This is a genomic window from Pseudomonas sp. PA1(2017) (genome assembly GCF_001945375.1).
Taxonomy (GTDB): Bacteria; Pseudomonadota; Gammaproteobacteria; order Pseudomonadales; family Pseudomonadaceae; genus Aquipseudomonas.
In genome coordinates, this window is sequence record NZ_MSXU01000010.1 from 1 (window position 1) to 57,671 (window position 57,671).

Consider the following 57,671-nt stretch of genomic DNA (forward strand, 5'->3'; position numbering starts at 1 on the left):
GATATGTTTGCTCGCACGAACATCATCCATCAAACCGGCGTTCTTGTTTCTGTCTTTCCCAGGATTCCGTGAAGAACCTTTTTTATTGCCTGCCGGACTCTCACCAGGGACTGCGTCCCAGGTTATTCGCTGCGCTCACCCCTGCGGGGCCGCGCTGAAGCGCGTTCAGCTGCGCTGTCGAGTCCAGGTCGCGGAGCCAAATTCAAGAAACCCGGTCTTCAGGCCGGGTTTTTTATTGCCTGCCGGACTCTCACCAGGGACTGCGTCCCAGGTTATTCGCTGCGCTCACCCCTCCGGGGCCGCGCTGAAGCGCGTTCAGCTGCGCTGTCGAGTCCAGGTCGCGGAGCCAAATTCAAGAAACCCGGTCTTCGGGCCGGTTTTTTTATTGCCCGCCGGACGCTCACCAGGGACTGCGTCCCAGGTTATTCGCTGCGCTCACCCCTTCGGGGCCGCGCTGAAGCGATCAGCTGTGGCCGCGACAACGCCGCGATGATCGGCTATCGCTCGGCAGTACTCAGCGCGGCCGGCAGAGTCAGGATGCAAACAGCTTGCTCAGGCAACTGAGTTTCTTCTTGTACGAGTGCCGCGCCTGCAGCGCCTGCTCGAGGGTCACCGCTACGAAACGGGCCTTTTGGTTGGGTTGCATCTGGCCGACCAGATCGAGATCGGCACTGATCACCGTTCCGATCATCGCGTAACCACCACCGGATACTGCGTCACGATGCAACACGATAGGCTCGAGCCCTGCGGGAACCTGAATGGAGCCGATCGGGTAGCAGCTGTCGACGATGTTCGAGGGGTCGGAGCCTGCGCCGAATGGCTGCTCACGCGCCTGGAAACTCAGAGCACTGCCACCTTTGAGACGATAACCGATGCGATCAGCTTCTGAGCCGACCGTCCACGGCTCGGCGAAAAAGCTCTGTGCGGCGGATTCGGTCAAGCGGTGAAAATACAAACCAGGTACGACGCGCAACGTGACCTCACCACCCAAGGACTGTCGCAAAGCCATAGGCAAGCTGGCACCAGCGCGGCTTTGGGCGCTGCAGATAGCAACCGGCAACTCGTCACCCGCTTTCAGAAGACGCCCCTGAAAACCGCCCAAAGCGCCTAGCGCATAGGTCGAGCGACTACCGAGCACGATTGGCACGTCAATGCCGCCCGCCACGGCCAGATAGGCTCGCGCGCCGGCCTTTGGAAAATCAAAGCGCAGCGTTTGCCCTGCCCTCACCCAGAACGAAGTGTCGGCGTGCATCTGCGCGCCATCGACTCGCGGCGTCATGTGCGCGCCGCAGACCGCCACCAGTGCGTCCGCCTGAAACTCCAACTCAGGCCCCAGCAGCGTGCATTCCAGCGCCGCTGAGCCTGCCGGGTTACCGACCAGGTGATTGGCCGCGCTTAGGGCGTATTGATCGAGCGCCCCGGACGGAGGAATGCCCAGGTGGTAATACCCTTCGCGGCCGAGATCCTGTACCGAGGTGGCGAGACCGGGCTTGAGTACCTTGATCATGCCAACACCTCCTGCAACGACTTGGGATAGCCGACAGGGTCGGCCAGAAACGCGTCCAAGGAAAACTCCACCGGCCGAATCCGCAGATCGAAGCGACCGGCCTCCACCTCGGCCAACGCGTGGTCATAGGCCTCACGTTCGATCGGTTTGAACTGCACGATGTCACCAGGACGGAAGAACACCATGTGCTCTTTCAAGTACGCGAGCTTCTGCTGCGGATCGTAGATCGGCGCCGGCGTGACACCGAACATCTGGTAGCCACCGGCGCCGCGCACCGAGTAGATGCAGCCAAAGCAACCGCCATGCCCCAAGGTCAACCTGGGCGTGTCCGTACGGGGTCGCAGATACTTGGGCACCTGCAACTGGCGAGCACGCTCGACCATCTGGAACATGAATGGCAACCCGGCGACGAAACCGACCATCGAGACAAACCAGGGTGCACCGCTGTGGGCGGCGATGAACGCGTCGACGTCCGCCAGGCCGTTGATCCGCGCGGCGTATTGCAGATCCGTGACGCTCGGATCCTGGTGACGATCACGAAAGCGCATCAGGGTCTCGTGAGTCCAGGGGTCGTTGTAAAGCACCGGAATCTCGATAATCCGCGTGTGTAATCTGCGCTCGGCGACCGCCCCGGCCTCTGCGCCTTTGACGGCTTCGAGCAAGGCGTCCGGGGCAATGCGATCAGGGTCGAAACGAATCTGAAACGATGCGTTGGCCAGACATACATCGAGCACGCCCTCCAGCGCCATGCGCTCTACCGCGCGGGTAACCGCCAGCCCCTTGAAGAACGCTTCGAGGGACATGCTGTCACTGACCTCGGCAAACAAATGCTCGTCGGCACCAAAGCTATAGCGGATGGGAGTACTCATGTTTCACCTCCTACACAGCGTTCGGCCTGCCGGGTTTCGAGCCGAATCGACATCGAACGATTGACTGGTTGAGCCTGGCCACCGAGCGGTACGCCGGCTGCCTGTGCGTTACAGCGAGCATCTGCGGCGCGGGTGGTGCGCACGACAGGGCCATCCTGGCTGACGAGCGGTGACTCACGAATGGCTCGAGCCATCTCGCCCATTGTCGAGCGTTGCGACAACCCGACTCGACGCCCGAGAATCGCCATCATCTATCAACGAGGTGCACGAACCTTGATTCCGGCATCATCAAGGGCATTACGCGTAGTTTCGACCAGCGCCAGGGCGCCTGGCGTATCGCTGTGCAAACAGATGGAATCGAATTCAATCGCCAGGTCTTCGCCCTCGACCGTGCGCACCACGCCCTGCAGACAGGCGCGTAGCACTCGCAGGGCAACTTTGGCAGGGTCGTAGGCACCGACGTTGCGGGTGAATACGATGGACCCGCTGAGGTCATACTCGCGATCGGCGTAGAACTCCCGGATCACCGGTTGGCCGAGCGTCTTGGCGACACGCCAGATCGCTGAGTTGGGCATGCAATACAACAGCAATTCAGGTTCGAGCCGCTGGAGATTCTCCACCAGCAAGCGGGCGGCGTCTTCATCTCGGGCCAAGTGCATGTAGAGCGCGCCATGGGGCTTGATGTGTTGCAGCGCCACCCCTTGAGCCCGGGCGAGTTCGCGCAGGGCCCCTAGCTGATACAGCACGTCGTCGACCAATTCCTGAGCCGAGGCGTTGATATGCCTGCGACCGAATCCGACCAGGTCGCGATACCCCGGATGCGCGCCAATGGCCACGCCATGACGTTTGGCCTGTTCGATCGTGCGACGCATGGTGCCAGGGTCACCGGCATGGAAACCGGTCGCGATGTTGGCCGAGCTGATGAAGCCCATCAGCTCATTATCCACGCCGTCACCAATCGTCCATGGGCCAAAGCTTTCGCCCATGTCCGAGTTGAAATCGACTGTCTGCATGACGCTTGCCCTCGACACTTGTGGCTTCATGCAAAGCAACTTAGATTCTCGCTCACCCCTTGGGAAGATCTATTAATAGATAGGGTATCTTCTGAAAAACAGATACTTCGCCGTACGGAATGCCCATGTCACTGACCCTTCGCCAGATCCGCTACTTCGTTGCCACTGCCGAGATAGGGCAAATCTCCCAGGCGGCGATTCATCTGAATATTTCTCAGTCGGCGGTGACCACGGCGATCAAAGAGCTGGAAGGCATGCTCGGCACGCAGCTCTTCCAACGATCGGCTCAAGGCATGAGCCTGACCGATGCCGGGCGACACTTCCTGAATAGGGCCTATGTGATTTTGCGCAGCGTAGACGATGCGCTGAACAGTCCGATGCCGGACATGCGCGCTAATGGGCTACTGCGCCTAGCTGCAAGTTATACGGTGATCGGCTACTTCCTGCCGCACCACCTGCAACGGCTGGAACAGGGATATCCGGACGTGACCATCGACGTCCACGAGCAGGAACGTACTGCCATCGAACAGGGTCTGCTCGATGGTCGATTCGATATGGCGGTGGTGCTGACCGCGAACCTCACTCACCCGGACATCGTTTCGGAAACGCTCCTCAACTCCGAACGCCGGCTATGGATTCCCAGCCACCATCCCCTTTGCGAACGCTCGGCAATCAGCCTGGCCGATGTAGCGAAGGAGCCCTATATTCTGCTGACCGTGGATGAAGCCGAACAAAGCGCCATGCGTTACTGGGACCGCGCACGCCAGCGGCCGAGTGTGAGAGTACGCACCAGCTCGGTGGAAGCGGTGCGTAGCATGGTCGCCAATGGCCGCGGCGTAGCGATCCTCTCGGACCTGGTGCACCGTCCCTGGTCGCTGGAAGGCAAACGCATCGAGACCCTGACCATCACCGACAAAGTACCCCCCATGAGCGTTGGTCTGGCGTGGCATCGTGAGCGTGAATTCAACCCGGCGATGCAGGCTTTTCGAAAGTACTTCCACGATGCATTCCTGGCACCCCAGCAGCATTTCGCGCGGCGCCAAGTCACCTAATCACGCATAGGGTCTGTACGAAAAGTCTCCGAGCGAAGGTCAGGCGAGGCAAAAATCGGTGAGGAACGGACTGAGCTCGCATCCGAGGATACGTGCTGTAAATGAGCATTACTCGCTTCGCTCGCCCTTCGGGTCGCGCTAAAGCGCGCTAGCCGCAAGCGGCTTGCAGACTGGGCTGGCACTCCAGCCGATTTTTAACGAAGCATCACCGAGCGCAGGTATTTTTCGTGCAGAGCCTAGTGCTTACCGGTTGAATCCTCGGGATCTCTAGCCGTTCATTGACCCGCAGCCCTGGCCGAAGCCATCAGCTGGCATAGAGATATGCCTCGACATCCATCCCCGCATCACGCATCTGCGCCAGTTTGTAGCGCAAGGTGCGCGGGCTGATGCCCAGGCGCTCGGCGGCCTCTTTGCGGCGCCCACGCTCGGCACGCAGGATATCGATTATCACCTGATATTCCCGACGTCGCAGATCCTCGCCCAGGGCGCCATCCGCCACGCTTGCGTCCGGCATGACCGGCAGCGGTGCGTTCGGCACCACCGCCAGTTGAGGCGCAGGTGCGGACTGTGCGAACCCGATGGGTGCGTTCAGGCACAGATCCTGAGGCTCGATGACACCATTTTGCTGAAGGATGACCGCGCGCTGAATGGCATTATCCAGCTCACGCACGTTGCCCGGCCAGGCATGCCCCGTCAGGCAGGCGACCGCCTGGGCGGAGAGCCGCAGCGGCGCCAGGTTCATCTTCTTCACGTACTTGGCCAGCAGCCGCTCGGCCAGGGGCAGGATATCCGCCGGGCGCTCACGTAACGGTCGCCAGGCCAGCGGGAACACCGACAGGCGATAGAACAGATCCTCCCGGAAGCGGCCTGCCGCTACTTCTGCAGCCAGGTCACGGTTGCTGGTCGCCAGCACGCGGATATCCAGGCTGATCGGCTTGCGAGCGCCAACCCGTTCGACCTCACGCTCCTGCAGCACACGCAGCAGCTTGGCCTGCAAAGCCAGCGGCATCTCGGAGATTTCATCAAGCAGGATGGTTCCGCCCTCGGCCAGCTCGAACTTGCCCGGCGCGCTGGCAACGGCGCCCGTGAATGCGCCCTTTTCGTGACCGAACAGAGTGGCTTCCAGCATGTTATCCGGAATCGCCGCGCAGTTGATGGCGATGAATGGCCCCTTGGCACGCGGAGACTGCTGATGAAGATAACGTGCCAGAACCTCCTTGCCGGTCCCCGACTCGCCGGTGATCAGCACGGTGGAATCGCTACGAGCGACCCGCGCCGCCAACTCGAGCAGCTGCAAGCTGGCCGGCTCGCAGGCTACCGGCCCGTCCTGCTCCAGCTCGCTGGCCCGCCCGAGCGCATGGCGCGCCACCAGCGACAGCAGGGTCTTGGGCTCGAACGGCTTGACCAGATAATCGGCTGCGCCACGACGTATGGCATCGACGGCACGCTCGACGGCGCCGAAAGCCGTCATCAGCAGCACCGGCAACTGCGGCTGGCGTTCGCGAATGGCGCATAGCAGTTGATGACCATCCATGCCCGGCATGTTCACGTCACTGATCACCAGCCCGAACGGTTCCTGGGCGATGGCGATCAGCGCCGCTTCGGCGCAGTCGACGGCCCGGTAATCATGGCCACCAAGCTCGAGGGTGTCGGCCAGGGCTTCGCGCAATGCGCGATCGTCTTCAACCAGCAGGACTTTGGCAGCCATGGGTCACTCCTGAATCGTGGGGTGCGCTGGGATAATCAGCGGCAGAATCAACAAGGCACAGGTACCGCGACCCGGCCGTGAACGCAGGTGCAACTCGCCCTGGTGGGCGCGAGCGACCGCCTTGACCACGGCCAGCCCGAGGCCAGTGCCGGTGGTCTTGGTGGTGAAGAACGGCTCGCCCAGGCGCGCCAGCGTGAGTGCATCGATACCGGGACCGTCATCACTGATGCACAGACGCAAGGTGGAATCGCGCCTATAGGCATGCACCTTGAGGCGCACACCCTGCCCTGCAGCCTGGATGGAATTCTCGACCAGGTTCAGCAGCGCGCCCACCAGCGTGTCGCGATTGCAGAGCAGTTCGCCGCCCCGTACATCGCATTGCCAGCGAACGTCGACGCCTTGCAACACGGATTCACCGGCCTGCCTGAGCGCCTCGAACAGCTGAGCAGGATCGACTCGGTCCGGCAGTGGCAGCTCGCCGCGGGCGAACACCAACATGTCGCGCACTTGATGCTCGAGCTCGTGCAATCGTTCTTTAAGGCGCCCGGCGAAGCGCTGTTGCTGCTCGGCTGGCAATACCTGTTCAGTCAGGTGACTGGCATACAGCAGCGCCGCCGATAGCGGCGTACGCACCTGGTGAGCCAGTGACGCGACCATGCGCCCCATGGCACTCAGGCGCTCGTGCCGCGACAACTGATCCTGCAAGCGACGGGTTTCCGTCAGATCGGTCAGCAACACAAGTTGGCCCGGCTCGCCCTGCAGCGAGCGGGTGGAAATCGACAGTCGCCGGCCATCGGCCAGAGAAATTTCATGACCGTCGTCGCGCCGGGGTGCGAAGCGCTGCGCGATCACGTCACGCCACAGGCACCCCAGAAGCGCCTCACCGAGCATGTCTCGCGCCACGGGGTTGGCTTCACGCACCACGCCATGGCCGTCGATGACGACCACGCCACCGGGCAGCAGATCCAGCAGGCTTTGCAGGCGATGAGCCAACCGCTCCTTTTCGTTCAGCTCCTGCACGCGTTGTTCGCTGACCTGGGCCAGCTGCCCAGTCAGTTCATTGACGCGATTTTCCAAGAGACTGTAGGAGCTACCCAGCCGGCTCGACATCTGCTCGAACAAGGCCAGCGACTGCTCCAGATCCCCACGCTCCGCCTGTACCGGCGTCGAGGTCTCCAGAGGAGCATGGCGTTGTGGGCTTGGTTTCATTGCACTCTCTCGCTGGGCGAGCCGTCAGAAGGCGGTCATTTGCCAGAGAGCTAGCAATACTCATGCCTGAAAATAAATTGCTTAATTTTCAGTGTGATAGCGATTTATCGGATAGCAACTCGTCAATCAACTGACTGTCCGAGGGGTAAAGCCTGAAGGGAAACAGGTGGGCTGTCGCCCACCTCATGCGGCTCAGGCCAAGCGACTCAGTCGTCGCCAGACTCGTCCTCGCGGCGGCTCATGCCGTACTTGCGCATCTTCTCGACCAAGGTAGTACGGCGAATGCGCAGGCGCTCAGCGGCGCGCGCCACAATGCCGCCGGCATCATCCAGCGCCTGCTGGATAAGGCCCTGCTCCAGATTGCCGAGGTAGTCCTTGAGGTCCAGGCCCTCGGCTGGCAGCATCGCTGGCGACATCACCGATGGCGACGAGGAGGTCAACACCGCCCGCTCGTCCAACTCATCGCGCAGGCTCGCAGCGAGCTGCTCGTCCTCGTCGTCGACATGGCGGAATTTCTTCGGCAGCTCGCCCACACCGATCACGCCATAGGGGTGCATGATCGCCATGCGCTCGACCAGGTTGGCCGGCTCACGAACGTTACCCGCCCAATCATGGCGACAGAGCGACATGATGGCGGCGGAGTTGAAGCGGATCGAACCGCGCTTCTCATGCTCCATGCGCGAGATCAGCTCGTTCATCAGCAATGGAATATCTTCGATGCGCTCACGCAGCGGCGCCATCTCGATGGGGAACACGTTGAGGCGGTAGTACAGATCCTCACGGAAGCTGCCGCCCTCGATCATGCTCTCGAGGTTCTTGTGGGTCGCCGCAATGATGCGCACGTCGGCGTTCTGGGTCTTGTTGCTGCCCACGCGCTCGAAGGTACGCTCCTGCAGTACTCGCAGCAGCTTGACCTGCATCGGCAGCGGCATATCGCCGATCTCGTCGAGAAACAGCGTGCCGCCATTGGCCAGCTCGAAACGCCCCGCACGACTGGTAATGGCCCCCGTGAAGGCGCCCTTCTCATGGCCGAACAGTTCGCTCTCCAGCAGCTCGGCGGGAATAGCACCACAGTTGACCGGCACGAACGGCGCCTCGCGGCGCTTGGAGTGGTAATGCAGATTGCGCGCGACGACTTCCTTGCCGGTGCCCGACTCCCCGAGAATCAGCACGCTGGCCTCGGTATCGGCCACCTGCTGCATCATCTGCCGGACCTGTTGAATGGCGCGACTGGTGCCTACCAGGCTGCGAAACAGATTGGGTTCTCGCTGCCGGCCACGCTCACGGGCTTGGTCATACATCTCGCGATAGACCTGGGCGCGGTGCAGGGAGTCGAGGAGCTTGTTGTAGCTGGGCGGCATTTCCAGGGTGGCCAGCACGCGGCGGCGAAACTCTTCCGGCCAATCCGTGGTGGCATGCTCATGAAGCATCAGAACCGGCAGGTACTCATCCCAGGCGGCGAACTCCTTGAGCAGATCCAGCGCCCCACCCCTGAGTTGCACCTCGCCGAGCAGGACACCGAGGATGCTTCTGCTGGAGTCGATCTGCTCGACCACCTTGTTCCAGTCGCTGCTGCCACACGCAAGATGATCTTCGCCGAGAAAATCCAGAATCACCGACAGGTCACGGCGACTTTCAAGGTTGTCATCGATTAGCAGAAGCTTGGTTTCACGCCACATAATTGTTCGGCCCAGAAAGAGAAAGCCACCAGCCGCCAACGCGCCGGCATATGGCCAGCAGTAAAGTAAATTATTGGCGCTTAGTCAATTTTATGGCGTGATTATTTAGCGGAAGTTGCGATGAGGCCCAAAAGAGCGCTCGGCAATCAGAAGGCGTAGAGAAAAAGGGTGACGCTGCAGACAACAATAGCGCCTATAGGCTGACTCAGCCAAAAAGCTGATAAACCTTCGCACCCTGCTGCGACTGGTTGAACTGGACGAGTTCGTTAGCCAAGCGCTGACGCTCGGCTTGGCACGCAGTTACCAAATCCTTATAGAGATCCAGCAACTCTTCCATTCGCGCCCGCAGCGCACCATCGTCCTCGGCAGCATCGACCATGGCATCTTCCACAGCCTGGCGGCACTGCAGATCCAGCTCACCGATAGCCGCCCAATCCTGGGTGGACAATGCCTGGCGCATTGCCGTACCCGTATTCTGCAGACGCTGAACAGATGTATTCATAGAAAACTCCTTTCCAGCCCGCCAATCACTGGGCGATTGCATCCCAACCGGATTTGACGTTGCGAAGCAAATCGGCGACTTCATCGAGCGGCTCGACGCTGTTCTTCAGGTTAGCCTCCAGCAAGCGGCGGCTCATGTAGTCGTAAAGGTTATCCAGATTCACAGCCAGCTCGCCACCTTCTTCAAGGTTCAGGCCAGCTCGCAGGCCGCCAATGATGCCAATGGCCTTGCCGATCAGCTCGCCCTTCATCGCGAACTGCCCGCGCTCCATGGCGCCACGTGCTTGGGCCAAGCGAGTCAAGCCACCCTCCATCAGCATCTGAATCAGACGATGCGGGCTGGCATCTACAGCCTGAGCCTGAGTGTTGACGTTTTGATACTGACGCATAGCGGCCATGGCGTTCATGCTGATGTACTCCAGTGTAAAGCGGGAATACTCAATGTATCGGCATGGTCTGCGTGAGCTTTAGTCGTGATTAATCCTTTTTAAGGATCATCGCAAGGCTATTGCGGCAGTAGCGGCATGTCACCTGACTGCCTGGCGGATGAGCACATAACCGTGAACCACCGTGCCGATCAGTTGGCCGCGGACTCTACTTCCGGACCAATTGCCTTCCAGGCGTCTCGAATCTGGGTCAGCAGCTCCTGCACTTCCTCCAGACGGCGCGGAGTGTCGTCCAGCGCTACGCCAACCAGACGACGGTTTATATAGTCGTAGAGGTTGTCCAGGTTCTGAGCCAACTCGCCGCCCAGCTCCTTGTCGAGGCTGGACTGCAGGACGGCAATAATGGAAATGGTGGCGCTTACCGCCTCGCCACGCAGCCCCGGGTTTGCCTCCTGCTGCGCGAATTGCGCCAGCGATACTCGCTCGATAGCACCGTCCAGCAGCAGTTGCACAGCCTGATAAGGAGTGACCTGCTGGCTTGTCTTGACGCTCTTGTAAGTGTCGATGGGCGTATTCATTTATTTGCTCTTCTTCACGACGCCAGGAAGGTTGGAAAGCGTATTTTGCAGTTGACTGCTGGTGCCATTGAGCTGACCAACCAACGAGTCCATCGCGTAAAATTGCTTCAGCAAACGCTGCTGCATCTTGTCGACACGCAGTGTGAGGTCTTCGGTCTGCTTCTTGATATCACTGCGCGTAGACTCGAGCGCCTGCATACGTTGAGACAGAATTCCACCAGTCTGGCTGTAGGCTGCAACCTGGCCATCCAAGCGCTTGGCCAAACCAGTATCACCCAGGAAGAAGGCGCCCACGGCATCGAAATCCTGCTTCATGGCTTCGTCTAGCTTGGTGTCATCGATTTTCAGGGTGCCATTCTTCTGGGTAGTGATTCCCAGATCCGCCAACACCTTGAAGTCGCCAGTACCAGTAGGATTGACCAGCTCATTACGAACACCGCTCAGCAGGTTACGAATCGTCGAATCGCCAACGAGCCCCCCAGTCAGGGGCGTTCCGTCTTCACCAACCTTGGTCACTCGGGTCAGATCATTGGTGGTGGTGATGAGCTTGTTGTAAGCGTCCACGAACTTCTTGATGCCCGCTTTGACACCGGCGTTGTCTTCGCCAATTTTGAGCGTCAGCGGTTTTTTATCTTCGGTCGTACCGACCAATTCGAGCGTGACATCAGAAATGGCACCCTTGACCGAGTTGGTAGGGCTGCTCAGCTTCAAGCCGTCGATGGAAAACTCGGCATTGGCTGCCTGCACGATGTAACCGGCACCCTGTGCATTCGTGGCATCGAGCTGGGTGCGGCCATCGACGCTGAGCGCGGCGAGATCGCCGCTGCCCGACACGATGACATCCTTGCCGCTACCGGTTTCATTGCCGCTGAAGACCAACCGGGATTTCCCGGTAGCCGGATCGTTGATGGTACTGACGGTTACGCCTTTTCCCTTCAGGGCGGTGTTGAGCTGATCACGAATACTACTCAGATCCGAGCCGGCAGCGATGCTTACATCTACCTCGGTTCCACCCTCGCCGATCTTCACACTCAGTGTTTGCGCATCGTCGCCGCTCTTGAAGTCAGCAGCCTGAGCCTGAGTGGCGACCTTGCTGGCAGTGGCCAGCTTTGAAACCTCGACTTGGTAAGTGCCTGCGGTGGCAGTTTTACCAGCAGTAGCCGTCAATGCAGCTGTATTCGAAGAAGTAGCGGTTCGTTTCTCGAACAGCGCAGCGCTGTTGAGATCCTTGAGCGCGGTTTGGAAATCGCCCAATGCGCTGTTGAGCTGGCCAAGACCGGACAGCTTGGTGGTGGTCGAGCTCGAGAGGCGGGCGAGCTGAGCTTCCTTGGGTGCTTTTTCGGCATTGACCATGGCGGTCACGAGCTCGCCAATGGGTAGCCCCGAGTTGATACCAGTCGTGATTCCGCTAACAGCCATAATCCCCCCTCGTCACCATATTGGCGCTCGTCCATTCACTCCATCTGGGCATTCAAGAAACGAGCCACAATTAGGCTTCGGCCTTGAACAACAAACTACGAACTTCTTCAAGATTTTCGGCAAGGCGCAGCGCCTCTTCCGAAGGCAGCTGACGAATCACTTCGCCGGACGCGCCATCCGTAACCTTGACTACCACCCTACCACTCGAATCATCGACGCTGAAATTCAGGTCGCGACGGATGTTCTGTACAAAGCTCTGGATGGAAGTGACCGCTTCATCAACCTGTCCGTAGACCTGGGCGGTTTCCTCGCTAGCTACAGCCGTGCGCGATTGCTCGTCGGCCTTATCGACAGATGCCGAAGACGCGGTCGGAGCCGAAGCAGTGGTCGATTTGCCCAAAACTGGCGGCAAACTCCCTATCGATATGTCCATTTTCTTTCACCTCGCAAGGCAAAACGGGGAGAAGCGCTAGGCACTTCCCCCCGGAGTTTAAAGCAGCCTAGCCTATTTGGCTTACTGCAGGAGGCTGAGCACCGCCTGCGGCAGCTGGTTGGCCTGGGACAGGATCGCAGTACCGGCCTGCTGCAGGATCTGATTCTTGGTCAGGTTCGCAGTTTCTGCCGCGAAATCCGTATCCTGAATCCGACCACGTGCAGCCGAAACGTTTTCTGCGATGTTCTGCAGGTTACCAATGGTGTTCTCGAAGCGGTTCTGCACCGCACCGAGTTCGGCACGCTGCGAGTCGATCGCCTGGATTGCCTGGTCGATCACGATGACCGCCTTCTGCGAACCCTGCACATCGGTGATGTCGATGTCGTCAACCAGGTTGCCGGTGGTCACTTCAGCGATGCTGATATCAGTGGTTGCAGCAGTTTTCGCAGCGGTGACGGTTGCACCCGAACCGAAGCTGAACGACTGGATGTTGCCAGCAGCGGAGCCTGAGCCAGCAGCAGATACCAGCTCGATGTTGCCATCATCGTTTACGAAAGCACCTACACCAATGTTTGCATCGTTGATCACGGTAGCCAGGGCTTGTACCTGCTGTGCAGCCGTAGCACCACTAGCGAAGGTAGTGCTGAAGGAACGCTCGGTACCACCGACCATGGTTACCTTGATTGCCATCGCGCCGGAAGCTGCAGCGGTGCCGGTTGCAACAGAACCAGCAGTGATCGAACCGGAGCTGAAAGTACCTTTCAGGGACTCGGTGCTCATCTCGTCGATCTTGACGCTGATGGTTTCGTTCGCAGCACTACCAACCTGGAAGGTAGTAGTTTCGAACGAACCGTCCAGCAATTTCTTGCCACCGAACGTGGTGGTGTTGGAGATACGGTTGAGCTCTTTCTTCAGCTCGTTGACTTCCGAGTTCAGAGCCTTGCGCTCTTCGGTACTGTTCGAGCCGTTAGCCGATTGCAGCGACAGGTCACGCATACGCTGCAGGATGCTGGTGGACTGTTGCAGAGCACCTTCAGCGGTTTGCGCCATGGAGATGCCGTCGTTGGAGTTCTTCACCGCGACGTTCAGGCCGTTGACCTGGCTGCTCAGACGGTTGGAGATCTGCAGGCCGGCAGCATCGTCCTTGGCGCTGTTGATTTTCGAGCCAGTAGACAGGCGCTGCAGAGAAGTATTCAGCGCGTTGGACGAGGTGTTCAGATTGCGCTGGGTGTTGAGGGACGCAATGTTGGTGTTGACTGTCAAAGCCATGATGAATGTCCTCCGTAGGACCTAGCATGTTTGCCTGAGCTTGCGAATCCGGCCCTGCAAGTTCTCAGGCAGCCATTGAGTTCGCGTTCGTAATACTTATCGGCCTGTTCTGCGAAAGCTTTAGGAGGTGAGAGAATTTTTTTCGCCTGGTATTGACAGCCACTCTCTACTTCTTTGCCCGCACCTGTTCTATCGGCGGCTACGAGCAAAACTTGAGTTCCTCAAATTCCTCAGTCAGGCAGCCAGGCACGGCGCCATTGGAGTAACTTGTCGCCTTCAAGCATCCAGTCGCGCATCACCAAAGTACGCAGTTCGTCGCCAGCTCGCGCACAGGCATCCCGATCATTGACATGCATGCGAATCGCATCGACCCAGTCGCGGTAGCGGTTCTTGACCCGGGTGACGGGCAAACCATCCTGATAACAAAGCACGTCGCTGCACACCACGGGGAAACCGCAAGCACCATATTCCAACAAGCGCAGGTTGCTCTTGCACTCATTGAAGAGGTTTTGCTCGACAGGCGCGATCGCAAGATCGAGATTGAGACTGGCCAGTGCTTGCGGGTACATGCTGATCTCCACTCCCCCATGCACTTCCTTTACATAGGGGCGCAGCGCCTCAGGACACATACCGAAGAAAACCCAATCCACTTCGGCAGCGAGCTCCTTGACCACATCGAGGATCATTTCCAGGTCCCCCGTATGGCTGACGCCACCGGCCCAACCGACTCGCGGGCGATTCGATATCTGTCGCTTACTGTGCAGCCCTGACCACCACGGTGCAGGCAAGCGGTTTTCGATAATCCGGATATCAGCATGCAGGCCTGCGAAAGCCTCTGCCAACGGGGCCGTCGAAACGACGAAACGGTCCACCTGATCCAACCCGCGTCGCAGCGACTTCAGGATGTCCTTGGGCATATGTTGGCGATGAGCGTTCTTGAGCGGCAGGTTGGGCAAGTAGTCATCGAGCTCGTAGACCTTGAATGCCCGAGAGAAGGCCTTCATTCGCCGCATGGCCTCCAGGCGAGCCTCGCCTATCTGGCGCTGCAGCAGAATAACGTCAGGCTCGTAGCGCTCCAGATCGGTAACGTGCAGCAGCCCTACAGACAGCGCGCCATCTATGAGGCCCGCCTCCTTCATGGCAGAGAACGGTTGAATCACCCGATAGTGACCACAGCCGTACAAATCAGCGGGATGCGCCAGCACGGTCGGAATCGGGCGCCAGGCTTGCAACGGTCGCCAAGCCAATTGCGGATCGGCCAACTTGAAACCCTGCTCGGCCTGTAGCGAAAGTCCAGGATTGTAGGCCGGGTCACGGGCCAGTGTCGGCAGCCAACGGCTGTACATCGCATCTTCCTGGGCGTTGCTGGCGGGAAGCGAGGCTTGGCCATCCATCATTAATTGCGCACGCGGCGTCCACACATTGAGATAGCCAGCCTGTCGCGCCTTCAGACAAAGGTCGACATCGAACCAGCGCTCCAACAAGGGCTCCGGATCAAACCCGCCAAGCTCGACAAACAACTCTCGACGGATCATCAGACATTCGCCGCTCAGCGCAGAGTAGTTCTGCTCCACCTGCAACCGCTGCATATAACCGGCATCGTCGAGTTCGAGCCCCTCGAAAGCCTTACCCGCCGGGCCGCGCAACCCCAGCAACAGGCCTGCATGATGGATGCGGCCATCTGCGGACAGCAACTTGGCCCCTACCGCCCCCACTTCGGGACGCAGAGCGTGATTCAGCAGTTGTGCCAGCCAGTCGCCCACTACAATGCCGGCACCGACATCCAGCCAAAGCAGCATCTCGCCCTGCACGTAATCCATCGCCGCATTACCGGCCAATGGTCGCGATGTTCCCGCAGCAAAATGCAGCACCCGGATACGCTCCTGGCCGATTTGCTCAATAGCCTGCAACCAGTCGAGCGTCGCCTGCTGCTCGCTTCCCAGATCCAGCAAGAGCAGCTCGTAGTGCGGATACGTGGTGTTCTCCAGCAGGGTTTCCACGCAGCGCTGCAGGCGATCCAGTTGATCGGTGAACGCAATAAGAATGCTCACCAACGGCTGCTGGCCATGGGCGTATTCCAGTTGATAACGTCCCGGCTGCCGTGAGGCGACGTTGGGGTTCTGGTAACCACGAGCACGAAGGTGACGTTCGATCACCTCTCTCTCTTGCGGGTTGTCCTTGAGTGCGAAGGCGTCAGCGCAGAGCAATGGTTCGCTGACATGACCCAAGCCACTCAAGCCACCGTTTTCAATCAGGCGCAGAATGCATTCCAGCTCGAATGCCTGATCGAACTCGACATCGAAACCGCCAAGTTCCAGCAAAGACTCGCGGCGGAACAGCCAATGCCGAGCAGCACTGGCGGGGAAGCTCAGCAGTAGATCGAGGCTGAAGTCGGGACGCAGCGCGACTCCCGTACCGCCCGAATCGTCACGCACCAATTCGTCGCCATACAAAGCGTTGCATTCACCGGCCGCGGTGAGTTCCAACGCGGTCATCAACAGGCCGCTAGGTGTGAACTGGGTGCCGGCTCCAACCAGCATCACCCAGTCCACTGGCAGCTCGGCGACAACACGATTGACCGTTTCCACCCATGCCGCTGAAGTGACAGCCGTGATCTGCTCAGTACGGCCGGGCAACAACGCCGACTCGGACGAAGACAATATCCGCACCTCAACGTTACGGTAGAGGTTGTCGCTCTCAAGGCTGAGCAGACTTTTCTCCACTGCAGACGCATTGGCATCTCGATCAAGCAGCAACACACCGATACGCGGGCCGCCCGCATGCGCCTGCAAACGCTGCTCGATGAGCGTCATTTGCGCAAAGCTGGGCCGGCGAGCCTGCAACCAGGCGTTCAGGCTGGTACCGCCCTGACCGGCCGCTTTGTAGAGGGCGGCGAGTATATCCACAGGCTTGAATACCCGGGCCTTGAAGCGGGTGATAGGCGCAACCTGCACCATACGAGTGTTGCTGCCCCCTCGGTACCAGCCCAGGTCACGGATGCCCTGGCGAAAGCTATGATGCCCCTGATCACCGATACCGGGTTTGTCACGCCCGATCTGGCTGAACTGTTCACGCGACACTCGAAAGTCGGTCAGAGGCTTGGCGAGCATCGCCAGATGTCCGCGCTTGAACAGTTTGACGTACAAGGCCAAATCCGCGACCCAGGTCACGCGCACGCCGTTGAGCACCGACAGCTCATCACCGAATTCGAGCAGGTCACTGCGACGGCAGAGTACGGTGCTGGGCTCTCCGATGAAATTGATGGTGTGATCGGCCAGAAACGAGATCAGATCCTCACCGTCGATCAGCACATCGTCACGAAACGGATACACGGTAGCGAGAACATCAGGTAATGGATTGCCATCCTCGTCGACACGGCGCCGGCGAGAACTAGCAAGCGCAATCCCCGAATCGGCCTCCATTACGGCAACAAGTGAGGTGATGCAGTCGGGATGCAGCACATCGTCGTCGTGCAGGATCTTCACGTATTCACCGGCGGCCAACGCGACGGCACGCGCAGTACTGCGCGTCTCCCACAGCCTGGTGTCGTTGCGACGATACTGGATCGAAAAGTCAGCGAACGGACGAAAGGCATCGACCACGCGCTCCACTTCGTCGTCCCGTGCGTCGTCGCAGATGACTAGTTCCAGGGGGCGATAGGTCTGATTTTGCAGGCTGCGCAGCGCTTCTTCGAGGTAAGTGCCCTTGTACGCAGGCATGACTACGCTGACCAGCGGCTTGCTGTTCATGACATCCGTCGCGACCACTTAGCGCCCCTTTTCCATTAGTGAATGCAGCCGATCGACCACGCGTGCGGCATTACGATCGTCCCGATGATTGAAGAAGAATTTCTTGGCGGTCTCGTACCGCTCACTCTGTGTCTGCTGCGGCGAGGACAACTCGCGATCCACAGCCTGAAGAAGCTGGTCGAAGTCGCTTAACACTGGCCCAGGAAACGCCAACTGCATGTCATAGAGCAGACCATTTTGCTGAGTTCGGTAGTGTTCCAGATCGTAGGCGAAGCTGAATACCGGCTTGTCGATATAAAGCGCATCAATGTAAACCGACGAGTAATCAGTGATCACTACATCGGATTCGCGTAGCACAGGAGCGATTTCGTGAATGACCTGATGACCTAGATCGATCAAGAGACGGCCGTCGATATAACGCTCCATATTGAACAGCTGATCACCCTTGCGGAAGTAATGCATGCGGAAACCAAATACCGCATGGTGCTTGTCCATCAGTTGCCGAAGTTGCTCAATCTGTTGCTCGCTGAACTGATAGCACTGAGAAGCCTGCACCTGCGAGTCCCGAAAAGTGGGCGCGTAGGTGACAAGACGCCGCGAGCCTCTGAGGCGCCGTATCAACTCGACTTCATCACGCAGAAAAGCCGGTAATCGCTCGTGGCTCATGCGCCGAAAATCATTACGCGGCAAGCCGGTGATCCACATGCGCTCATGGGGCAAGGGATGGAAGATTGCCGCCATCGCGTAGCTGTCTACGTCGGATGAACAAACCAGCCCGCTATAGTGGGCTCGCTCCACGAGTCGGTAACGAGATCGGTCTGCACGGGCACGTACCTCCTGGCTGGCCGACAAAGCGAACAGGCGCTTGAGCGGAATACCATGCCAGAGGTTGACCACCACGCGGCGGGTCAGGCTCGCCTTCGGTACAGAGAAGCCACCCTCCGTCCAACGCCAGGATACGTCCATGGCGATGGAGTTGGTCAGCAGATAAGTGCCACAACGCGCCAAGTGCCATAGCCCACTCAGGCTTTGAAGCTCCACCAAACGGGTATTGATGCCTGGCTCAAGGCGTAACCGCGCCGCATTGCTGTCACGGCAGAACAGCACCTTGTGAAGATTCGGATCGTTCTTGACGTGTTCGTAGACCGCTCGCGAATTTTCCACAAACTGATCGGTCTTGAGCGGGTGTACGAAAAACGCCCATCGCTCACGTCGCTTGGATAGCAACCGGTCGAGAACGGCCCAGAGCGGCAAAATCAACCAATCGGCCAAGCTTCTGGAGACAATGGCTCGTTGCCAAAACCTGCTCAACGATCGAGATCCTGCTTGCCGTTCACGCATGGCCCACCGAAGCGATGACTTGGCAGATCGCAAGGACATCTTCTAGTGCCAGGTCCGGGTAGATAGGCAAGCACAAAACGCGTTGAGCCACGTCAGAGGCCACCGGCAAATTGGCGGGCGCCGCCGAGGGCAAGCCGCGATACATCGGAAACTCGCTTATCAGAGGATAAAAATAACGCCGCACCATGATCCCGTGATCGCGCAGGCGCTGGAATAACTCGTTGCGCGACTCAGGAAACGACTCGTCGACCAGGACAGGGAAATAGGCGTGGTTCGCTACGCCCTCTACATAAGGCTCCGGACACCTGACTCCGGCGACGTTGGCGAGCGTTGCACGGTACAGCTCGGCGATGGCGCGGCGACGCTCCAGCGCAGCATCTATGTGTTTGAGCTGTAACAACCCGAATGCAGCATTGATTTCGCTCATCTTGCCGTTGATGCCAGGCGCCACTACCGTCGTTTCGTTGACGAAACCGAAGTTCTTGAGGTTGTTGATACGTTCTCGCGTCTTGGCATCCGGACAAACGATAGCTCCCCCCTCAAAGGTGTTGAATACCTTCGTGGCATGGAAACTCAATACACTGAGATCGCCATGGCGCAGGATGCTGCCGCCCTGGTCACGTACAGCGAAGGCGTGGGCGGCGTCGTAAATAATCCGCAGGTTGTAAATATCGGCGATACGCGCAATCTCCTCGACGTTACAAGGCTTGCCGTAGCAATGCACCGGCATGATCGCTGTAGTCTGAGGGGTTATGGCCGCCTCGATCTTGGCCGGGTCGAGATTCATGGTCACCGGGTCGATATCGACGAAAACCGGCTTGATCCCATTCCATAGCAGCGAATGGGCAGTAGCTACGAACGAATACGGCGTAGTGATGACCTCGCCCGTGATACGCAGCGCTTGCAGAGCAGTGACCAGCCCCAGCGTACCGTTGGCGAATAAAGCAATGTGCTCCACGCCCAGATATCGGCACAACTCACGCTCCAGCGCCTGATGCATGCTGCCACCATTGGTCAGGATGCGGCTTTTCCAAATGTCCTCCAGATAAGGAAGAAATTCTTCCAGTGGAGGAAGCAGCGGACTGGTAACCGGAATATTCTTCATAGGCTGGCCGTACGACCTGAATCGATGGTTGCGAAAACGGATGTCCAGAGAGCGTCAGAAAGACGACGCATGCTCTAGGCTCACGGCAGTTACGGAACTGCCCTGCAAACAACGTACCGACATCTTTCAGTATGTACGCAAGGCAACGCCGCCCGCCTCAGGAGCATAGAGCAACTGGTGCCCACTGTCGGTCGTCAATGGCAGATCAGTTGCGGCCTGCTGACACAAGAGCGGCCCTCCAAGGCGGTACTGGCCGTCGCCAACGGCGCTGCGATAACTCATCACCAAGCCATACAAAGTGCCTGATCTCAGTGGCGCGAGTTGCGCACGATAAACATACCGACCTGCGGTGCCGCGACCTGTAGATACAAGCAGGATCTCGTCTACACCGTCGTCTGCCTGGAGAACGAAATCCACTTGGCAATGGGCCATGATTGCAGCATGCAGCTGTAGCTCAAGCTCAAGGTGGGCGTCATCCAGATACCACCCACCCACCCGAAAGAATCCGATGGTGGGAAAGTCGATCCGCGAAACCTCAGGGCCGAGCATGACCTCAGGGTTGTCGTAAAACGGCTGCTGCCAATAGACATGGCCATCGTGCTCCACGATATTGCCATGAAAAGGCAAGGCCACCAGATGGCACAGCCCGGCAATCTCGCCGCGGCGGATAAGCTCCAGGTAGAGTACGCGGCGCACGCCCAGAGCGCGGTAATCAAGGTCTCCAAACAGCCTCAGCAGACCTTGAATGGCCTCGACATAGACAGCACGAAAACTCGGCGACGGCACTATCGCCTGGACCATCTGCAAAGCGCGCTGCAGATTGCTCACCGCAATGAGCCGACGATAAGCATCAGCAGCGGGTATATCGTCGAAGTCATGCCACTCGATCTCCACGGAGCGAATACGATCCTGGAAATTGGCTATCTGAGAAGTATTTTGGGTAATGGAGGTGGTAGCACCAGCTTTGCGCGTGCGCCACAGGTATACGAGATCGGTGATGATCGCGGTGCAACGGCTTTGGTAGTAAGCCTTATGCACGAACTGACGATCAGCGTATAGCAGGCCTGGAACCATCCCCAGCCGATTAGCACGCAGGAACGACAAGCGAAACACCTTGTTCCAGTAGAAACCGTCGTGCATCAGACCGGCGAATTCGTGTACCGAGCCAAGGCGGCGGCGCTTGCTCCATACCGAAGGCTCATAAAGAAAGCCAACTGCAGACACCTGCCCATCGACCAGTTTCGCAGCACGACCGACAACGATGTCCGCGTCGCTGGCAATGGCTTCGGCCATCAGCAGTCCATAGCCATCCTTGGTGACAAGATCATCAGAGTCGACCAGCGCTACATACTCCCCGCAAGCCAGGTAAATGCCCAGATTGCCTGCAATTGCGCCACCACCATTGGGTTTGTTCACGCAACGAAAGTTGGCGTATTGCTGCTCATAACGGCGACAGATGGCCAGACTGTCGTCGGTACTACTGTCATCTATGGCGATGATTTCGACATTGCGATAGCTCTGGCCAAGCAGGGAATCGAAGCAAGCCGGCAGATACTCAGCAGTGTTGTAGACGAGCACTACGATAGAAAGCAGCGGTTGCATTGCCTATCTCCCAGAGTCAGGCTCGCCAATCCAGCAATTGCTCGACAGCGTCCACATCGAATACTGCAATGCCGACCTTCTGGCTCACGTCCAGACGTTCCCGGTAGGAGTCATCAATGAACAATGCCGCCCTTGCGGTTTCAATCAAACGGCTCTTTGGCGAGCCATCGACGATGTGGATAATCTCGCTGAAGAGTTGCTCGCTGATCCTGTAATACGCCAAGGTGGCACGCGGGCAGCTGGCGTGACGAGTGATCAGGATCACGTCCACACCACGGCCAGCCCATTGATAGAGCAACGCCATCAGTAGCGAATTGACCTGGCCGTCGATTATCAGGGTGTCATCCAGATCCAGGTAGACGGCATCGTATTCCAGGCCCACCTTGAAGCGACTCTGCAGAGCGCGGTCCATCTCGATGGGGTAAACCTGAGGAAGCACTGCAAAGGGTAGCCCTGCATGGGCGTAGAGGCTCAGCAGCGGATAATTGATCCCCAGATTGCGCGAGAGCCCCATGGAGCCAGCAATACGCGGGGCAACTTCGAGCAGCTTGAAACGCCCCTCGGCATCGGCTTTGATCTGAAAGAACCAAGCGCCCTTGAAGCGGAAGATACGGGTAATTTCCTCAGCCATTTGCTGTACTGCAGCCCCCAGCAGCGCCGGACGCGTACGCACGCTGATGCCTGACTTGACGCGTGTGCGCTCGCGAGGCGCCCAGTGCAGCAGGCTCCCCTTTGCGTCGCCGATGCAGTCCACCGTGTACTCTGCCCCAGGCAGGTACTCGGAAAATACGTACTCGGTGCCCGAGTCGAGCAACTGTTGATGGCGCTGGCGATCATCAACCCGCTCCGCGCCCTGAGAACCCTGCCCCACCGCGGGCTTGGCAAATATTGGATAGGCACTTGCCAACCCTTGGATAGAGTTGGGCACGAAATCGCAGCCTGCCCCGCTCAAGCGAGCGTAGGTGAGATTCTTGTTACGACAAATACCGGCGACTTCGGCATTGGGCACCACCGGTGTAGCCGCCAACTGCTCTCTACACTCGGCCAGCTTGAGAATCACGCTGTCGTGAGCCGGCAGGATCATGTCGATGCCCCACTCGCGGCATAGCGCATTGAGCTGCTGAATAAAGTGAGTCGAGCGCACATCGACATTCATCTGTCGGTAGCGGCGATAGACGAACTCCCCATGATCGGCTACCGACGAGGCACCATACAGTTGAACGGCCTTGCTGTATTTCAAGGCGGCATGAATTTCCAGACCGATCTCTGAGCCGCAGGGGAAAACCAAAACCTTCATCGTCACGTTGTTGGTCCTTACTCAGGGTACTCGGAGGCGACATGCAGCACATCGCAGCACGATAGCCCAAGCCTCATCGTGCAAATCTGCGGTGTGATTGCCACAAGCGCTCCAGATACTGCTCTGGAGACATGCACAGAATATCCGTCAACACGGCATCGCTCTCCACGCCCCAGGCGGCCATGCACTTCTGCGCGAAGATGAGGTTGCTGAGCGGATCATGGATAGACAACGCCGGGAATATATTGAAACTCTGGCTGCCATAGCCGCCGGAATACCCGATATCGAGGTAGAAATTCATATTGAAAACCTTAACCCGACTTGGTCCGAACCGCAGGATGTCCATCAGCGTACGCTGAATGGCGCTAGGCGCGCCGAACAGGAACGGGCAGTCGAAACTCCACGCTCGCAAGTGCTCACGCAAAGGAACACGCACTTGGCTCAGCCATGAGAAACGTTGCAGGTCGAGCTCCTCGACAACCAGGTACTGAAGGTGGTTTTCGGATAGCAGATAGGACTGATGCAAGCTCAGGCTGGAGCTACCGTAGTAGCTGATGTCGGTACGGTTCCCGAAGCGCCGAGGATCGAGCTGCAGACCGCTACGATGATTGAAGCGGATTACTAGGTCGAAGCTGTCTATTTCCTGGCCGCTGTCCAGGCCGACATCGGCGGGCCCGACGATAGCCACACTCTTGTCCGCCAGCAGTTCGGAAAAGGCACTGTTCTCGTGAAGCAGAGAGTATCGCCCCTGAACCTGCGCAGGTTGGTAAAGCTCTGACACCGCGAGCGCTTTGCCTAGCACACTGCAAGCCGCGGCATCCAGTTGGCCAATATGGAGCTGGTCGAACACCGCTGCCTGCTCAAGCGCCCTTTCGTTATCACATGAGATACGAAACAGTGACTCGACCAAACCGGTGCTGCCCTCTCCTCCCATGGCAATGCGCGCGGCAAAGGCATTACGGTAGGTCAGGTAAAGATCGGTGTAGCCATGCATAAGCAACAGGCGGGCATAAAAATGCAAATATCCGGTAGGGATGTCCTCATAAATTGCGGGATGCGTACGTAGGAAAACTGCGAGCTCGCCAACGGCGGCTATCACGGGCTCGGTTCGCAGTACTGCAAGTTGCCGATCATGGTTCTTGAAGACGTGGACAAGCTGCCGGTGAAGACATAGATACTCTTTCTTCAGGTCACCGTTCCAACTGGCCAACTCGATAACCCACTCGAAGGCAGCCAATTGACGGGAGAAGACACAGGCGTTCTTGAACAGGCTGGCCTCTGCAAGCAGTGCCTTTCTCTCAAGCGCATCGTCTAGCCCAGCCAGCTGCCCCATCAGCAAGGCCTGCCAGCGATAATAGCTGAGAGCGAATGGCCAGCATGTGGGGTTGCAGTTGCGCAAGTTCTCGAGCTGCTGGAGCGCTTCAGCCCAACTGCACGCGTGCCAGCTGACCAGCGCCTGCCGATAATTGTCCCGAGCCCGCAGACCGGCATCCAGCGGATATCGCTGTAGTGCCTCAATCAGCACGCCTTGGTGCAGTTCCCAGCGGTCGAGCATTTCGCAACACTTGGCATACGCATGGAATTGCTCGGGCGAACCGAGTCGGTCATGTTCGTGGAGGGTCTGCCAGCATGCGAGCGCCTCAGGCCAGCACTGTTCATGCATGAGCCGCTCGGCCTGATCGCCGTCGGGAATCAGGGTCGTCATCCATCCATTCCATTGCGCAGTGACTTGAGCAAATCGAACATTTTTGCCAGATCCTCTTCCTTTTCCAGGACGCGCTTGAGCGAGTGGCGCAGTTCGGTGGATGAAACGCCCTGAGTCCGTTGCAGGTAGAGAACCCGACACTGGCTCTCGAGGGCATCGAAATGCCCCGTCCAATCGCTCCCCATGACAAACAGATCAACGCCGTACTGGCTGATGTCACCGGACTTTTGTGCCCAGTCGTGCTCGGGGATAACCAAATCCACGCACCTCAGCGCGGCCACTATGTCCCGGCGCTCTTCATAAGGAATCAGCGCTTTCTTGCCTTTGAGCGCGTTGAACTCATCAGTTGAAACCCCGACGATGACCCGATCACTGATCTCACGCATGCGCTCAAGTAAGCGCAGGTGACCGATATGGAACATGTCGAAAGTGCCGTAGGTCAGCGCGGTAACGCTCATGACTCGCTCCTGAACGAAGGCCGTGCGAAGCCGCTAAGGCAACTCGCCGCTAAGCACCGATACGCATCTTCTCGACTCATCGTTTCTCCCAAAGGGCTACGGAGCCGGCCGACTGAACAGCCATTCGGCAGTGCGCCCCAGGCCCTGCATGGCCAACGCCTGATAGAACGCATCAAGGCTTGCAGGCGCCAACTCGCGCAAAGTGGCCTCGAACACCTTGCGCCGACCATGAACCTCACGGCCCAAAGCGGCGTCCCGCATGTAGCGCTGCCCCGCCAAGGCAAACAGCTCCATAGGGAAGCTGGTATAGGCCTCCAGCGCAACAAAGCCCTGACGCTGAGCCAGCTCTTTTAGTGACGCATGGGTGAAGTAGTTCAGATGATGAGGAACCGCTACCCACCAAGGTTGCTCGCCGGCTTTGGCCAGCGCCCGCTGCCAGGGATTGAAGTCATTGGGCACACCGACGTAAAGCACACCGCCAGGCTTGAGCAACTGCCAGCAACGCTGCAGAAATTCCTCGGGGGCCGGTACATGCTCGAGTACCTCGTATAAGTGAATGGCGTCGAATTTCTCGTCGACTTCCAGTGCCATGCCCTCAAGCCCACCAACCGATACTTCGGCGCCGCAAGCTGCGGCACGGGCTGCCATCTGCGCATCGGGCTCGCAGCCCAGCGCCTGCCAACCACCGGCAACCGCCCGCTCAAGAAGCAACCCGGCACCACATCCGACGTCCAGCAGGCGGCGGCCTGACACGGCCTGGCCTATACGCTGCAAGCGATCGTCCAACACGGCCTGATGCCAGGTGAGATCTTCGCTCACTTCGTCCAGATAGCGCGGATAATTTCGCCAGTATCCCTCACTGTAGTGCTCTGCAATCTCGCGTGCTGTGGGCAACGGGTCGACATGGGCATACCCACAAGCACGGCAATCGACCACCGCCCACGTATCGGTCTGATGAAGCACCGGTCCCGGATGCGAAGTCACTCCTCCAGACACTTGGCCACCCTTTCGGCAAATGGACGCGGCAGCAGCCGATCTTCACCGTCAGGATGCTGCAAGATGAAGTTGCTGTAACACATCATCAGGTGCCAGAACCCCACTTCGGCCTTGTTGAAGTCGCCTGGGCGCTGGATCAACAACCAGCCGGCGCGGATATCGTCAAAGGCGAAAACGCCACGCCGGAACATCTCGAAATAACGATGACGCCCGCTCAGCCGCATGTCGAAATCCGTACCCGGTGCAGAAAGCTGGCTCACCTGAAAACGGCCCGCCCGATAGTCCACATCAATGCGCAGATCCAGATCCGCCAATCCGGTGTCGGCAAGATGTAGCTCGACCACATAACGAGGCTGCTCAACCTCAGCGAAACGCTCTGCGAACAATGCCGCCCAGTTAGCGGTGGCCCACTGGGCATAATCCTGCAGGCGCCTCACGAAGGCGCGAGAATCGAACACGAATTCAGACTCCCACCGCTCAAGCTTGTCAATCATCGCTTGTACGTGGGGCCGCGCGCGTAGCTCTGCCAACTGCTCGAGCAGTTGCTCGTGGCTGGCATAGGCCGGTTGATAATCCGTGTGCGGATTGGCCACGTCGAAAACATCGCCGGGGCTCATGGTTACAACTTGGCTGAACAGTCCGTGCTCGCGAAAGTAGGCGGCCATGTCAGTGGCATGGGGCCCTAGCATGGAGTCGGTTTCCGGGAACCTTACATAGACCATATCGCTGGCATTCGGAATCACATAGCGGGCATTCAGACGTCGGGCGAAGTCCGCAGTACGGGCCAGCACCTTGATACGACGACGGTCGGTCTCGACAGCCTTGCGCGCCGGATCCATGTCGAAGAAAGTCGGATAGATGCTGGAGTTGACCAAACCCAGCAAGGCAACATCCAGATTATGTCGCTCGCCGATCATGCTGGCGTCTTCCGGATCGAGCATGCAATCGTTCTGATGAAATACCGTTGCGCCGTCGGCCTCGATCACCAGAGAACTGTCGTAGGTGTCCAGGTCGGCATAAAGCGTCACTACCAGCCCAGGCGCCAGCTCGCACGTCTGTAGATGCTCCAGCTCAATCAACTGGGTGAATCCCATTTGCCGGAGAATAGGCCGTAGTGGGTTGTCGTGATCGCCGTATTGCCGAATAACGATGGGGATATCACGACGGAAGTGGCGCAACGTATCAGGGCAAAAATGATCCGAGTGAGAGTGGGAGATATACAACGCGTCCTGATCCGTATACTCGGGCTTGCGAATCCGGCACTCCGGAAACTGCCACAGCGTATTACTCACCGGGTTGTACACCCACGGATCGCTGAGCAGACGAAAACCTGCGTCGGTAATGATCTGGAAGCTGGCGTGCGAGTAGTAGTGCAACTTCATGGTTTCGATCCTTCGCTTGATGAGCCATTGGCATTTAGCGCAAGTCTGATAATCAAAGCGGCGCAGCGCTCGGCACCGCCGCCATCCAATATGTTGAATGCCCGCCCGGCGCGCTGCGCCATGCGCGCGGGACGACGCAACAACCGAGCCAGGCGCCTGCCCGCCACCTGAACCGAACCAAGATCGTTTAGCAGCCCCGCGTCAGCCATACCGCGCACGTATGGGGACATATGTCGCCAGGCTACGGCGGCTACCGGTCGGCCAAGGCACATAGCCTCGTAGCTGGTGATACCACCCAGGGTCACCACTAGATCGTGACGCAGTAAATGGCCAGGTAAATCTGCAGGAGACCTCAGCAAGCGATCGCCATGCCGCAGCTGAGCGTGCCAATGACGTTGGCGCCGAACGGACACTGCTGGGCCGGCCACCAGCGTCAGACGCACATCACGCTGCCATGACGCCAACAGGCTCTCGGTGCAATATCCCGGATCAGCTCCGCCAAGACACACCAGCACCCGACGTATCTTGCGCAGCCGCCAAGCCCTGGATGGTCGTTTTGTCAGCAACGACGTACGCAAAATGTTGTATTCGGCACCACCAGTCCGCTGAGCGATCCCAGGCTTGTCCAAAGCGTCGCCATCTAGAAACACGTCCGCCTGATATCGCAGCCCATCGGCATCGGTAAGGTGCACCAGTGGACCGCAACCGGCTTGATGAAGACGCTGACTATGCTCCTTACGCAGGCCCGGCAGGTCACTGACGAGCACTCCGGGTTCAGCAGCGCAGATCAGCAGAGCTTGGTCGAAATCATCTACCCGCTGAATTGGCTGGTGCTCGCAAGCCAGTAGCCGCGCTAGTCGAGCATCACCCTGAAACAGCAGCCGCGGTGTCACCCCATTGGCCCGCAGAGCCTGCGCCAGCGCCTCGGTGCGCCGCAAATGGCCAATGCCGATACGCGCATCGGCCGCGGTCCACAGGGTAATGTTCATGCGCCGATATCATCCCAACCAAGTACGCTCATCGCGGGTAACCCGCGGGCCAACTGGCGACCCAGCACGCGCTCACGCTCGAAAGGATGAATACCGTAGCCGGGGCGCAACACGGCGAGGTCCGCCAATGTCAGTCGATGCCCCGCGGGCAGGGCATGGCGCAGCACCAATGAACGCGTACTGACCCGACGCTCTTGCACCTCGCTTGGGCGTACTCCTACATAGCTACGCCCCAACATTACCTCAAGACGGCGTGTTTCGCGCACCAACGCAGTCAGCTCGGTTTCTTCTGCACTGAACCAATGATCGGGACCATCGGTATCGCGATCCAGAGTAATGTGCTTCTCGATCAAACGTGCGCCGAGCGCTACGCTGCCCAGCGCTGCGGTATAGCCTAGCGAGTGGTCGGAAAGACCAATACTCGCTTGCGGAAACAGGTGCCTCAAGGTGGTAATCGTACGCAGATTCATTTCATCGTCTGGCGCCGGATAGGCACTCAGACAGTGCAGCAATACGAGGTCACGGCACCCCGCCTGATTCAGGACGGCTACCGCCCGCTCGGCTTCGGCCAGCGTCGACTTACCCAATGACAAGATAACCGGCTTGCCACTGCGTGCCACACGCTCGAGCAGATCCAAGTAGGCCACATCCGAAGCCGCAACCTTGAAGCAGGGCACCTGCAGACAATCCAAAAAGTCTGCACCTTCCGGGCTGAACGGGGTAGAAAACGCCAATACCCCAAGAGATTTAGCCAGGGCGAACAACTCGCCATGGGCGGCACGCGGCAATGCAAGGCGGTCGAACAAACCACCAATGGTTTCCTGCCGCTCTTGACCGGGGCGCCCCCAACTCACGACCCGATCAGCATCAGCCACCAGTTCTGCGGCGGTATAGGTCTGGAACTTGACGGCGTCCACACCGGCACGGGCAGCCATACGTACCAGCTCGGCTGCCTTCACCGGATCGCCATCGTGATTGGCGCCGATTTCTGCCACGATGAATACAGGTTTGTCTTCGCCCAGTTGCCGAGTACCTATTTGCATGACTCAGGCTCGAACCGGCTTGAGGGCGACCACCCACCAGGTGTGATGCTCACTCAGCTCGCGTTTCCACAGGTCAACGCGCTCGCGCTCGACCACTTGCAAACCTGCTTCGGCAGCAATGGCTTCGATGTCCGGCAAGTCGAGGAAGTTGTACAGCAGGCCGTTGTATTCCTTGGCACGCTCGTCCAATTGGAAGACACCTGATTCCACTTCGATACCCTGCCCGTAGAGCCAGTTTTCCTTGCCGCGGAAATTGGCGAAGACCACGCCGTCATCAGCGAGGCTTTGACGGATATGGCGCAGATCGGCGATGACCTCCGCACGGCGCTTGAGGAACAACACGCCCCAGGCAACCACGGCGGCGAAGCTGCCAGCAGGCCACTGAGCGCTGGACAGTTCGGCGACCTTCAGATCCCAGTTGGCAGAGCTAGGCTGCAGGGCCGCGCGAGTGGTCTCGATGGCTTGCGGGGTGTAATCGATGCCGCAAACATCGAAACCGAAATCCTCCAACAAGGCCAGATGACGGCCTCCGCCACAACCGATGTCCAGGCCTTTTCTATTACGATTGGCCTCCAGACTGCCGCAATGCCGAGCAAACAACGCGACGAGGCGATCATCCGGGTAGACGAGGCGATGGGCCTTCAGATGGCTGGCGAAGATGCTCTGAGGGGTTTGCGTAGAATCAGTTGTCATCGATGCAAATTTCCTGGGTAAGTTGATCAAGACCGGCATGCAAAGTGGCAAGAGCCTGTGACGTCGAGTCAGCCGCCACCATCGCCCAACCGCGAGCAAGTGCATCAGCCCCACTACGGAGCGGGCCTAAGTTGGTATACAAGGTAGGTAATCGACACGTCATGGACGGCGACACGCTACTCGGCAGTTGAGCAACCCGCCCTGCACGCAATGGTAGAAAACCGAAGGCAACGGCGCGCTCTCGCGCTGTAGGTAATGCAAAACGGCCGCTAAGGACGAAGTCGATGAGGGCATCGTAGAAGTCCATGCTCAATGCTTCGGGCATGATCAGATCTGCGATCAGCAAGCCCGGAGGGCGCCCTGCGAGTTCGATGATGCTGGCCTTGTCCTCAGCGTCGAGCATCACGTCAGCGTTCAGGGCACAGTGGTTCAACCCCAGCGCACGTGCAGCCGCGTCTACCGCAGCGACGATACGCTCGCGGCACAGTAAAGGGACGGGCGCCGGACTGAGATAGACCATTTCCTGGCGATACGGTGCTGCGGTCATGGTCTTGGCTCGCAGCAACAGGGGATGAAACTGGCCATCGACGATGACACCATCAACGCCAAATTCGCGCCCCTGCAGAACCCCTTCGACGACCGCCGGCTCCTCTTCGCCCACCCAGGCGCCGTACTCGGCCAAGGCGGCGCAAACCTCCTCATCGGTACGCAGCATCAACACGCCGCGACTGCCAGAGCCGAACCTTGGCTTGAATACGCAAGGCAGCCCCACCTCGCCAATAGCCCTCTGCAACGCCTCGGTGCCTTTGACTGAACGCTGTACTGGCCGAGTCTGCCCAGCGTCGAGGAGGGTCTGGTGAAACAAGACTTTGTCGGTGCAACGCTCGGCAGCTTGCTCACTGATACCGCGTAGCCCGAAATGGTCATTCACGGCGCCGACGGTGCGCAAATGACGACCAATGGGCGCTGGCAAAACACCAGCCAGTGCTCTGCCCTCAAGGGCAGTCAGCACCGCAGCAATATCGGCGATGTCCACCACTAGGCCTTCATCCGCCTGGGCCAACCCTGGTGCAGCCGGATTGCCATCCAGCGCAAGTACCGGCAGCCCTCGTGCCTTGGCGCGCTCGATGGCGCCACTCTGCTCCGCGCCCGCGCCAATCGCTACCAGCCATGACTTACCGGGCATAGACAAACTCCTTGTGCTGAATCTGGGCGTTGAGGGCCACCCAGTCTGGATGCTGCTCCAGCAACCGCACAATATCGTCTAGCCCGAAAGCCTGCGCCCCCAGCGCATCGAGTACATGCCGAATCAGCTGTAGGTCCTCGGGCGTGTCCACTGTCAGCCGATAGTCATCGTACGGACGCTGCGCCTCCAGCCGACCGATACGAAATCGCTCTGGGCGACGATAGATGAATGGCGTGACGTGCTCACGGTCGTCCGCCTCCCGGCCTTCGTGCCAGGCACGCTGCAATGCCTCGAAAGTGAACAGCTCGCAATCCATGCCACGCGGGAAGCAATGAGGGGTGGCCGTGGACACGTAGTCATAGCCAGTTGGCGAGCGACGCCAGTAGTCCAGCAGTTGCTCCACCAGCGAGGGGTCAAGCAGTGGGCAGTCGGATGTGGTGCGCAGAACCAGATCTGCACGCGCCTCCCGAGCCGCGTGATAATAGCGATCCAGCACATCGCTCTCGCTGCCGCGAAATACATCGGCACCGAGCTGGGCGGCACTGTCAGCAACCACGTCATCGGCCGGCAGTACGGTCGTGGCAACAACCAGACGATCAATACCGGCTACTCGAGTTAGGCGTTGTACATGCCAGGCCAGTAAAGACTGGCCTGCCGCATCCTGCATGATCTTGCCTGGAAGACGCGTAGAGCCCATGCGCGCCTGGACGATGGCTACCGTTTTCATGCCAGCGCTTCTTTCAAGACATGAACCACACGCTCTTGGGCGTCATCATCAAGATCGGCGTACATGGGCAAGCTGATCAGCCCAGCGTAAAAAGCCTCTGCCTGTGGACAATGGCCGGGGCGGAAACCCAGACGACGATAGTAGGGATGCAAATAGATCGGCAGGTAATGTACGTTGACGTTGATACCAGCTGAGCGAAGCGTATCGAACACCGCTTTGCGTCGACAGGGCTCCACGCGTATTGGGTACAGATGCCAGGCCGCATCAGGCACCAACGGCAAGCGTCGCACGGGCAGCGATTGCAGCAACTGCTCGTACCGTTCGGCAAGCCGGCGACGCTGGGCGATGAAACCCTCAAGACGTGCCAGTTGGCTGCGCCCCAGCGCCGCCTGCAAATCGGTAATTCTATAGTTCAGGCCGAGTGCGGTCTGCTGGTAGTACCAACCACCTTCGCTCTCCCCCTCCATCAGCGCCTCGTCACGGGTAATCCCATGACTGCGCAGTAATGCCACCTGCCTCGCGAGAGCGCTGTCACGCATGCATACCGCCCCCCCTTCCCCTGTGGTGATGTGCTTTACCGGATGGAAACTGAAGATGGTCATGTCACTGTAACGGCAATCACCTACGCGGACGCCCGGCGAGCCTGCGCCGAGCGCATGCGCTGCGTCCTCGATGATACGAAAACCATACAAGTCGGCGAGACGCGAGATAGCCGACATGTCAGCGACAAGACCAGCGTAATGAACCACTATCAGGGCCTTCGGCAAGCGACCCTCGATAGCTGCCACTTTTAAAGCATGAGAAAGGGCGTCAAGGCAGATAAGTCCGGTACGGGGATCGATGTCGATGAAGTCAACCTTCGCGCCACAATAAAGCGCGCAATTGGCTGATGCAGCGAAACTCAGCGGGGATGTCCAGACATGATCGTTTACCCCGATGCCCAATGCCATGCATGCCAGGTGCAGCCCAGCAGTGCCGCTACTGACTGCAACCACATGGGGAGCCCCAACGGCCGCGCCCAGCGCCGCCTCGAATGCTGGAATGCATGGTCCCTGTGTCAACCAATCTGAGCGCAATACCTCGACCACGGCCTCGACATCCGAGGCGTCGATGCTCTGACGAGCGTAAGGAATCAAACCTGATCTCCATCGAGAGCCTGAATTTCTTCGATGCTGAGAAAATGCGGATTGGTTTCCGAGCTGTACTCGAAATCTTCAGCCACGCGTAAACCCTTCTCGCCCAACGCGTTGATCGAAAAATCACATACGGCAGAGAATCGAATGGACGGTTCGATGACGAAGTGATCGTGAAACTCAAGTGTCTGAGGAGCAGCGTCTCGGGGAACCATCAATTCATGCAGCTTTTCGCCAGGTCGGATACCGACTACCTGATGTTCACAACCAGGCCCCATGGCGTTGGCAAGGTCGACGACGCGAATCGACGGAATCTTGGGAATGAAGATCTCTCCGCCCTGCATGCGAGCAAAACTCTTCATGACCATCTCGACGCCTTCCTCGAGCGTGATCCAGAAACGCGTCATACGAGAGTCGGTGATCGGTAATTGACGCGCCCCATCCGCTATCAACTTGCGGAAAAAAGGTACGACCGACCCCCTCGACCCCACTACATTGCCATAGCGCACTACGGCGAAGCGGCTATCGGTACCCCCAGAGAAATTGTTGGCTGCCACAAACAACTTGTCCGAAAGCAATTTGGTTGCGCCATACAGATTGATAGGACTTGCAGCCTTGTCGGTAGACAACGCAACGACTCTGGAAACGCCATTATCAATCGCGGCGGAAATGATGTGTTCGGCGCCGTTGACATTGGTGCGAATACATTCGGTGGGGTTGTATTCAGCCGCCGGTACCTGTTTTAAAGCGGCGGCGTGAACGACGAAATCGATACCCCGCATTGCCTGCCGCAGCCGATCAGGATCGCGTACGTCACCCAGGAAATAACGCATGCAGGGTGCGTTGAACTCCTGACTCATTTCAAATTGCTTTAATTCATCACGGGAAAAAACCACTACACGCTTTGGTTGATAGCGCTTGAGCAAGGTACGAATGAACGAGCGCCCGAAAGATCCGGTTCCGCCAGAAATGAAAATGGACTTGTTGTCGAACATGTAGCGATCTCCGGCGGCATTCAGCCCAAATGCGAAGCGATCACGCCCTGCGCTGCACGCAAACAGGGAATGCCCTGCAGCACAGGATAGGCCAGACCCGACTGGGGCGAATAAAGGGTATTTTCTATGGGGCGCAGGACGCCTCGAGAAACGGGGCATCCCCAACGCGGAGGATTATCAGCGTAATCAGCGCTTTTTTCGATGATGGTCAGCGCCGTCGGATTAAGGGGATTAGCGCTGTGATCGAACAACCGGTGCTCCAGCACCTTGTAACCCAGCGCCTTGGCGGTCTGCGGCAAGGCCCGGCAATAACGGTGGTGATCCATGCGCTGGCGGGCTTCGGCGCTGGCCAGCTCATAGCCCGGTTCCAGCAATATCAGATAACGCCCTGTTACGCGGTACAACTCACGCAACAGCACATCCTCTCGACCTCTGTTCGGCTCAAGGGTGTGGGAGGTTAGAACCACATCGAATGCATGGTCGTCAGCAGGCACCTGAGAGAGGCTGGCGCAGCAGAGGTCGGCGCCTTGGCCGAGACTCGACAACCAGCGGCGGGCTACATTCAGACGGGACCATGACAGATCAAACCCGAAAACCGGCAGCCCTTGAGGTAGCTCGCTTTGAATACAGGATAGCGTGGTAGCCTCGCCGACACCGGCTTCAAGCAGACTTCGCACGGAACCCAGTTGACGAATTTCAGACGCAATGGCTGCACCGTAGGCATGCTTGCGCGCTGCGAACTCCGGGTCGTCCATCGCAGCAACGTAAGTACCCGCTTGCAGATCGTAGGCCAGTTCGATGATGCGTTCATCACTGTCGGCTTGCCCCCAGTACTCGCGTAACCACTGACTCAAATTGATGCCATTGGCGTACAACTCACGCAAGTGCGAAAGCGACAGCTCGCCTGATCTGCTCATCTATATCCTCAACCGCACCCTGATCGTTAATACCGGCTTCCAGCCGCGGCAACAGTCAAAAAATCGCCGATAGCGTAGCAGAACGAGCAATTGCAATAATCTGGCCAATGGGAAGACTGCAAGCGCTCAACTTAAGTCGCAAGGTTAAAGTTTATTGAACAGACTCAACCCAGCTATCTTGACGTAGCTTTGCTGAGAGGCCTCCAGAACAATCGACTGGAATGACAGTCTCGATAAAGCCTCAGGATAATCCAGCTCACGCAAATCCGCCTGTACCGACTTGTTGACCAGGGCAACATCTTCGTTGTCCGTCAGCGTACTTTCGACGATATTCAGGCGCGCACCGATTTCACCGCGGGTACTGTCAATGGTGATGCTGGCGTGCGAAAGATTGGTGATCGCCTGAGCCACGGCGTCACGTACTACACGGCCGCCCTCCGTGGTGGCGGGCGCCTCCTCGAGAGATCTGCGCAGATTGGCGATGGTATCGAGCACACCCTGCTTCTGACGATTGGGATCGGTTGTCACGGTGACCGTATCGCCCGCAGCCGGAGCCCCATCGAAATTGATCACCACGCCGCGAAAGACCAGCTTGTCGGTAGAGTCGGGATTCTCATCCATGGATCCGGTAGCGAGCGCGGGCGTGGTGGTTCCGGCGGCAAAAATCTCATAGCTGTTGGCATCCGGGTTACCGAACACGATGTCGACGCCATCTTCCGGAAAGGCGGGCGAACCCGTGAAGGCGACCTCGTCCTGAACCAGCGGAGTCGAGGCACGCAACGTCGACCCGGGCTGTGCAGCGATGGACGCGTCCAGACGCCCAGCGTTGGTGACACTCTGGAAAACCTTCTTGCCGTTATCACTGATCGCCACGTTGAGCGAGCTGGCGATTTCGAGTTTGCGCTGCCCCTCATCCCCTTGATAGGAGTAAGTGCCGTCAGCATTGCGTACGAAGGGTTCAGCCTTGCCCTGAAAACCCGAGAACAGATATTCGCCGCGAGCGTTCTTGGTATTCATCAAGCCAAGCAGTTCGTCCTCGCGCTCGCGCAGTTCGGCTGCAATGGACTTTCGATCATCCACGCTCAGCGAGCCATTACCGGCACGCACGGCCAGCTCCTGAACGCGCTGCAGAACGGTATTTACCGAGTTGAGCGTGACCTCCTCCTGATTCAGGCTGTTCTTTGCAGCGGTAAGGTTGTCGTTGTACTGCGTCAACACATTCTGCTGCTGCTCGAGCTGCAACAAACGCACCGACGCCACCGGATCATCGGCAGGCGTGAGAATACGATTGCCGGTGCTGATCTGTTCCTGGGTGCGAATGGCATTGGCATAGTTGCGCTGCAGGCCTTGAACGCCGTTGTTGAACGCCTGGAGAGTGGAAATACGCATAACTGCCTCGTCTTCTCTAGCGGTAACTGGCGCTTACCAGAGCCGCACCCGTCTTGGGATTTGCTCCCTGCCTGGCCTTAGCCAGGCAGGGAGCCGGAAATCGTTTATTTGCAACCGGTAGCGGCAGCCATAATGAGCCAAGTCAAAGGCTACTACCTGAACGCTCCGATCAGGGTATCGAACAAAGAGCGCGCAACTTGAATCACTTGGGCCGACGCGTTGTAGTACTGCTCGAACTTGATCAGGTTGGCAGCCTCTTCATCGAGGTTGACCGCTGAAAGCGAATCACGGTTGTCCTGCGCCTGTTTGAGAATAGCACCGGTCGCCTCGTTATCCTGACGGGCCTGGGCGGTCAGGGTGCCAACCCGCTCGATCAGGTCGCCGTAGCTGTCGGTAAAACTCGAGCCCGTGCTGATACCGGTGACGCTGGGATCGACGCCAACCACCTGCTTGCTCTGCAGCCCTACCAGAGCGAGAGCATTACGGTTGTCGGACACCCCGTTGAGGTTGAAGGCGATATCGAAGCGATCGCCATTTTCCGGGCGGCCGCTGACGCTCATGTTGACGCTGGTGCCATCCGCCAGGGTCAGTTGATAGTTATTCTGCTGGCCGGGCTGGAACAGCGGGGTCGGCGCCGGCGTGATCGGCTGTCCCTTATTGTCTACGCGCGTCAGCGTAGCGCCAGCGGGCAGACCGGTGAAGTTGCCGCCTGCCGAATCGTAGGTCAGGGTGATCGGCGGAAAAGCTGCTTGCAGCGCTGCCGGGTCGATATTGCTTCCCGTAGATTGCAGGGTCGGCTGGCTGATCACCCCATTGCCACGGTTCTGCAGGTTGGCCTCGGCGCGAATCGGCGCAGCGAAGGCCAATTGATCAGCCTGATCCAGCACGGTGGTCATCGTCGAGGCGCCGATACGGGTTGGCTGCAGCACGAACGAGTCGCCGGCAGCAGGCGTTGGCGTGCCGATCACCACCTGAAAACCCTGATTGCGGCCAGCGCTATCCTGAAAGCTCAGGGTGCCAGCCGGGTTCTGGGTCACGGTCATCGGCTGGTTGTCGCTCAGGCGACGTGCCGAGTAGTTGGTGCCGTCGAACTCCAGTCGGTAATCGCTGGTGGTCAGTACGGAGCTGTTGGTGATGTTCAGTACTGGCGATGCGTTACTGCTGTTGGTCGACGACGGCAGCACCCGTAAGCGCGCCACCGCGGCCTCGTTGTAGTCCCCGAAAAGCGCAGCGCCTACCTGCCCCTTCAGGTCCAGACCCTGCCCCAGCTGACTGTTGACCTGGTCATTGATCGATAGCGCCAGGCGCCCCAGCGAGTTGAAGGTCTTGTCCAGCACCTCTTCGCGGTAACGCAGGATGCCGCCCAACTCGCCGCCCGTCACCTGGGTGGTGACGGTTTGCCGGGAGGCGCCGACGATGAACTGGATCTCGGAGCGATTAGGGTCATTGACGCCGGGCACTACCTCCAGGCGAGCGGCACTGCTGCCAACCACCAGCGGCTGACCGGAACCGATGAAGACGTTCTGCGTGCCGTCGTTCTGCGCCACGACGTTGACGCCCACGAACGTCGACAGCTGACGCAGAGCTTCCTCACGCGCATCCAGCAGGTCGTTGGGCTGGCTGCCATTGGCCTGGGCAATCGCGATGGACTCGTTGAGGCTGGCGATGGAACTGGAAAGCCGGTTGATCTGCTCGGTAACAGCGCCCATCTGCTTATTGGCGAAGCTGTTCTGCTCGTTCAGCCGGTCGTAGACCGTATTGAAGCGGCGGCTCAGGCCTTCGGCCTCGGAAAGCACCAACTGCCGGGCAGGCAGGTTGGACGGATCCTCGGCGGCCGTCTGCAGCGCGGAGAAGAATTTCTGCAGCGACGGGGTAACGCCCGTGGTCGTGCCGGCCAGCAACGAATCCAGCTGGTCGATCTGGCTCTTGTAGGCCTTCACGTCGCTACTCAGTGCAGTGCTGCTACGCAGTTGGGTGGTGAGAAACTCACTGTAGCTGCGGCGAATGTCCACCAGCGAGGTGCCGCTGCCGATATAGCCGGCACCGCTGAACTGCGGCGTCTGCGTGGCCTGGATGGTGTCCTGGCGCGAGTACCCCGGTGTGTTGATATTGGTGATGTTATGGCCGGTAACCGACAGCGAAGTCTTGTTCGCCGACAGGCCCGACAGGCCAATGCTCAGTAAGTCAGCCATGCTTCATCATCCCTTGTTCGAGGGCGCGCCGTTGGCGGCGATCATCTGGTAGGTCGACAGCTTGCGGGCGATCTGCGAGACCTTGCGGGCATACTGCGGATCGGTGGCATAGCCGGCCTTCTGCAGCTCACGGGCGAACTGCTCGGGGTTGGCGGTGGAGCTCAACGCCTTTTCGTAGCGCCCGTTGCTTTGCAGGAAGCTCACGTAATCCTCGAAGCTGTGGGCGAAGGATTCATACGAGCGAAACGAGGCGGCTTCTTTCACCGGCTTGCCGTTCTGGTATTCGGTTGTCATCACCCGGGCAGAATCACCGCCCCAGGTGTTGTGGGTCTTGATGCCGAACAGGTTGTAGCTGCTGCTGCCATCACCCTGCTTGATGATCGACTTGCCCCAGCCGGTTTCCAGCGCTGCCTGAGCGACCAGGTAGGTCGGATCGACGCCCAACTTGGCCGCGGCCTTTTCGGCCATCGGCAGCATGGTTTCCATGAATTCCTTGGCCGATTTGAACGTCGTGCGGCCAGCGATTTCTTCGCTACCGTTGATGTTCAGGCGGCGTTCGGCCGGCGCGGCGTAGGCCTTGGCGGGCAACCAGTCGCCCTTTGCCAGGGGTTTGCCGACGGCATCGCCGGCTGGCGTATTGGCTACGGTAGTCGCCGTGGCCGACTCGGCGCCGGGCACGATGCCGGCCTCGATGCGCTGGGCCAGCTTGCCCGGCAACGACAGGCGACGCTGGTTGATCAGCGTCATGTCGTTGCGCTCGGGATCGACCGCGGCGGTGATCTTCTCGACACGCGCAGGCGCCCCATCGGCAGCCGCTTCGCTACGCGCCAGCGGCTTGCTCGGTGCAGCCGGCACGGGGGCGTCGACCTGGGCGAACGGATTGGGGCGTTCGCTGACGTTCTTCATCTTCGACATTTGCCGAGCCATCACGTCGGCCAGGCCGATACCGTTCTTGTTGCCGGCCATGGTCACCGACAGTTGCTGGTCGTACATGTCCTGGTAGGTTTTGGCCTCGTTGCTGTTCATGAAGTTGCCTTCACCGAACACTTCGTTGGCCGAACGCATGGTCTTGAGCATTTCATTGAGAAACAGCGACTCGAACTCCTTCGCGACCTTGCGAATGTTCTCTTCGTTGTCGCCGCCGACCTTGAACTGGTTGAGGCGATTGAGATCGGTGTAGGCGCCGCTGTCGACGGTGCTGGTGCCGGCGGCCGAGAGTCGAGTATCCATGTCGCGTGTCCTTTAAATCACGATCAGGTCAGCCTGCAGAGCGCCGGCTTGCTTGAGCGCCTCCAGGATGGCCATCAGGTCGGAAGGCGCAGCGCCCACCTGGTTCACCGCCCGCACGATCTCGTCGAGAGTGGTGCCCGGGCCGAACTTGAACATCGGTTTCTTTTCTTCGTCGGCGCCGACGCGCGAACGCGGCACCACGGCGGTTTCGCCACCGGACAGCGCACCCGGCTGGCTGACGATCGGGTCTTCGGTGATGGTCACCGTCAGGCTGCCGTGGGTCACCGCAGCAGGCTGCACGCGCACGTTCTGGCCGATGACGATGGTGCCGGTACGCGAGTTGATGATGACCTTGGCCACCGCCTGGCCGACATCCACTTCCAGGTTTTCCAGGATCGACAGGTAGTCGACGCGCTGGCTCGGGTCGAGCGGCGCGCTGACGCGAATCGAGCCACCATCCAGCGCCTGGGCGACGCCTGGGCCGAGCAGTTCGTTGATGTGATCGACGATGTTCTTGGCGGTGGTGAAATCCGGGCGATTGAGGTTCAGCGTCAGCGTGTTGCCCTGGTCGAAGCCGCTCGGCACCGGGCGCTCGACGGTGGCGCCGCCGGGAATACGACCGGCCGACGGAACGTTGACGGTGATGCGCGACCCATCGGCACCGCTGGCGTCGAAGCCGCCAACCACCAGGTTGCCCTGGGCGATGGCGTAGGTGTTGCCGTCGATCCCCTTTAGCGGGGTCATCAGCAGGCTGCCGCCGCGCAGGCTCTTGGCGTTACCGATCGAGGAAATGGTGATGTCGATGGTCTGGCCCGGCTTGGCGAACGGCGGCAGGTCGGCATGGATGGACACCGCCGCGACGTTCTTGAGCTGTACGTTGCCGCCTTCCGGCACCTTGATGCCGAACTGCGCCATCATGTTGTTGAAGGTCTGCACGGTGAACGGCGTCTGGGTAGTCTGGTCGCCGCTGCCATTGAGCCCCACGACTAGGCCGTAGCCGATCAACTGGTTGCTGCGCACGCCCTGAATGCTGGCCAGGTCCTTGAGCCGATCGGCCTGAGCGGTCGAGGCCAGCAGCAGCGCAGCAACGGTGATGAGCCATTTACGCATGATCATTGACCTCAGAACGGAAACAGCGGGCTGGCGAAAAACCGGTCCAGCCAGCCAGGCTGGCTGGCATCGGCAAAGGCACCGGTGCCGGAGTAGGTAATGCGCGCGTCGGCGATACGGGTCGAAGCCACGGAGTTGTCACGGGCCACGTCGTCGGAACGAACCAGGCCGGCGATACGCACCAGCTCGTCGCCGGTGTTGAGAGTCATCCACTTCTCGCCGCGCACCACCAGCAGGCCGTTGGGCAGCACTTCGGCGACGGTCACGGTGATCGAGCCGGTCAGGCTATTGCTCTGCCCAGCCTGGCCGGAACCATCGGTACTGCGCTGCGCGCCGTACTGAGCGCTGAGGCCGAGATCATCGGCCTGCAGCGGGTTCAGGCTGGAGTTGGGATTGTTGATCGACACCCCGCCGCCGAACAGCGAGGTCAGGCCGATATTGGCGTTGCTGTTCTTGGCGATCTTCGACGTGGCATTCTTGCTCGCCTGGGTGCGCTCGTTGAGGGTGATGGTGATCACATCGCCCACGCGAAAGGCCTTGCGATCACCATACAGATTGCTTTCGAACCCGGATTGAAAGATCGAGCCGTTGTTCTGCGCGGCCGGCAGTGGCGTGCGTGGCAGCACGGGTGCGTAGTAGGGATCGTTCGGCCGGGCGGCAGGCGCCACGCAGCCACTCAGCACTACGCTGCCGAGAATCGAGAACACACACACCAAGCGGTTCATAACCACTACCTCACAGCGTTCGGGCGTATCAGGGGGTGAGCGAATGCCTACCCCGGGGTCTTAAAGGTTCTGGGTGACGAAGGACAGCATCTGGTCAGCGGTGGAGATGACCTTGGAGTTCATCTCGTAGGCGCGCTGGGTGGTGATCATGTTGACCATCTCCTCGACCACGCTGACGTTGGAGTTTTCCAGCGTATTCTGCAGGGTCGTGCCCAGGCCGTTGAGGCCAGGCGTACCGACCTGCGGCGCACCGCTGGAAGCGGTTTCCAGAAACAGGTTGTTGCCGATCGCTTCCAGGCCCGCCGGGTTGATGAAGTCGGCGATCTGCAGGTTACCGACGATCTGCGGCTGCGGGTTACCGGTGGTGGTGACCGACGCGGTGCCGTCTTCGCCGACGGTGAAGGTGCGCACTTCCGGCGGCAGCACGATGGCCGGCTCCAGGGCGAAACCCTGGGAGGTGACCACCTGGCCGTTGGCGTTCAGGTGGAAGCTGCCATCACGGGTATAGGACACCGTGCCATCGGGCATCAGCACCTGGAAGAAGCCGCGGCCGTTGACGGCCATGTCCATCGGCTGCTCGGTGGTCTGCAGGCTGCCGGCGGTGAAGATTTTCTGGGTGCCATTGATGCGCACACCGGTACCGAGCTGCAGGCCGGAGGGCAACTGGCTGTCCTGGCTGGACTGACCGCCGGGCTGGCGACGGATCTGGTACAGCAGGTCCTCGAACTCGGCGCGGTCACGCTTGAAGCCGGTGGTGGACACGTTGGCCAGGTTGTTGGAAATGGTCGTCAGGTTCATGTCCTGAGCGGACAAGCCGGTCTTGGCGACCCACAGTGACGGAAGCATAGCGTTCTCCTCGGGCGCCGGATTCGTGGCGCCGCGTGTTGGTTATCAGCTCATCTGCAAGACGCGCGCCATGGCAGTGTCATTATCTTCTGCAGTGCGCATCATCTTGACGGACAGCTCGAACTGCCGGGACAACGCCAGGATCGAGGTCATCTCCTCGACTGCATTGACGTTGCTGGATTCGAGAAAGCCCGAGGTGATCTGCACCGTGGCGTCGGCCTCCGGCGGCTGAGGGCCGTTGAAGCGGATCATGCCGTCCGTGCCCTTCTGCATCTGTTTTTGATCAGGGTTGACCAAGCGCAGCCGGTCGACTTCAGCGAGCACCCGGGGCGCCTCGCCGAGCGCGCGAATGCTGATGGTGCCGTCCTGGCCAATCTCGATTTTCTGCTCCGGCGGCACGGCAATGGGACCGGCATTGCCCATCACCGGCATACCGTTGCCGGTACGCAACATGCCTTGGGCATCCACGTTGAGGCTTGCGGTGCGAACGTAAGCCTCGGTGCCGTCGGGGGCCTGCACGGCCAGCCAGCCCTTACCGCCGATGGCGACGTCCAGATCGCGCCCGGTTTCCTGCAGCGTGCCGGGGGTGAAGTCGGTACCCGGCCGTTCGCTCATGGCGAATACACGAGAAGGCTGGCTCTCGCCGAAAATCGGCATCGAACGCGCCTGCTCGAAATCACGACGAAAACCGGTGGTGGAGATGTTCGCCAGATTGTTGGCGTGGGCACGCTGGGCCAACGTGTTGTTGTGGGCACCAGTCATGGAGACGTACAGCATTTTGTCCATGTTTTCCTCCGAGGTGGGCAACGCGCCCGCGACTCTGACAAAACCTCAATAGCAATACACGTGCCACATTTCAAAAACAATATTAAGCCTATGAATATAAAGGAATTTAATAAAACAAAAAGGCTCCCGAGGGAGCCTGTAATTTGTCGCTCGGCGAGCCGTTGCCGGTTTCGGCAACGGCTCCCTGACGCTTAACGCAGGTTGATGATGGTCTGCGTGATCGCACTCTCGGTTTCGATGGTCTTGGCGTTGGCCTGGTAGTTACGCTGCGCCACGATCAGGTTGACCAGTTGATCGGACAGTTCGACGTTGGAGTCTTCCAAAGCACCGGCCTGAAGCGTGCCCAGCGTGCCGCTTTTCGGCGTGCCGATCACCGGCTCCCCCGATTCGGAAGACTGCACCCATGCGGTTTTGCCAACCGGCGTCAGCCCCTGCATATTGGCGAAGTTAGCCAGAACCAGCTGACCTTGAACCTTGGTTTGACCGTTTGTATAGCGCGCAAACAACACACCAGTCTCGTCAATTTCCAGCCCGGCCAGCTCGCCCGTGCTGTAACCGTCCTGCACGACCTTGGCGACCGAGAAAGTGCTGTTGAACTGCGTAGAGCCGCGAAAATCGAACTTGATCGCAGCACTGGCCGCAGACCCATTGGGCGCCCAGGTCGTACCTTCGGCATTGGTCGGCGCAGCAGGCACCCAGCCATTCATGTTGATGGAACCATCGGGTGCGACCGTCAGCCCGGCGCTCAAATTAGCCGGATCAATGGCCTGCATTTTACCGGACGCATCGAACGTCACGCCGGCCGACAGCGCCTGAGTGCTGGTCGGATCAAGCGGATTACGGCCGTCGACCAGAATCTTCACATCCCAGCTGTTCGCACCCGTCTTCACGAAATACTGGGTGAAGGAGTGCGCGTTACCCTGGGCGTCGAAGATATTGACCGACGTGGAGCGGTTGTAACTGGTCGGGTCTGCCGGATTGAACGAGGCATTGGCCGCAGTCGTACCTGCCGTCGCACCCGCCGCATTCGCCGCCGCGAGCTCCGCCGGAGTGGCCGCCGCAGTAGCGGCCGCGATTTCAGCAGGAGTCGGATTGGGATTACCCGGCAAAAGCACGCCATTGAAGGCTGTCTGATAGGCCGTGTCGTAAGCACTCTGACGCAAAACGGGTACGGACTCAGTGGAGTTCAGGTTGAACGGCTGGGTGATGGTACTCGTCGAGCGCGGCGCCTGGCTGGCCGTTTCCACTCTCAGATTGCCGATGATGCCATTCTGCAGGTTGCCATTGGCGTCCACACCATAGCCCTGCAGGTTATGCCCGAAGTTGTTTACGATGAAACCTTCACGGTCGGTGCCGAAGTAGCCGGCACGGGTATAGCTGATATCGCCATTGTTGCTGGTACGGAAAAAACCGCTGCCATTGATGGCCAGATCCAGCGAGTTCTTCGTGTAGTTGATGTTGCCCTGGCTGAACAACTGAGACACGTCACTGAGCAGCACGCCGCTGCCGATCGGATTGGAGCCGCTGCTGAGCATGGACGAGGCATACAGGTCGGCAAACTCGGCGCGTGACTGCTTGAAGCCAGCGGTGCCGGCGTTGGCGATGTTGTTACCCGTTACGTTGAGGTCACTGGTCGCAGCACGCAGGCCACTAAGACCGATATTGAACGACATGAAAATTCTCCTTGCCGAAAACCCGGCATTTACAGCCTGTTAATTACTGACCAATGACCTGCACCTGGGACAACGGCACGTTGCCGATTCCTGCCAGGTTAAGCATCAATTCGTTGCCACCCAGGGTTACGCTGTCGACGTTGGCCGGCAACAGCGTGTAAAGCCCTTTGGTTTCGTTGCCGTACGTGGCCTGCGCCTCGAACCTGTAGGTACCTGGCTTCATGACGTTGCCGCTCGAGTCCTTGCCGTCCCAGATGAAGCTGACGTTGCCGGCCTGCTGCTCACCCAGGTTGATACGACTGACCACCGCGCCGGCGCTGTCGTAGACGTTGACGTACACGTTACTGCTGCTGGTCGGCAGCACGGCGCTGGCCTTGAAGCTCTCGCTGGTATCGACGACCGCCTTGTCGACCGGCACGATCACCTTGCGCCCGACCAACGAGGAAGCCTGGAGCGCCTGCGAAGACTGATAGCCGGACAGGATGGTCTCCATGCTCGAATTGAGCTTCTCGACCCCCTCAACGGTACTGAACTGCGCCAGCTGCGCGATGAACTCGCCATTGCCCTGGGGCTCCAGCGGGTTCTGGTTGTTCAGCTGGGCCACTAGCAGGTTGAGAAACTGATCCTTGCCCAGTTCCTTGTTCTGCGTGCTGTCCTGCTTGACCTGATACTTGTCCAGTACCGAACTGGAGCTGACGCCATCAACAGTGCTCATCTCTCACTCCCCGCTCACTGACCCAGAGTCAGCACGCGCTGCATCATCTGCTTGGCGGTGTTCATCATTTCCACGTTGGTCTGGAAGGCGCGGCTGGCAGAAATCATGTCCGCCATCTCCTCGACCACGTTGACGTTTGGGTAATACACGTAACCCGCCTCATCCGCCGCCGGATGATTGGGCTCGTAGCGCGGCATCAGGCTGCTCTGGTCCTCCACGATACCGAGCACCTGAACGCCGGCACCGGGTTGATCCTGATCGGCGAACAGCGAGCCGTGGGTGCCGCCCTGGGCATTCTGGAAAACGGTGGCGAACACCGGATGGCGTGCGCGATAGGTCTGGTCGATGCTCGACGAAACCGTTTCGGCGTTGGCAATGTTGCTGGAGATGGTATTGAGCCGAGTGCTCTGGGCGCTCATACCGGTTCCGGCGATATTGAAAACACTGGTGAGGGACATATCAGGCTCCTTTATTCACCACGCAGGGCGCTGACGAGCCCTTTGAATTTACTGTTGAGCAGCGTGAAGCTGGTCTGGAAAGCGACCGCGTTATCGGCGTAATTGGCCTGTTCCACCTGGGCATCGACGGTGTTCTGGTCGATGGAGGGCGCAGTAGGGGTGCGGTAAGCCAGCGCCGCATCACCCATTGGCACGCCTTCTGCTGCTATATGGCGGCTATTGGTGGTTTTAAGCCCCGAGTTGCCGCTACCGCCGCTCTTGGCGGCCTGCTGCGCCAGCACGGAGGCGAAATCCAGATCACGTGCCTTGTAGCCTGGGGTGTCGGCGTTGGCCATGTTGTTGGCCAACACCTCGGCACGCTGGGCACGAAAGCCCAGGGCCTTTTCATGAATGCCAAGTGCGCTGTCGAAACTGATGCTCATTTCAGGAACCTTTGCCGTAGCGGCTCGCCTGTTTACGTGCAGAGACCATAGCAAGGCATGTGCCAACTAAATTTTTTACTTATAAATCAGCAGGATCACCGAAAAGCAGCGGGCTTTCGCAGCAATAGCGGCAAAGCTTTTCCGCCGTTTGGCAAGGCAGGGGCGGCAATATCAACGGCGACTTGCCGCTTTTCTGACGCGACGGCGACAAAGCACCGTCGGATGAGCTGGAGCTGAAAAGAAAGCGGGATGCCCAGGCCTCCCGCTTTTCTCGATGGCGCAAGAATCACTTGGCCTTGTAGATGATGCCTGGGCTGCATTGCACCATCTGATACTTCTCGGGCAAGCCGTTGAGTGCTTCGGAGGCGCCGAGAAACAGATAGCCACCCGGCTTGAGCATGGCGTGAATGCGCGTGAGGATGTCCTTCTTCACTTCAGCCGAAAAATAGATCAGCACGTTGCGGCAAAACACGATATCGAACTTGCCGAGGCTGGCGTAGCTGTCGAGCAGATTGAGCGGGCGGAACTCCACGCGGCTCTTGATGGCCGGCTTCACCACCCAGCGCCCCGGCCCCTTGGGGTCGAAATAGCGCTGCAGACGCTCCTGGGCTAGGCCGCGGCCCATGGCCAGGCTGTCGTACTCGCCGGACTTGCAGTTGTTCAGCATGGTGGGCGACAGGTCGGTAGCCACGATCTGGATCCCGGCCTTGAGCTGACCGATGTTGCTACGCTCGAACTCATCGATGCTCATCGACAGCGAGTAAGGTTCCTGGCCCGAGGAGCAGGCGGCCGACCAGATACGCAGGCGCTGCCCTGGGTAGGCCTTGATCAGCTCGGGCAAGACGCGATTCTTGAGCACTTCGAACGGATAGGTGTCGCGAAACCAGAGGGTTTCGTTGGTGGTCATCGCATCGACCACCTGCTCGCGCAAACCACTGCGCGGCTGGTTCTGCATGCGCTGCACCAGCTCACCCAGGGTCTTGATGCCGTTGATTTCCATCAGCTTGTTCAACCGGCTGGAAACCAGGTATTGCTTGTTGCTGCCCAGCACGATGCCACAGGCTTTTTCCAGAAAGATCCGGAATTGCTCGAAATCCAAATTACCTGAAGACACTCGTGAGGCCTCGTCCATCTATTGAATCGGAAGCGGCGAACGCGGGTGAAGCGTTCGCCGGTTTGGCTGCCATTACCGAGCAACCCTGGTAACGCTGACGATCAGCCGGCCTTGATGCGATCCACCACCCGGGAAGCCAGATCATCCGGGCGGAACTTCGCCAGGAAGTCGTTGGCGCCCACCTTCTTCACCATGGCCTGGTTGAACACGCCGGACAGCGAAGTATGCAGCAGAATGTGCAGCTTCTGCATGCGCGGATCGGAACGGATCGCGGCGGTCAGGGTATAGCCGTCCATCTCCGGCATCTCGATGTCGGAGATGATCATCAACAACTCCTGCTCCGGCGACTTGCCCTCGGCAACCATGGCCTGCAGGTAATCAAGGGCCTGACGGCCATCGTTCAATGCCGTGACTTCCACGCCGACAGTCTGCAGGCAACGCATCACCTGCTTACGAGCCACAGAAGAATCGTCGACGATCAGCACATGCTGGCTGACGGCCTTGGTCTGCACCTCGACATCGATCACCCCAGCCGAGATCACCTCGGAAGTAGGCGCCACTTCGGCGAGAATCTTCTCTACATCGATGATCTCGACCAGTTTGTCATCCAGCCGCGTGACGGCCGTCAGGTAGTGATCGCGCCCGGTGCCCTTGGGTGGTGGGTGGATTTCTTCCCAGTTCATGTTGACGATGCGCTCGACCGAGCGCACCAGAAAACCCTGAACCTTGGTGTTGTACTCGGTGATGATGACGAAGCTGCCGTTGATGTCACCCAGCGGGCGCTTGCCGGTGGCAATCGACAGATCCAGAATCGGAATAGTGCCGCCACGGATGTTGGCCACGCCGCGAACCACCGGGCTCGACTTGGGCATGATGGTGAGTTTCGGGCACTGCAACACCTCCTTCACCTTGAAGACGTTGATCCCGTACAGCTGAGAGCCGTCGAGACGAAACAGCAGCAGTTCCAGGCGATTTTGCCCAACCAGCTGAGTTCGCTGGTTGACCGAATCCATCACACCGGCCATGTACGGGCTCCCAAGATTCCAGTAACACATCAGATTTGGTTAGCGTAGCAGGCGGCACGCGCCTTGCTTCGAACCAGACATGAATGCACGAATGACAATTATCCGACGCGCGATGGCCAAGAGCCTTCGTTGCCTGGCAGTTTTACCTGCTTTGATGGCGCTCGGCTATAGCACGCTGACAACTGCCTCCGTCACCCTGCCCGATCAGCTTATCGGCGAGACCCAGCTCTTTCTTGAGCAGGCAGTTGCAGACTATTTGCAGCGCAGCAATATTCAGGGGCGCCACGAGGTGCAGATCAACCGGCTCGACCCGCGCCTGCGCCTGCCCTTGTGCGACCAGCCGTTGACGGTCACCCTGGAAACGCCAGCCGAACCGGTCGGCCGGGTGACCATGCGAGTACGCTGTGACGGCACATCACCCTGGACGGTATTCGTCCCTGGGCAGGTTCGCCTCTACCGCGAAGTGGTGACCGTGGTACGCCCGATCAAACGTGAAGGCGTGCTCGGTGAAGGTGACCTGATGCTTGCCGAGCGCGACGTCGGCTTACTCAACCAGGGCTACATGATCGACCTGGAACAGGCGATCGGTCGCAAGAGCACCCGCCCGCTGCTACCCGATCAGGTGCTGTCGCCTACTTTCATCCGCCAGGCGGAAGTCATCCGCCGCGGCGATCAGGTGGTGATCAGCGCCCGCAGCGGCGGCATCAATGTGCGCATGCCCGGTGAAGCGCTTTCCGATGGCGCCGTGGGCAAGCAAATCAGCGTACGTAATCAGAGTTCGCAACGCGTGGTGCGCGCGCGAGTGACCGGCCCTGGGCAGGTTGAAGTATCGATGTGAGAATGCGTCCGGCCAACGGACTGGCTGACGGGCGAACGAGGCTGTTTTAGACTGTGCGAGCGACGCGACTTTTTTTGCCTAAAGTTTTTCCGGGCACAGCCGACACACTAGGCAAGCGTCCACACACCGTTAGAGGTTTTGCATCATGGTCATCGACTTCAACCGACTCAACAGCTCCACGCCAGCCAGCACCAATCGTGCGGGCAGCACCCAGGGCGGCAAGAACGAAGCCATCGACAACAAGGCTGCCGGCAGCACCGCTACGGCCCAGCCAGCGGCAACAGATAGCAAGAGCGGCGAGTCCGTTCAGCTGAGCAGCGAAGCGCAACAGCTGCAAAAAACCGTCGACAAGCTGCGCGATCAGCCTGCCGTCGATAGCGATCGAGTGGCCAAGCTGAAACAGGCTGTTGCCGACGGCAGTTACCAGGTCGACAGCCAGCGCGTTGCCAGCAAGCTGCTCAATTTCGAATCCCAGCGCTAGTCTTCCGGCTCGCACTGGGGTGTTGGACGCCCGGAAACCGACTTGATGCCAGTCCGCTGCTACAGCAGACGTGCGCCTAGCGGTTCCACTCCAGAGAGCCTGAACCATGAACATCACGCCCCTGCTCGACCTGTTCAACGAGGATATCGGCCACGCAGCGCAACTGCTTGAGCTGATCGAAGCCGAATATGAAGCCCTCGGCGAACATGACCTCAGCAAACTGCAGGAAATCCTGGCGAGCAAACAGCCGCTTCTGGCCACGCTCGACCAACACGGCAAGAGTCGCACGCAAGCGTTGGTAAACCTGCAGCTGAGTCCTGACCGCTCGGGCTTGAAAGCGCTTGCCGAACGCTCGGACAAGGGCGACGAACTCATTCAGGCCAGCGAACGGCTGAGCGAATTGCTCGAACGCTGCCAGGAAGCCAACCTGCGCAATGGCCGAATCATCCGCACGAGCCAGCAATCCACCGCCAGCATGCTCGGCATCCTGCGCGGCAGCGAAACACCTTCGCTCTATGACAGCAGCGGCGGTACCGCTAAAATCGGCAACAAGCGCCCGCTCAGCCAGGCCTGACATAACGACAAGATGCGCGGTGAAGCCTCTTCGCCTCACCCGACGCAGCAGTACCTTGCCCCGGAGATCACTGGACCGTGTCCAACCCCTTCGCTCAGGACTGTGGCCCGCAACCTCCCAAGGTGCTCAAGGCGCCCGTGGAGATCATTGCCAACCTACGTCTGCTGCAACAACACCATGATCCGCTGACCCTGACTTTTCTGGAGCGCAACCAGCGCTTCCAGAGCTATGTGATCGAGATCGACCGAGAGCGCAACCTGCTGATTCTCGACGAAATGATCCCTAGCGACGGCGAACGGTACCTGCAAAATGGTGAAGCCTTCAGTGTCGAGTCGTTGCATGACGGCGTACGCATCGCCTGGGAGTGCCCAACGGGCATGCGCACTGGTGAATACCAGGGCGAACGCTGCTATGTCGGCGTCATCCCCGCCGAGGTGCTCTACCACCAGCGGCGCAATGCCTTTCGCGCTGCACTGAAGCAGTCGGAACAGGTCAAGGTACAGCTAGGCGGAACGCGACTGCGCAATCCTCTCGACGGCTTGATGCTGGACATCTCGGCATCAGGCTGCAAGATCCGCCTCGCCGGCGACGTCGGCAAGCAGCTGCAACCCGGGCAAGTCTATGAAGGATTCTGCGCCCAACTGCCGGTCGGCAAGCTGGAAGCGGCCGTCGAACTGCGGCATACCCGCTACGACGACAAGCTGGACGTTACTTTCGCTGGCCTGCATTTCGACAACCTCAGCGGCCTCCAGCAGCGCCTGATTGAGCGCTTCGTCTACCAGTTGCAGCGCGAGGCGCGCCGCTTCGATAGCGACACTTTTCTATAGCATTAGCGCGTCACGCCGGTGGCGTGGAGGCCGACGGTTGCGAGCTCTCAGTCTGGCTTTCAGTGTTGTCCGACTCGCTCACTACAGGCTCCTGCATCTGTTCCTGCACCACCTGCTCATCGACACGCGGGTCAAGCGCCGCCACCAGTGGTGAAGCGGTCATGTTCACCGGCATGGCCACGTGATGCAGCGGTGCGTCGTCGACCTGGTGCAGGTGGGTGACGATGTTCGAACGAACGCGCCAGACCAGGAACAGCCCGCACAGGCAGAAGAACGCGTACAGCATGTTGGCCCCGAAGAAACGCATCAGTACGCCGACCAGCAGTGGACCGATACAGGCACCCACCCCGAACGTGACCAACAGCATGGCGGTAAGCGACACCCGCCGATCAGTCTCCACGTGGTCGTTGGCGAATGCCACGGCCAGTGGATACAGGCTGAATTGCAACATGCTGACGATGAAGCCGACCGAGATCAGCAGCAACAGGGGCGCTTCGGAGAGCACGGCCAGGGGTGAAGCCACCAGCAGCAGTGCAGCCGACATGCCGCGGATCAACTTGACCCGGTCGAAGCGGTCCGAGAGCCAGCCCAGCGGCGCTTGCACGACCAGGCCAGCGAGAATGCAACAGCCCATGAAGATACCGATCTGTTCGGTGGCCAGCCCCATTTCTGCCGCATACAGCGGCGCCAGACCGTAAAAGGAACCGATCATCAGGCCTGCGACGCCGATGGTGGTCAGTGACAACGGCACGCGGCGAAAGAAGAAGCGCATTTCCAATGGTGCAGGTCGCAGGGGCGCCGGGTGCAGACGACGGGTCAGCGCCACTGGCACAAGGCACAAGGCGAATGACAGGGCCACCAGCATCAACAGCTCCAGCCCCAGTGTCGGATGCACCACCAGCACCAGTTGGCCGAGTACCAGGCCTAGATAGGAAGCCGCCATATAGCCGGCGAACACCAGGCCACGCTGCTTGGTCTCCGCCTGCTCGTTGAGCCAGCTCTCGATCACCATGTACTGACACATCATCCCCAGGCCGACCAACACGCGCAGCACCAGCCACGCCGGCAACCAGTCGAGCAGGCCGTGGCCCAACACCGCCGCGGTCACGACACCGGCACAGGCCACGTAAGCTCGAATGTGCCCCACGCGGGCGATCAGCCGATGGCCGATCTTGCCGCCCAGCACTAGGCCGAAATAATTGGCCGCCATCAACGCACCGGCCCATACGCCCTCACCGGACTCAGCCAGGCGCAACGCCAAGTAGGTGCTCAGCAAGCCGGAACCCAGCAGCATCAGGACGGTGGCGATATAAAGGGAACTGAAGGACTTCCAGATCAAGCGCATTGGGCTGCAACGACTCCTTGTACCGGCTCCGAGAGCAGGCCTATGTTCGACGGGCGACCAGGCAAGTCACCTTTCATCCAAGGCTACTGGGCTGCCGCTGTGCCATATGGATGGTGCGCGTCGGGCACAGTTCACTGATTCCAGCGACCCTGCAAACAAATGCAAAAATGCTCATTCGCCAGCGTTGCTTTCCAGCATCGCCAGCCGCGCTTCCAACGCACTTATACGGGCTTCGAGGGCTTCCAGGCGCTGCGTGGAATCACCCGTCGACGGTTCAGTGCGCTGCGCCCGCTCTTGGAGCTGGGCCTGAGTTTGCTCGGGGTCACCGAGTAGCTGCGCGTAACGATCCTCGCGCTGCCCCGCCTGGCGGCCGACCTGAGCCACGAGCTGCCGGCCGATCATTCGCTCGAGATGGTGCTGCACCTGTTGAGCGTCGTCGAACTCGTACTGGCGACCGCTTCGCGCCAGCAGTTCGCCGGTCGTCTGCGGCCCACGCAGCAACAGCAGGCCAAGCAAAGTCACCTGCGGGGCCACCAACTCGAGCGCCTTGTCGATTCGATGCTCCCAGCGATCGGCTCGGCTGCCCATTACCAGCTTCACGAAGCCCCGCTCTTCCAGGCTTCGCAGCCCCTGCCCTACTGCACCCTGGGTCAGGTTCATCAATGGGTCACGGCTGGTTTTCTGGTTGCAGGCGAGCACCAGCGCATTGAGCGTCAGCGGATAGGCCTCGGGCGTCGTGGCCTGCTTTTCGATCAGGCAACCCAGAATGCGCGTTTCAGCAGCGCTCAGCGGAGAAGTGTCGGGGGAATCTTCGGTCATGTCGCTCACCAAGCCTGGAGGTTGCCCCTAGCGTAGCCCGAGTGCAGTGAAGATGACATGCGTGAAAGAGATTTTGTCACCATGCAAGTCGCTGATTTTCAAGACACAAGAAATCAATACCAGCAGGAGGCGAGAAATGAGAACTATTTTTATTGACTAATAATCGAGAATGACTATTATCTACATCACCAGCCGCGAGGCTGGTTGGATAACCTGAAAGCTTCCTGGTCGGATGCTTCCAGTTTATCTCCTCATCAGGCTAATCACGGTTATTGACCCGGCTTTTTGCCGGGTCTTTTTTTGCCTGCCATTCCTGACGACACTCCCTTACGGGTGGTCGCAAGCGACGTCGGAATTGGCTCTCGGCGTTTTCTCTTTTTCAGGCTAACGCAAACCGTTGACACGACCGATGCCAGGATCGAGGCGTGCGGATCATGGCGTCCCCTGCTGGAATCGAACCAGCATCTAGCCCTTAGGAGGGGCTTATTCTATCCGTTGAACTAAGGAGACCCAATTGATCCGGCGCCCTTGGCAGGCTATTGAAAAACTAGCTGCGTTGCCATCGCGGCGTTAAAAACAGGCTCAAAATGCTCATGTACTACTTGTACACTCCGCTTTTTCGCATGTTTTTGCCTTGCGCTGTCTGCCTCGCCTACGTTTTTCAACGGCCTGTTTGGGCGCCGGGCGGCATGTTAACCAGCGCAAACGGATTTGTCATGTCGCCACGCTCGATCAGGCAGCCGGCTCGAATAGTTTCACGACCACTGCCTGGCCGGCCTTGAGCCTTTCCTGCAGTTGTCGCTCATGCATGCGAGCACGCTCTACCGCTTTTTCCTTGACATGCCCGTAGCCACGAATCTGCTCGGGAAGCTCGGCAATGGCCAGTGCTGTCTCGTAGTGACCCGTAACGAGCGACTCCAGCAACTGACCAACGCTGCGCTCGTAGTCTTCGATCAAGGCCTGTTCCAGTTTGCGCTCCTCACTGCGCGCGAACGGGTCCAGCCAGGTACCACGCAGTACGCGCAGTTTGGCCAGCAACTTGAAGGCATTGAGCATCCACGGACCGAAGCTGCGCTTGCGGGGCTCTCCGGTTACCGGATCGGTACGGCTGAGCCAGGACGGCGCCAAGTGGAACTGCAGACGGAAATCGCCCTGGAACTGAGCGTGCAGCGCTTCGCCGAACGCCGCGTCGCTGTATAGCCGTGCCACCTCGTACTCGTCCTTGTAGGCCAGCAGCTTGAAGTAATAGCGCGCCACGGCTTCGGTCAGGCGCTGTCCCGGCTCACTGTCGCGTGCGCGAACGCGGCCGACCAATTGGCGGTAGCGGTCGGCATAGCGGGCATTCTGATAGGCAGTCAGCCGTGCGACGCGGTCTTCGATGACTTCATCGAGCGTGCTGCAGCGCTTGCTGTCATCTCCCTGCGGGCGAACCAGACGCTCGATGGCGGCAGCATCGTAGGCGGCACGCCGCCCCCACAGGAAGGCCTGCTGGTTGAACTCGACCGCCACGTTATTCAACTCGATGGCCTTGTCGATGGCCTGTGCGCTGATCGGCACCAGCCCCTTTTGATAGGCATAACCGAGCATGAACAGGTTGGTGGCGATGCTGTCGCCGAGCAGGCGGGTCGCCAGATGCGTTGCATCGACGAACCAGGTTTTCTCGGCCCCTACCGCGTCGACCAGCGCCTGGCGCATCGCAGGCCCCGGCACCTGGGCGTCGGGATTACGGGTGAATTCCGCCGTAGCGGCTTCGTGGTCGTTGATGACCGCGTGAGAGACCTTCTCATTGAGCTTGGCCAGCGCGTCGTCGCCGGCCGCCACCACCAGGTCGCAACCGATCAGCAGGTCGGCTTCCCCCGCGGCGATCCGCACGGCGTAGATGTCGTCCTGCCGGGCGGCGATGCGCACATGGGTGTTCACCGGCCCGAACTTCTGCGCCAGGCCGGCCTGATCGAGCACCGTGCAGCCCTTGCTCTCCAGATGCGCCGCCATACCCAATAGAGCGCCCACGGTGGTCACCCCACTGCCGCCGACGCCGGGCAGAAGGATGTTCCAGGGCCTGTCAAGGGCGGGCTGGCGCGGCTCCGGCAAGGCCACGAACAGCGCCCCGGCACCGAGCGCCTGGGGCTGACGCAGCTGACCGCCGTGCACGGTGACGAAACTGGGGCAGAAGCCATCGAGGCAGCTGAAATCCTTGTTGCAGGCGTTCTGGTCGATTTCCCGCTTGCGCCCCAGTTCGGTTTCCAGCGGCAGCACCGACAGGCAGTTGGATTTCACGCTGCAGTCGCCACAGCCTTCGCACACCGCGGAGTTGATGAACGCCCGCCGCGCCGGATCGACCAGCTTGCCGCGCTTGCGGCGCCGACGTTTTTCGGTCGCACAGGTCTGATCGTAGATGATCACCGACACGCCCTTGAAGTCGCGTAACTCGCGCTGCACTGCGTCGAGTTCGCGGCGATGATGGAAACTGGTGATCGGCGCGAAGCTGGAGCGACTCGGGTACTTGTCCGGCTCGTCACTGACTACCGCGATGCGCTTGACCCCTTCGGCGAAGACCTGCTGGCTCAACTGGTCGACCCGCAACTCGCCATCCACGGGCTGGCCGCCGGTCATGGCCACCGCATCGTTGTAGAGAATCTTGTAGGTGATGTTCACGCCAGCGGCTACGGCAGCCCGCAGTGCCAGGTGCCCGGAATGGAAATAGGTCCCGTCGCCCAGATTCTGGAACACATGGGGCGTATCGGTGAACGGCGCCTGACCGATCCAGGTCACCCCTTCGCCGCCCATCTGGGTAAAGGTATCGGTGCTGCGGTTCATCCACTGAGTCATGTAGTGACAACCGATGCCGCCCATTGCGCGGCTACCCTCGGGCACCTTGGTCGAACTGTTATGCGGGCAGCCCGAGCAGAAATGCGGCGTGCGCACGGTGTTGTAACTGCGCGCCGCCAGGGCTTTTTCCTTGGCATCGAGAAAGCCGAGTCGCGCTTCGATGACTGCACTGTTGTAGATCGGCGCCAGACGCCGGGCAATCACGCGGGCGATCATCGCCGGGGTCAGCTCGCCCAGGTTGGGCAACAGCGACTGGCCATGCTCGTCGAACTCACCGACCACCCTGGGCCGTTTACCGACCGGCCAGTTGTAGAGCTGCCCGGTCAGTTGATCCTCGATGATGCTGCGTTTTTCCTCGACGACCAGAATCTCGTCCAGGCCTTCGGCAAAGCCATGCACGGAAACCGGCTCCAGCGGCCAGCTCATGCCGATTTTCAATACCCGCAGCCCGATCTGTGCGCATAGCGCTTCGTCCAGGCCCAGGTCATCCAGTGCCTGGCGTACGTCGAGATAGGATTTTCCGGTCGTAATGATCCCCAAGCGCGGATTGGGCGAATCGAGCATCACCTTGTTCAAGCCGTTGGCATGGGCGAACGCACGGGCCGCGTAAATCTTGTAGACGTTGAGGCGCTTCTCCTGGGCCAGGGGTGGATCGGGCCAGCGAATGTGCACGCCGTCCTCGGGCAAGGCGAAATCATCGGGGATCACGACCTTGATGCGCTGCGGATCGACATCCACCACCGCGGAAGAATCGACATTCTCGGCGATGGTCTTCAGCGCCACCCAGCAGCCGCTGTAACGCGACAGCTCCCAGCCGATGATGCCGTAGTCGAGGATTTCCTGAACGTTGGCCGGGTTGAGCACCGGCATGGAAGCGGCGATGAAGGCGTGCTCGCTCTGATGGGCGATGGTCGAGGACTTGCAGCCGTGGTCATCACCTGCCAGCACCAGCACACCGCCGTGTGGCGATACGCCGGCCGAGTTGCCGTGCTTGAACACGTCGCCGCTGCGATCAACACCGGGGCCCTTGCCGTACCACATGGCGAACACGCCATCGTAGCGCGCGCCTGGAAACAGGTTGGTCTGCTGGCTGCCCCACACCGCCGTAGCGCCGAGTTCCTCATTGACGCCGGGCTGGAAATGAATGGCGTTCTGCTGCAGAAATTCGCGAGCCTCCCAAAGGCTTTTGTCGAGGCCGCCCAGAGGCGATCCGCGGTAGCCTGAAATGAAGCATGCGGTGTTCAACCCGGCAGCGGCGTCGCGCTGCTTTTGCAGCATGGGCAGGCGGGTCAGCGCCTGGGTGCCGGTGAGGTACAAATGGCCCGTCGCGAG

50 protein-coding genes and 1 tRNA gene (1 of these 51 running past the window's edge) are annotated in these 57,671 nt (G+C 59.5%); 5 read left to right on the top strand and 46 right to left on the bottom strand.

Going from position 1 to position 57,671, the window contains the following annotated elements; genetic code table 11:
* Window positions 1-532 precede the first annotated feature (532 nt).
* From BVH01_RS14560 to BVH01_RS14570, 3 genes are all read right to left on the bottom strand, one after another.
* Window positions 533-1,507, bottom strand: coding sequence for a biotin-dependent carboxyltransferase family protein (locus BVH01_RS14560; protein ID WP_075931045.1), 975 nt, complete (start codon window positions 1,505-1,507; stop codon window positions 533-535).
* Window positions 1,504-2,376 (bottom strand): allophanate hydrolase subunit 1, encoded by an 873-nt coding sequence (locus BVH01_RS14565; RefSeq protein ID WP_075931046.1) that lies wholly within the window; start codon window positions 2,374-2,376, stop codon window positions 1,504-1,506. Before BVH01_RS14565 ends, BVH01_RS14560 begins: the two co-directional genes overlap by 4 nt.
* 254 nt (window positions 2,377-2,630) lie before the next feature.
* A complete protein-coding gene (locus BVH01_RS14570) occupies window positions 2,631-3,389 on the bottom strand; it encodes a 5-oxoprolinase subunit PxpA (protein ID WP_075931047.1) in 759 nt (252 codons plus the stop codon).
* Window positions 3,390-3,514: 125 nt separating this feature from the next.
* On the opposite strand from BVH01_RS14570, the gene BVH01_RS14575 reads away from it, so the two are divergent.
* On the top strand, window positions 3,515-4,441 hold the full coding sequence (locus tag BVH01_RS14575; protein WP_075931048.1) for a LysR family transcriptional regulator: 927 nt from the start codon (window positions 3,515-3,517) through the stop codon (window positions 4,439-4,441).
* Between the two features lie 304 nt (window positions 4,442-4,745).
* Here the strand turns inward: BVH01_RS14575 and BVH01_RS14580 are convergent, their stop codons facing one another.
* From BVH01_RS14580 to BVH01_RS14765, 39 genes are all read right to left on the bottom strand, one after another.
* The gene (locus tag BVH01_RS14580) at window positions 4,746-6,149 is read right to left on the bottom strand and encodes a sigma-54 dependent transcriptional regulator (protein ID WP_075931049.1); all 1,404 of its coding nucleotides are present in this window, start codon (window positions 6,147-6,149) and stop codon (window positions 4,746-4,748) included.
* 3 nt (window positions 6,150-6,152) lie between these two features.
* Window positions 6,153-7,358, bottom strand: coding sequence for a PAS domain-containing sensor histidine kinase (locus BVH01_RS14585; RefSeq protein WP_075931051.1), 1,206 nt, complete (start codon window positions 7,356-7,358; stop codon window positions 6,153-6,155).
* Between the two features lie 206 nt (window positions 7,359-7,564).
* On the bottom strand, window positions 7,565-9,037 hold the full coding sequence (locus tag BVH01_RS14590) for a sigma-54 dependent transcriptional regulator (protein ID WP_075931052.1): 1,473 nt from the start codon (window positions 9,035-9,037) through the stop codon (window positions 7,565-7,567).
* Between the two features lie 205 nt (window positions 9,038-9,242).
* The gene (locus BVH01_RS14595) at window positions 9,243-9,539 is read right to left on the bottom strand and encodes a flagellar protein FliT (RefSeq protein ID WP_075931053.1); all 297 of its coding nucleotides are present in this window, start codon (window positions 9,537-9,539) and stop codon (window positions 9,243-9,245) included.
* Window positions 9,540-9,564: 25 nt separating this feature from the next.
* A complete protein-coding gene (gene fliS, locus BVH01_RS14600; protein ID WP_027906174.1) occupies window positions 9,565-9,945 on the bottom strand; it encodes a flagellar export chaperone FliS in 381 nt (126 codons plus the stop codon).
* Between the two features lie 170 nt (window positions 9,946-10,115).
* Window positions 10,116-10,502 (bottom strand): flagellar export chaperone FliS, encoded by a 387-nt coding sequence (gene fliS / locus BVH01_RS14605; protein ID WP_075931054.1) that lies wholly within the window; start codon window positions 10,500-10,502, stop codon window positions 10,116-10,118.
* Window positions 10,503-11,921, bottom strand: coding sequence for a flagellar filament capping protein FliD (gene fliD, locus BVH01_RS14610; RefSeq protein ID WP_075931055.1), 1,419 nt, complete (start codon window positions 11,919-11,921; stop codon window positions 10,503-10,505).
* 70 nt (window positions 11,922-11,991) lie between these two features.
* Complete coding sequence (locus tag BVH01_RS14615) at window positions 11,992-12,354, bottom strand: flagellar protein FlaG (RefSeq protein WP_083651992.1); 363 nt, start codon at window positions 12,352-12,354, stop codon at window positions 11,992-11,994.
* Between the two features lie 81 nt (window positions 12,355-12,435).
* Window positions 12,436-13,623 carry a flagellin gene (locus tag BVH01_RS14620; RefSeq protein ID WP_075931056.1) on the bottom strand — a complete coding sequence of 396 codons (1,188 nt, stop codon included), beginning with the start codon at window positions 13,621-13,623 and terminating at the stop codon, window positions 12,436-12,438.
* A gap of 230 nt (window positions 13,624-13,853) precedes the next feature.
* Complete coding sequence (locus BVH01_RS14625) at window positions 13,854-17,372, bottom strand: glycosyltransferase (RefSeq protein WP_075931057.1); 3,519 nt, start codon at window positions 17,370-17,372, stop codon at window positions 13,854-13,856.
* Window positions 17,373-17,390: 18 nt separating this feature from the next.
* Window positions 17,391-18,683: a CDP-glycerol glycerophosphotransferase family protein gene (locus tag BVH01_RS14630; protein ID WP_256562778.1), complete on the bottom strand. Its 1,293-nt coding sequence runs from the start codon at window positions 18,681-18,683 to the stop codon at window positions 17,391-17,393.
* 22 nt (window positions 18,684-18,705) lie between these two features.
* Complete coding sequence (locus BVH01_RS14635; RefSeq protein WP_075931058.1) at window positions 18,706-19,818, bottom strand: DegT/DnrJ/EryC1/StrS aminotransferase family protein; 1,113 nt, start codon at window positions 19,816-19,818, stop codon at window positions 18,706-18,708.
* A gap of 126 nt (window positions 19,819-19,944) precedes the next feature.
* Window positions 19,945-21,420 carry a glycosyltransferase gene (locus tag BVH01_RS14640; protein ID WP_075931059.1) on the bottom strand — a complete coding sequence of 492 codons (1,476 nt, stop codon included), beginning with the start codon at window positions 21,418-21,420 and terminating at the stop codon, window positions 19,945-19,947.
* A 16-nt stretch (window positions 21,421-21,436) separates the two neighbouring features.
* Window positions 21,437-22,717 carry an ATP-grasp domain-containing protein gene (locus BVH01_RS14645; RefSeq protein WP_075931373.1) on the bottom strand — a complete coding sequence of 427 codons (1,281 nt, stop codon included), beginning with the start codon at window positions 22,715-22,717 and terminating at the stop codon, window positions 21,437-21,439.
* Window positions 22,718-22,790: 73 nt separating this feature from the next.
* Window positions 22,791-24,422: a hypothetical protein gene (locus BVH01_RS14650; RefSeq protein WP_075931060.1), complete on the bottom strand. Its 1,632-nt coding sequence runs from the start codon at window positions 24,420-24,422 to the stop codon at window positions 22,791-22,793.
* The gene (locus BVH01_RS14655; RefSeq protein WP_075931061.1) at window positions 24,419-24,880 is read right to left on the bottom strand and encodes an adenylyltransferase/cytidyltransferase family protein; all 462 of its coding nucleotides are present in this window, start codon (window positions 24,878-24,880) and stop codon (window positions 24,419-24,421) included. Before BVH01_RS14655 ends, BVH01_RS14650 begins: the two co-directional genes overlap by 4 nt.
* 96 nt (window positions 24,881-24,976) lie before the next feature.
* Window positions 24,977-25,864 carry a bifunctional 2-polyprenyl-6-hydroxyphenol methylase/3-demethylubiquinol 3-O-methyltransferase UbiG gene (locus tag BVH01_RS14660; protein ID WP_168172906.1) on the bottom strand — a complete coding sequence of 296 codons (888 nt, stop codon included), beginning with the start codon at window positions 25,862-25,864 and terminating at the stop codon, window positions 24,977-24,979.
* Entirely contained in the window at window positions 25,861-27,258 is a 1,398-nt protein-coding gene (locus tag BVH01_RS14665; RefSeq protein ID WP_075931064.1) for an MBL fold metallo-hydrolase, read from the bottom strand. The genes BVH01_RS14660 and BVH01_RS14665 overlap by 4 nt, the downstream gene beginning before the upstream one ends.
* Entirely contained in the window at window positions 27,255-28,247 is a 993-nt protein-coding gene (locus tag BVH01_RS24440) for a hypothetical protein (RefSeq protein WP_139317848.1), read from the bottom strand. Before BVH01_RS24440 ends, BVH01_RS14665 begins: the two co-directional genes overlap by 4 nt.
* Complete coding sequence (locus BVH01_RS14670; RefSeq protein ID WP_075931066.1) at window positions 28,244-29,290, bottom strand: N-acetylneuraminate synthase family protein; 1,047 nt, start codon at window positions 29,288-29,290, stop codon at window positions 28,244-28,246. The genes BVH01_RS24440 and BVH01_RS14670 overlap by 4 nt, the downstream gene beginning before the upstream one ends.
* 3 nt (window positions 29,291-29,293) lie before the next feature.
* Entirely contained in the window at window positions 29,294-29,983 is a 690-nt protein-coding gene (locus BVH01_RS14675; RefSeq protein ID WP_075931068.1) for a bifunctional 2-polyprenyl-6-hydroxyphenol methylase/3-demethylubiquinol 3-O-methyltransferase UbiG, read from the bottom strand.
* On the bottom strand, window positions 29,973-31,169 hold the full coding sequence (locus BVH01_RS14680; RefSeq protein ID WP_075931070.1) for an acetyl-CoA carboxylase biotin carboxylase subunit family protein: 1,197 nt from the start codon (window positions 31,167-31,169) through the stop codon (window positions 29,973-29,975). The genes BVH01_RS14675 and BVH01_RS14680 overlap by 11 nt, the downstream gene beginning before the upstream one ends.
* Entirely contained in the window at window positions 31,159-31,896 is a 738-nt protein-coding gene (locus tag BVH01_RS14685) for a cytidylyltransferase domain-containing protein (protein WP_075931071.1), read from the bottom strand. The genes BVH01_RS14680 and BVH01_RS14685 overlap by 11 nt, the downstream gene beginning before the upstream one ends.
* Entirely contained in the window at window positions 31,893-33,032 is a 1,140-nt protein-coding gene (pseC, locus tag BVH01_RS14690) for a UDP-4-amino-4,6-dideoxy-N-acetyl-beta-L-altrosamine transaminase (RefSeq protein WP_075931072.1), read from the bottom strand. Before pseC ends, BVH01_RS14685 begins: the two co-directional genes overlap by 4 nt.
* On the bottom strand, window positions 33,029-34,024 hold the full coding sequence (gene pseB, locus BVH01_RS14695) for a UDP-N-acetylglucosamine 4,6-dehydratase (inverting) (RefSeq protein WP_075931073.1): 996 nt from the start codon (window positions 34,022-34,024) through the stop codon (window positions 33,029-33,031). Before pseB ends, pseC begins: the two co-directional genes overlap by 4 nt.
* 20 nt (window positions 34,025-34,044) lie before the next feature.
* Entirely contained in the window at window positions 34,045-34,941 is an 897-nt protein-coding gene (locus BVH01_RS14700) for a methyltransferase domain-containing protein (RefSeq protein WP_075931074.1), read from the bottom strand.
* 144 nt (window positions 34,942-35,085) lie between these two features.
* Complete coding sequence (gene flgL / locus BVH01_RS14705; protein ID WP_075931075.1) at window positions 35,086-36,330, bottom strand: flagellar hook-associated protein FlgL; 1,245 nt, start codon at window positions 36,328-36,330, stop codon at window positions 35,086-35,088.
* A gap of 152 nt (window positions 36,331-36,482) precedes the next feature.
* Window positions 36,483-38,522: a flagellar hook-associated protein FlgK gene (gene flgK, locus BVH01_RS14710; protein WP_075931076.1), complete on the bottom strand. Its 2,040-nt coding sequence runs from the start codon at window positions 38,520-38,522 to the stop codon at window positions 36,483-36,485.
* Between the two features lie 6 nt (window positions 38,523-38,528).
* On the bottom strand, window positions 38,529-39,752 hold the full coding sequence (gene flgJ / locus BVH01_RS14715; protein WP_075931077.1) for a flagellar assembly peptidoglycan hydrolase FlgJ: 1,224 nt from the start codon (window positions 39,750-39,752) through the stop codon (window positions 38,529-38,531).
* Between the two features lie 12 nt (window positions 39,753-39,764).
* Window positions 39,765-40,862 carry a flagellar basal body P-ring protein FlgI gene (locus BVH01_RS14720; protein ID WP_075931374.1) on the bottom strand — a complete coding sequence of 366 codons (1,098 nt, stop codon included), beginning with the start codon at window positions 40,860-40,862 and terminating at the stop codon, window positions 39,765-39,767.
* Between the two features lie 11 nt (window positions 40,863-40,873).
* A complete protein-coding gene (gene flgH, locus BVH01_RS14725) occupies window positions 40,874-41,587 on the bottom strand; it encodes a flagellar basal body L-ring protein FlgH (protein WP_075931078.1) in 714 nt (237 codons plus the stop codon).
* A gap of 60 nt (window positions 41,588-41,647) precedes the next feature.
* Window positions 41,648-42,433, bottom strand: a complete 786-nt coding sequence (gene flgG / locus BVH01_RS14730) for a flagellar basal-body rod protein FlgG (RefSeq protein ID WP_027906148.1) — start codon at window positions 42,431-42,433, stop codon at window positions 41,648-41,650.
* Between the two features lie 45 nt (window positions 42,434-42,478).
* Entirely contained in the window at window positions 42,479-43,219 is a 741-nt protein-coding gene (locus tag BVH01_RS14735) for a flagellar basal body rod protein FlgF (protein ID WP_075931079.1), read from the bottom strand.
* A 191-nt stretch (window positions 43,220-43,410) separates the two neighbouring features.
* Window positions 43,411-44,892, bottom strand: coding sequence for a flagellar hook protein FlgE (locus BVH01_RS14740; RefSeq protein ID WP_075931080.1), 1,482 nt, complete (start codon window positions 44,890-44,892; stop codon window positions 43,411-43,413).
* Between the two features lie 43 nt (window positions 44,893-44,935).
* Window positions 44,936-45,607 (bottom strand): flagellar hook assembly protein FlgD, encoded by a 672-nt coding sequence (flgD, locus tag BVH01_RS14745; RefSeq protein WP_075931081.1) that lies wholly within the window; start codon window positions 45,605-45,607, stop codon window positions 44,936-44,938.
* Between the two features lie 14 nt (window positions 45,608-45,621).
* Window positions 45,622-46,065 carry a flagellar basal body rod protein FlgC gene (gene flgC / locus BVH01_RS14750; protein WP_075931082.1) on the bottom strand — a complete coding sequence of 148 codons (444 nt, stop codon included), beginning with the start codon at window positions 46,063-46,065 and terminating at the stop codon, window positions 45,622-45,624.
* Window positions 46,066-46,076: 11 nt separating this feature from the next.
* Window positions 46,077-46,487 (bottom strand): flagellar basal body rod protein FlgB, encoded by a 411-nt coding sequence (gene flgB / locus BVH01_RS14755; RefSeq protein WP_075931083.1) that lies wholly within the window; start codon window positions 46,485-46,487, stop codon window positions 46,077-46,079.
* Window positions 46,488-46,773: 286 nt separating this feature from the next.
* Window positions 46,774-47,601, bottom strand: a complete 828-nt coding sequence (gene cheR, locus BVH01_RS14760) for a protein-glutamate O-methyltransferase CheR (RefSeq protein WP_075931084.1) — start codon at window positions 47,599-47,601, stop codon at window positions 46,774-46,776.
* 101 nt (window positions 47,602-47,702) lie between these two features.
* Window positions 47,703-48,626: a chemotaxis protein CheV gene (locus BVH01_RS14765; protein WP_075931085.1), complete on the bottom strand. Its 924-nt coding sequence runs from the start codon at window positions 48,624-48,626 to the stop codon at window positions 47,703-47,705.
* A 79-nt stretch (window positions 48,627-48,705) separates the two neighbouring features.
* On the opposite strand from BVH01_RS14765, the gene flgA reads away from it, so the two are divergent.
* The 4 genes from flgA to BVH01_RS14785 all read left to right on the top strand — a co-directional run bounded on the left by flgA (window position 48,706) and on the right by BVH01_RS14785 (window position 51,346).
* A complete protein-coding gene (gene flgA, locus BVH01_RS14770) occupies window positions 48,706-49,464 on the top strand; it encodes a flagellar basal body P-ring formation chaperone FlgA (protein WP_075931086.1) in 759 nt (252 codons plus the stop codon).
* Between the two features lie 145 nt (window positions 49,465-49,609).
* Window positions 49,610-49,945 (top strand): flagellar biosynthesis anti-sigma factor FlgM, encoded by a 336-nt coding sequence (gene flgM / locus BVH01_RS14775; RefSeq protein ID WP_075931087.1) that lies wholly within the window; start codon window positions 49,610-49,612, stop codon window positions 49,943-49,945.
* A 106-nt stretch (window positions 49,946-50,051) separates the two neighbouring features.
* Window positions 50,052-50,519, top strand: coding sequence for a flagella synthesis protein FlgN (locus BVH01_RS14780; protein WP_075931088.1), 468 nt, complete (start codon window positions 50,052-50,054; stop codon window positions 50,517-50,519).
* 77 nt (window positions 50,520-50,596) lie between these two features.
* Window positions 50,597-51,346 (top strand): flagellar brake protein, encoded by a 750-nt coding sequence (locus tag BVH01_RS14785; protein WP_075931089.1) that lies wholly within the window; start codon window positions 50,597-50,599, stop codon window positions 51,344-51,346.
* Between the two features lie 10 nt (window positions 51,347-51,356).
* Here BVH01_RS14785 and BVH01_RS14790 read toward each other — a convergent pair whose 3' ends face one another.
* The 4 genes from BVH01_RS14790 to BVH01_RS14805 form a co-directional block, all read right to left on the bottom strand.
* Window positions 51,357-52,691, bottom strand: a complete 1,335-nt coding sequence (locus BVH01_RS14790) for an MFS transporter (protein ID WP_075931090.1) — start codon at window positions 52,689-52,691, stop codon at window positions 51,357-51,359.
* A gap of 171 nt (window positions 52,692-52,862) precedes the next feature.
* On the bottom strand, window positions 52,863-53,519 hold the full coding sequence (locus tag BVH01_RS14795) for a YceH family protein (protein WP_371915286.1): 657 nt from the start codon (window positions 53,517-53,519) through the stop codon (window positions 52,863-52,865).
* 426 nt (window positions 53,520-53,945) lie between these two features.
* A tRNA-Arg gene (locus tag BVH01_RS14800) sits at window positions 53,946-54,020 on the bottom strand.
* A gap of 222 nt (window positions 54,021-54,242) precedes the next feature.
* Window positions 54,243-57,671, bottom strand: the 3' portion of a protein-coding gene (locus tag BVH01_RS14805) for an indolepyruvate ferredoxin oxidoreductase family protein (RefSeq protein WP_075931092.1). Its footprint extends 39 nt past the window's final position; the window shows 3,429 of its 3,468 coding nt (coding positions 40-3,468); the start codon falls outside the window, past its right edge — the gene reads right to left on this strand; its stop codon occupies window positions 54,243-54,245.

What these genes read in the sequence shown, in the direction of transcription:
- BVH01_RS14625 (WP_075931057.1), bottom strand. Translation starts at nt 17,372, where the DNA reads ATGAACAGCAAGCCGCTGGTCAGCGTAGTCATGCCTGCGTACAAGGGC.
- BVH01_RS14765 (WP_075931085.1), bottom strand. Translation starts at nt 48,626, where the DNA reads ATGGCCGGTGTGATGGATTCGGTCAACCAGCGAACTCAGCTGGTTGGG.
- BVH01_RS14680 (WP_075931070.1), bottom strand. Translation starts at nt 31,169, where the DNA reads ATGCCCGGTAAGTCATGGCTGGTAGCGATTGGCGCGGGCGCGGAGCAG.
- BVH01_RS14640 (WP_075931059.1), bottom strand. Translation starts at nt 21,420, where the DNA reads ATGCAACCGCTGCTTTCTATCGTAGTGCTCGTCTACAACACTGCTGAG.
- BVH01_RS14780 (WP_075931088.1), top strand. Translation starts at nt 50,052, where the DNA reads ATGAACATCACGCCCCTGCTCGACCTGTTCAACGAGGATATCGGCCAC.
- BVH01_RS14650 (WP_075931060.1), bottom strand. Translation starts at nt 24,422, where the DNA reads ATGACGACCCTGATTCCCGACGGCGATCAGGCCGAGCGGCTCATGCAT.
- pseB (WP_075931073.1), bottom strand. Translation starts at nt 34,024, where the DNA reads ATGTTCGACAACAAGTCCATTTTCATTTCTGGCGGAACCGGATCTTTC.
- BVH01_RS14740 (WP_075931080.1), bottom strand. Translation starts at nt 44,892, where the DNA reads ATGTCGTTCAATATCGGTCTTAGTGGCCTGCGTGCTGCGACCAGTGAC.
- BVH01_RS14580 (WP_075931049.1), bottom strand. Translation starts at nt 6,149, where the DNA reads ATGGCTGCCAAAGTCCTGCTGGTTGAAGACGATCGCGCATTGCGCGAA.
- flgD (WP_075931081.1), bottom strand. Translation starts at nt 45,607, where the DNA reads ATGAGCACTGTTGATGGCGTCAGCTCCAGTTCGGTACTGGACAAGTAT.
- fliD (WP_075931055.1), bottom strand. Translation starts at nt 11,921, where the DNA reads ATGGCTGTTAGCGGAATCACGACTGGTATCAACTCGGGGCTACCCATT.
- flgB (WP_075931083.1), bottom strand. Translation starts at nt 46,487, where the DNA reads ATGAGCATCAGTTTCGACAGCGCACTTGGCATTCATGAAAAGGCCCTG.
- BVH01_RS14720 (WP_075931374.1), bottom strand. Translation starts at nt 40,862, where the DNA reads ATGCGTAAATGGCTCATCACCGTTGCTGCGCTGCTGCTGGCCTCGACC.
- BVH01_RS24440 (WP_139317848.1), bottom strand. Translation starts at nt 28,247, where the DNA reads ATGAACATTACCCTGTGGACCGCGGCCGATGCGCGTATCGGCATTGGC.
- BVH01_RS14560 (WP_075931045.1), bottom strand. Translation starts at nt 1,507, where the DNA reads ATGATCAAGGTACTCAAGCCCGGTCTCGCCACCTCGGTACAGGATCTC.
- flgK (WP_075931076.1), bottom strand. Translation starts at nt 38,522, where the DNA reads ATGGCTGACTTACTGAGCATTGGCCTGTCGGGCCTGTCGGCGAACAAG.
- BVH01_RS14655 (WP_075931061.1), bottom strand. Translation starts at nt 24,880, where the DNA reads ATGAGCGTTACCGCGCTGACCTACGGCACTTTCGACATGTTCCATATC.
- BVH01_RS14700 (WP_075931074.1), bottom strand. Translation starts at nt 34,941, where the DNA reads ATGAGCAGATCAGGCGAGCTGTCGCTTTCGCACTTGCGTGAGTTGTAC.
- BVH01_RS14670 (WP_075931066.1), bottom strand. Translation starts at nt 29,290, where the DNA reads ATGCAAATAGGTACTCGGCAACTGGGCGAAGACAAACCTGTATTCATC.
- fliS (WP_075931054.1), bottom strand. Translation starts at nt 10,502, where the DNA reads ATGAATACGCCCATCGACACTTACAAGAGCGTCAAGACAAGCCAGCAG.
- flgG (WP_027906148.1), bottom strand. Translation starts at nt 42,433, where the DNA reads ATGCTTCCGTCACTGTGGGTCGCCAAGACCGGCTTGTCCGCTCAGGAC.
- BVH01_RS14685 (WP_075931071.1), bottom strand. Translation starts at nt 31,896, where the DNA reads ATGAAAACGGTAGCCATCGTCCAGGCGCGCATGGGCTCTACGCGTCTT.
- BVH01_RS14615 (WP_083651992.1), bottom strand. Translation starts at nt 12,354, where the DNA reads ATGGACATATCGATAGGGAGTTTGCCGCCAGTTTTGGGCAAATCGACC.
- BVH01_RS14645 (WP_075931373.1), bottom strand. Translation starts at nt 22,717, where the DNA reads ATGAAGGTTTTGGTTTTCCCCTGCGGCTCAGAGATCGGTCTGGAAATT.
- BVH01_RS14590 (WP_075931052.1), bottom strand. Translation starts at nt 9,037, where the DNA reads ATGTGGCGTGAAACCAAGCTTCTGCTAATCGATGACAACCTTGAAAGT.
- flgM (WP_075931087.1), top strand. Translation starts at nt 49,610, where the DNA reads ATGGTCATCGACTTCAACCGACTCAACAGCTCCACGCCAGCCAGCACC.
- fliS (WP_027906174.1), bottom strand. Translation starts at nt 9,945, where the DNA reads ATGAACGCCATGGCCGCTATGCGTCAGTATCAAAACGTCAACACTCAG.
- BVH01_RS14565 (WP_075931046.1), bottom strand. Translation starts at nt 2,376, where the DNA reads ATGAGTACTCCCATCCGCTATAGCTTTGGTGCCGACGAGCATTTGTTT.
- BVH01_RS14790 (WP_075931090.1), bottom strand. Translation starts at nt 52,691, where the DNA reads ATGCGCTTGATCTGGAAGTCCTTCAGTTCCCTTTATATCGCCACCGTC.
- BVH01_RS14735 (WP_075931079.1), bottom strand. Translation starts at nt 43,219, where the DNA reads ATGGACAAAATGCTGTACGTCTCCATGACTGGTGCCCACAACAACACG.
- BVH01_RS14585 (WP_075931051.1), bottom strand. Translation starts at nt 7,358, where the DNA reads ATGAAACCAAGCCCACAACGCCATGCTCCTCTGGAGACCTCGACGCCG.
- BVH01_RS14675 (WP_075931068.1), bottom strand. Translation starts at nt 29,983, where the DNA reads ATGACAACTGATTCTACGCAAACCCCTCAGAGCATCTTCGCCAGCCAT.
- flgH (WP_075931078.1), bottom strand. Translation starts at nt 41,587, where the DNA reads ATGAACCGCTTGGTGTGTGTGTTCTCGATTCTCGGCAGCGTAGTGCTG.
- flgA (WP_075931086.1), top strand. Translation starts at nt 48,706, where the DNA reads ATGAATGCACGAATGACAATTATCCGACGCGCGATGGCCAAGAGCCTT.
- BVH01_RS14635 (WP_075931058.1), bottom strand. Translation starts at nt 19,818, where the DNA reads ATGAAGAATATTCCGGTTACCAGTCCGCTGCTTCCTCCACTGGAAGAA.
- flgL (WP_075931075.1), bottom strand. Translation starts at nt 36,330, where the DNA reads ATGCGTATTTCCACTCTCCAGGCGTTCAACAACGGCGTTCAAGGCCTG.
- BVH01_RS14665 (WP_075931064.1), bottom strand. Translation starts at nt 27,258, where the DNA reads ATGAAGTTGCACTACTACTCGCACGCCAGCTTCCAGATCATTACCGAC.
- flgC (WP_075931082.1), bottom strand. Translation starts at nt 46,065, where the DNA reads ATGTCCCTCACCAGTGTTTTCAATATCGCCGGAACCGGTATGAGCGCC.
- flgJ (WP_075931077.1), bottom strand. Translation starts at nt 39,752, where the DNA reads ATGGATACTCGACTCTCGGCCGCCGGCACCAGCACCGTCGACAGCGGC.
- BVH01_RS14570 (WP_075931047.1), bottom strand. Translation starts at nt 3,389, where the DNA reads ATGCAGACAGTCGATTTCAACTCGGACATGGGCGAAAGCTTTGGCCCA.
- BVH01_RS14595 (WP_075931053.1), bottom strand. Translation starts at nt 9,539, where the DNA reads ATGAATACATCTGTTCAGCGTCTGCAGAATACGGGTACGGCAATGCGC.
- BVH01_RS14575 (WP_075931048.1), top strand. Translation starts at nt 3,515, where the DNA reads ATGTCACTGACCCTTCGCCAGATCCGCTACTTCGTTGCCACTGCCGAG.
- BVH01_RS14620 (WP_075931056.1), bottom strand. Translation starts at nt 13,623, where the DNA reads ATGGCTTTGACAGTCAACACCAACATTGCGTCCCTCAACACCCAGCGC.